The sequence below is a fragment of the Chryseobacterium taeanense genome, from assembly GCF_900099685.1.
Taxonomy (GTDB): domain Bacteria; phylum Bacteroidota; class Bacteroidia; order Flavobacteriales; family Weeksellaceae; genus Chryseobacterium; species Chryseobacterium taeanense.
In genome coordinates, this window is the sequence record NZ_FNDW01000007.1 from 115343 (window position 1) to 173013 (window position 57671).

Annotated in this window: 48 protein-coding genes (2 of these 48 running past the window's edge); 21 read left to right on the forward strand and 27 right to left on the reverse strand. The window is 36.1% G+C overall.

Annotation, left to right across the window (positions count from 1 at the left end):
• Positions 1–242 carry the end of an HNH endonuclease signature motif containing protein gene (locus tag BLR30_RS17915; RefSeq protein WP_228400757.1) on the forward strand. It extends 454 nt beyond the left edge of the window, so only the last 242 of its 696 coding nucleotides appear in the window; the start codon falls outside the window, past its left edge; it ends in the stop codon at positions 240–242.
• Between the two features lie 278 nt (positions 243–520).
• Positions 521–1153 carry a hypothetical protein gene (locus BLR30_RS11505; protein WP_089858665.1) on the forward strand — a complete coding sequence of 211 codons (633 nt, stop codon included), beginning with the start codon at positions 521–523 and terminating at the stop codon, positions 1151–1153.
• 199 nt (positions 1154–1352) lie between these two features.
• On the opposite strand, the gene BLR30_RS11510 is transcribed toward BLR30_RS11505, so the two are convergent.
• From BLR30_RS11510 to BLR30_RS11535, 6 genes are all read right to left on the reverse strand, one after another.
• A complete protein-coding gene (locus BLR30_RS11510) occupies positions 1353–1814 on the reverse strand; it encodes a hypothetical protein (RefSeq protein ID WP_089858667.1) in 462 nt (153 codons plus the stop codon).
• A 38-nt stretch (positions 1815–1852) separates the two neighbouring features.
• Entirely contained in the window at positions 1853–3838 is a 1986-nt protein-coding gene (locus BLR30_RS11515; RefSeq protein WP_089858669.1) for a urocanate hydratase, read from the reverse strand.
• 319 nt (positions 3839–4157) lie between these two features.
• Positions 4158–8357, reverse strand: coding sequence for a T9SS type B sorting domain-containing protein (locus tag BLR30_RS11520; protein ID WP_089858673.1), 4200 nt, complete (start codon positions 8355–8357; stop codon positions 4158–4160).
• Positions 8358–8561: 204 nt separating this feature from the next.
• Entirely contained in the window at positions 8562–8852 is a 291-nt protein-coding gene (locus tag BLR30_RS11525) for a hypothetical protein (protein WP_089858675.1), read from the reverse strand.
• A gap of 51 nt (positions 8853–8903) precedes the next feature.
• Entirely contained in the window at positions 8904–9887 is a 984-nt protein-coding gene (locus BLR30_RS11530; protein WP_089858680.1) for a 2-hydroxyacid dehydrogenase, read from the reverse strand.
• Positions 9888–10011: 124 nt separating this feature from the next.
• Complete coding sequence (locus tag BLR30_RS11535) at positions 10012–10665, reverse strand: protein-L-isoaspartate(D-aspartate) O-methyltransferase (protein WP_089858683.1); 654 nt, start codon at positions 10663–10665, stop codon at positions 10012–10014.
• A 131-nt stretch (positions 10666–10796) separates the two neighbouring features.
• Between BLR30_RS11535 and BLR30_RS11540 the strand changes: the two genes are divergently transcribed.
• Positions 10797–11759 (forward strand): Gfo/Idh/MocA family protein, encoded by a 963-nt coding sequence (locus tag BLR30_RS11540; RefSeq protein ID WP_089858686.1) that lies wholly within the window; start codon positions 10797–10799, stop codon positions 11757–11759.
• Positions 11760–11823: 64 nt separating this feature from the next.
• On the opposite strand, the gene BLR30_RS11545 is transcribed toward BLR30_RS11540, so the two are convergent.
• From BLR30_RS11545 to rpsA, 4 genes are all read right to left on the reverse strand, one after another.
• Positions 11824–12819, reverse strand: a complete 996-nt coding sequence (locus BLR30_RS11545; RefSeq protein WP_089858689.1) for an alpha/beta fold hydrolase — start codon at positions 12817–12819, stop codon at positions 11824–11826.
• A 92-nt stretch (positions 12820–12911) separates the two neighbouring features.
• Positions 12912–13883 (reverse strand): EamA family transporter, encoded by a 972-nt coding sequence (locus tag BLR30_RS11550; RefSeq protein ID WP_089858692.1) that lies wholly within the window; start codon positions 13881–13883, stop codon positions 12912–12914.
• Between the two features lie 125 nt (positions 13884–14008).
• Positions 14009–16612 (reverse strand): T9SS-dependent M36 family metallopeptidase, encoded by a 2604-nt coding sequence (locus BLR30_RS11555; RefSeq protein WP_228400758.1) that lies wholly within the window; start codon positions 16610–16612, stop codon positions 14009–14011.
• Positions 16613–16832: 220 nt separating this feature from the next.
• Positions 16833–18629, reverse strand: coding sequence for a 30S ribosomal protein S1 (gene rpsA, locus BLR30_RS11560; RefSeq protein WP_089858698.1), 1797 nt, complete (start codon positions 18627–18629; stop codon positions 16833–16835).
• Between the two features lie 348 nt (positions 18630–18977).
• Between rpsA and BLR30_RS11565 the strand changes: the two genes are divergently transcribed.
• The 3 genes from BLR30_RS11565 (at position 18978) to BLR30_RS11580 (ending at position 24179) form a co-directional block, all read left to right on the forward strand.
• Entirely contained in the window at positions 18978–21164 is a 2187-nt protein-coding gene (locus BLR30_RS11565) for an alpha-N-acetylglucosaminidase (RefSeq protein WP_089858701.1), read from the forward strand.
• Positions 21165–22274: an acyltransferase family protein gene (locus tag BLR30_RS11570; RefSeq protein WP_089858705.1), complete on the forward strand. Its 1110-nt coding sequence runs from the start codon at positions 21165–21167 to the stop codon at positions 22272–22274.
• Positions 22275–22871: 597 nt separating this feature from the next.
• Entirely contained in the window at positions 22872–24179 is a 1308-nt protein-coding gene (locus tag BLR30_RS11580) for a DEAD/DEAH box helicase (protein WP_089858712.1), read from the forward strand.
• Between the two features lie 76 nt (positions 24180–24255).
• Here BLR30_RS11580 and BLR30_RS11585 read toward each other — a convergent pair whose 3' ends face one another.
• The gene (locus BLR30_RS11585; protein ID WP_089858715.1) at positions 24256–25149 is read right to left on the reverse strand and encodes an SMP-30/gluconolactonase/LRE family protein; all 894 of its coding nucleotides are present in this window, start codon (positions 25147–25149) and stop codon (positions 24256–24258) included.
• 212 nt (positions 25150–25361) lie between these two features.
• Here BLR30_RS11585 and ccoG point away from each other — a divergent pair, with 212 nt between their 5' ends.
• Positions 25362–26804: a cytochrome c oxidase accessory protein CcoG gene (ccoG, locus tag BLR30_RS11590; RefSeq protein ID WP_089858839.1), complete on the forward strand. Its 1443-nt coding sequence runs from the start codon at positions 25362–25364 to the stop codon at positions 26802–26804.
• A gap of 6 nt (positions 26805–26810) precedes the next feature.
• On the opposite strand, the gene BLR30_RS11595 is transcribed toward ccoG, so the two are convergent.
• Positions 26811–27692 carry an AraC family transcriptional regulator gene (locus BLR30_RS11595; protein ID WP_089858718.1) on the reverse strand — a complete coding sequence of 294 codons (882 nt, stop codon included), beginning with the start codon at positions 27690–27692 and terminating at the stop codon, positions 26811–26813.
• Positions 27693–27853: 161 nt separating this feature from the next.
• Between BLR30_RS11595 and BLR30_RS11600 the strand changes: the two genes are divergently transcribed.
• Complete coding sequence (locus BLR30_RS11600) at positions 27854–28198, forward strand: MerR family transcriptional regulator (protein WP_029294276.1); 345 nt, start codon at positions 27854–27856, stop codon at positions 28196–28198.
• 128 nt (positions 28199–28326) lie between these two features.
• Positions 28327–29628 carry a helix-hairpin-helix domain-containing protein gene (locus tag BLR30_RS11605; RefSeq protein ID WP_089858721.1) on the forward strand — a complete coding sequence of 434 codons (1302 nt, stop codon included), beginning with the start codon at positions 28327–28329 and terminating at the stop codon, positions 29626–29628.
• Positions 29629–29690: 62 nt separating this feature from the next.
• Here the strand turns inward: BLR30_RS11605 and rluF are convergent, their stop codons facing one another.
• The 6 genes from rluF to BLR30_RS11635 all read right to left on the reverse strand — a co-directional run bounded on the left by rluF (position 29691) and on the right by BLR30_RS11635 (position 33798).
• Positions 29691–30413, reverse strand: coding sequence for a 23S rRNA pseudouridine(2604) synthase RluF (gene rluF, locus BLR30_RS11610; RefSeq protein ID WP_089858724.1), 723 nt, complete (start codon positions 30411–30413; stop codon positions 29691–29693).
• Positions 30413–30985 carry a hypothetical protein gene (locus tag BLR30_RS11615; protein WP_089858728.1) on the reverse strand — a complete coding sequence of 191 codons (573 nt, stop codon included), beginning with the start codon at positions 30983–30985 and terminating at the stop codon, positions 30413–30415. Before BLR30_RS11615 ends, rluF begins: the two co-directional genes overlap by 1 nt.
• Complete coding sequence (truB, locus tag BLR30_RS11620; protein ID WP_089858731.1) at positions 30982–31680, reverse strand: tRNA pseudouridine(55) synthase TruB; 699 nt, start codon at positions 31678–31680, stop codon at positions 30982–30984. The genes BLR30_RS11615 and truB overlap by 4 nt, the downstream gene beginning before the upstream one ends.
• Before the next feature lie 23 nt (positions 31681–31703).
• Entirely contained in the window at positions 31704–32522 is an 819-nt protein-coding gene (locus BLR30_RS11625) for an undecaprenyl-diphosphate phosphatase (RefSeq protein WP_089858734.1), read from the reverse strand.
• Between the two features lie 75 nt (positions 32523–32597).
• Complete coding sequence (locus tag BLR30_RS11630) at positions 32598–32897, reverse strand: DUF3098 domain-containing protein (RefSeq protein WP_089858737.1); 300 nt, start codon at positions 32895–32897, stop codon at positions 32598–32600.
• Between the two features lies 1 nt (position 32898).
• Positions 32899–33798 carry a cell division protein FtsX gene (locus tag BLR30_RS11635; protein ID WP_089858741.1) on the reverse strand — a complete coding sequence of 300 codons (900 nt, stop codon included), beginning with the start codon at positions 33796–33798 and terminating at the stop codon, positions 32899–32901.
• A gap of 92 nt (positions 33799–33890) precedes the next feature.
• Here BLR30_RS11635 and rsmA point away from each other — a divergent pair, with 92 nt between their 5' ends.
• The gene (gene rsmA, locus BLR30_RS11640; protein WP_089858744.1) at positions 33891–34661 is read left to right on the forward strand and encodes a 16S rRNA (adenine(1518)-N(6)/adenine(1519)-N(6))-dimethyltransferase RsmA; all 771 of its coding nucleotides are present in this window, start codon (positions 33891–33893) and stop codon (positions 34659–34661) included.
• 68 nt (positions 34662–34729) lie between these two features.
• Here the strand turns inward: rsmA and BLR30_RS11645 are convergent, their stop codons facing one another.
• Entirely contained in the window at positions 34730–35890 is a 1161-nt protein-coding gene (locus tag BLR30_RS11645) for a THUMP domain-containing class I SAM-dependent RNA methyltransferase (RefSeq protein WP_089858747.1), read from the reverse strand.
• A gap of 135 nt (positions 35891–36025) precedes the next feature.
• On the opposite strand from BLR30_RS11645, the gene BLR30_RS11650 reads away from it, so the two are divergent.
• A complete protein-coding gene (locus BLR30_RS11650; protein ID WP_089858751.1) occupies positions 36026–36751 on the forward strand; it encodes a class I SAM-dependent DNA methyltransferase in 726 nt (241 codons plus the stop codon).
• 280 nt (positions 36752–37031) lie between these two features.
• The gene (locus tag BLR30_RS11655) at positions 37032–37751 is read left to right on the forward strand and encodes a ZIP family metal transporter (RefSeq protein WP_089858754.1); all 720 of its coding nucleotides are present in this window, start codon (positions 37032–37034) and stop codon (positions 37749–37751) included.
• A 66-nt stretch (positions 37752–37817) separates the two neighbouring features.
• Here the strand turns inward: BLR30_RS11655 and BLR30_RS11660 are convergent, their stop codons facing one another.
• Positions 37818–39197, reverse strand: coding sequence for an OmpP1/FadL family transporter (locus tag BLR30_RS11660; protein WP_089858842.1), 1380 nt, complete (start codon positions 39195–39197; stop codon positions 37818–37820).
• 53 nt (positions 39198–39250) lie between these two features.
• Positions 39251–40330 carry a prolyl-tRNA synthetase gene (locus BLR30_RS11665; RefSeq protein ID WP_089858757.1) on the reverse strand — a complete coding sequence of 360 codons (1080 nt, stop codon included), beginning with the start codon at positions 40328–40330 and terminating at the stop codon, positions 39251–39253.
• A gap of 147 nt (positions 40331–40477) precedes the next feature.
• On the opposite strand from BLR30_RS11665, the gene proS reads away from it, so the two are divergent.
• The 6 genes from proS (at position 40478) to BLR30_RS11695 (ending at position 47416) form a co-directional block, all read left to right on the forward strand.
• Complete coding sequence (proS, locus tag BLR30_RS11670) at positions 40478–41953, forward strand: proline--tRNA ligase (RefSeq protein ID WP_089858760.1); 1476 nt, start codon at positions 40478–40480, stop codon at positions 41951–41953.
• Between the two features lie 127 nt (positions 41954–42080).
• A complete protein-coding gene (locus BLR30_RS11675; protein WP_089858764.1) occupies positions 42081–43385 on the forward strand; it encodes an OmpA family protein in 1305 nt (434 codons plus the stop codon).
• Positions 43386–43493: 108 nt separating this feature from the next.
• Positions 43494–44834, forward strand: a complete 1341-nt coding sequence (locus BLR30_RS11680; protein WP_089858768.1) for an Nramp family divalent metal transporter — start codon at positions 43494–43496, stop codon at positions 44832–44834.
• Between the two features lie 300 nt (positions 44835–45134).
• A complete protein-coding gene (locus tag BLR30_RS11685; protein WP_089858771.1) occupies positions 45135–45671 on the forward strand; it encodes a nucleotide exchange factor GrpE in 537 nt (178 codons plus the stop codon).
• A gap of 103 nt (positions 45672–45774) precedes the next feature.
• Positions 45775–46893: a molecular chaperone DnaJ gene (gene dnaJ, locus BLR30_RS11690; RefSeq protein WP_089858774.1), complete on the forward strand. Its 1119-nt coding sequence runs from the start codon at positions 45775–45777 to the stop codon at positions 46891–46893.
• Between the two features lie 226 nt (positions 46894–47119).
• Positions 47120–47416 (forward strand): hypothetical protein, encoded by a 297-nt coding sequence (locus tag BLR30_RS11695; RefSeq protein ID WP_089858777.1) that lies wholly within the window; start codon positions 47120–47122, stop codon positions 47414–47416.
• Here the strand turns inward: BLR30_RS11695 and BLR30_RS11700 are convergent.
• Positions 47396–47698, reverse strand: a complete 303-nt coding sequence (locus BLR30_RS11700; protein ID WP_089858780.1) for a type II toxin-antitoxin system RelE/ParE family toxin — start codon at positions 47696–47698, stop codon at positions 47396–47398. The two genes, BLR30_RS11695 and BLR30_RS11700, sit on opposite strands and share 21 nt — an antisense overlap.
• A 223-nt stretch (positions 47699–47921) precedes the next feature.
• Positions 47922–48809, reverse strand: coding sequence for a DUF808 domain-containing protein (locus BLR30_RS11705; protein ID WP_089858785.1), 888 nt, complete (start codon positions 48807–48809; stop codon positions 47922–47924).
• 370 nt (positions 48810–49179) lie between these two features.
• On the opposite strand from BLR30_RS11705, the gene BLR30_RS11710 reads away from it, so the two are divergent.
• Positions 49180–50058 (forward strand): alpha/beta hydrolase, encoded by an 879-nt coding sequence (locus tag BLR30_RS11710; RefSeq protein WP_089858789.1) that lies wholly within the window; start codon positions 49180–49182, stop codon positions 50056–50058.
• 65 nt (positions 50059–50123) lie between these two features.
• Here BLR30_RS11710 and BLR30_RS11715 read toward each other — a convergent pair whose 3' ends face one another.
• The 4 genes from BLR30_RS11715 to BLR30_RS11730 all read right to left on the reverse strand — a co-directional run bounded on the left by BLR30_RS11715 (position 50124) and on the right by BLR30_RS11730 (position 55960).
• Positions 50124–50828 (reverse strand): DedA family protein, encoded by a 705-nt coding sequence (locus BLR30_RS11715; RefSeq protein ID WP_089858792.1) that lies wholly within the window; start codon positions 50826–50828, stop codon positions 50124–50126.
• An 85-nt stretch (positions 50829–50913) separates the two neighbouring features.
• A complete protein-coding gene (gene prfB / locus BLR30_RS11720) occupies positions 50914–52026 on the reverse strand; it encodes a peptide chain release factor 2 (protein WP_089858795.1) in 1113 nt (370 codons plus the stop codon).
• A 160-nt stretch (positions 52027–52186) separates the two neighbouring features.
• Positions 52187–54538 (reverse strand): fibronectin type III domain-containing protein, encoded by a 2352-nt coding sequence (locus BLR30_RS11725; RefSeq protein ID WP_089858797.1) that lies wholly within the window; start codon positions 54536–54538, stop codon positions 52187–52189.
• Between the two features lie 54 nt (positions 54539–54592).
• Positions 54593–55960, reverse strand: coding sequence for an ATP-binding protein (locus tag BLR30_RS11730; protein WP_089858800.1), 1368 nt, complete (start codon positions 55958–55960; stop codon positions 54593–54595).
• A 117-nt stretch (positions 55961–56077) separates the two neighbouring features.
• Here BLR30_RS11730 and BLR30_RS11735 point away from each other — a divergent pair, with 117 nt between their 5' ends.
• Together BLR30_RS11735 and BLR30_RS11740 are read left to right on the forward strand one after the other, a co-directional pair.
• On the forward strand, positions 56078–56980 hold the full coding sequence (locus BLR30_RS11735) for an ABC transporter ATP-binding protein (RefSeq protein ID WP_089858804.1): 903 nt from the start codon (positions 56078–56080) through the stop codon (positions 56978–56980).
• Between the two features lie 2 nt (positions 56981–56982).
• Positions 56983–57671: the 5' portion of an ABC transporter permease subunit gene (locus BLR30_RS11740; RefSeq protein ID WP_089858808.1), read on the forward strand. The gene runs 157 nt beyond the window's last position; the window shows 689 of its 846 coding nt (coding positions 1–689); the start codon lies at positions 56983–56985; the stop codon falls past the right edge of the window.

The following is a 57671-nucleotide window of genomic DNA, read 5'->3' on the forward strand; positions in this document are numbered from 1 at the left end:
GAAAAACTATTTCAGCAAAAACAAGATCAATATTACAGAAAGAAATTAAATCTATATGTCCCATTTGCTCAAACGAAGATGTTGAACATTTTCAAGTTCATCATATTGATGAAAACCCTACAAATAATGATGTTGAAAATTTATTAATGTTGTGTCCGATCTGTCATTCTAAAATTACAAAAGGTGATATTTCTTATTCTGAGGTCAAGAATATTAAAAAAGAATTAAATAAAACCAAATGAGATAAAAGCAAAATGCTAGCACAAACACAAAAAATGTTTTAGAAAACCTGTCTCACAGAAGGTTTTATTATATTCGCTAGGTGAGTTTCCAAACTTGTGTTTCCCGTAAATAAGTTGCGCACAGAGCAATGCTTTTAAAAACTTTGTCAAAGATTTTAACTTTGACAAAGTGGGTGAAAAAAACTTATGCTAAAAAGCTATCGGTAGGCAACCATCTTGTGTATTTCACGTCTTAATAGATAGAGCGTCATTAAATGTTTAACAACAAATATTTAAGTATGAAAAAAATAAGCTATCTATTAGGATTTCTATTAAGCTGCAATTTGTTTGCACAAAAAGATCATCTTGCATTTTTTGCAGGAGCCGAATTGCAACCTGTCATCAACGGATACAGACCGGCTTTTCAAATGAATGGCAGGTTCTATGTGAATGATCGTATTTCATTGGGTGGTCTACTTGCCTATACCCAACAGAATCATTCAGACAATTTCGGATACTTGGCAGACAGAACGAGATCCTACCATACAACAGTCAACATAATTGCCCAAAATGATCTTATAAGAAAAGAAAACTTCTCTTTAAGCGCTTATATTTCTACCGGGATGTATTTTTTAAACCTCGTGAATCCTGATGAAATGTACACTGAAACCTCTTACAATCACATTCAGGGAGTCTGGTTCGTCAATCAATATGAAGTGCCAAGAAAGTTAAGCCGTGACTTGTTTTATAACATTCAACCCGGATTAGATTTCTCCTACAAAGTGGGAACTATCACCAAAGAAAAAGTAGGAATCTATATTACTTCTCGGGTCGGCTATCAGTTTGTACTGGGAAACGGCGATATTACCAACGGAACACAACTCACCAAACCTGTTGTATCTTTAGGTGTGACTTTCAACGGACCTAAATAAAACCATTGATTACAGATCTGTGGGATCTTAAAAACGATAAAACCTGCTATCAAGCAGGTTTTGTTATTATGTGTCATTGCGAGCAAAGCGAAGCAATCTGTTTCAAAATAATTTACATCATTCAATAGATTGATGTGTTATCTGAAATGATAAAGAGTATTCTAAATGATATCAAGCTCAAAACAAACACATATAAAATTTAATTTTCTATAGCTTCTATATTGTAATATAAAAAAGCGAGTATGACGATTGTATTATTAAAGCTATTTTCTGTAATCGCGATTTCATATTCCGAGGTGAAAAATAAATTTCTGTGTCTCATACGTATCAGTAATGTATCATCTCGGTGATCCACTAAATTGGTAGAAGAATGCCACCAGCCTTTTGTTTTGAAATCATAAATTTCAGTATATGGATCACCATAATAAAACATTCTGCTTTTTGAACTATCAATCATTACTGTTAATTTTCCGCTTTCATCAATAAACTTCAAAAAATGTCCTAAGAAGCCAGAATACTTCACTTTATAAAGTTTATTATTTATTTTCACCCGCCTATTTCTTCCTAGAAAATAATCAAAAAGAATCTCACCAACAAGAATTTCATGGTCATCAAATAGCTTATACGATGTTTTTGTTTTTTTAATTTTAAATGTTTTCACTCAACAGATTGCTTCGTCATTCTTCCTCGCAATGACATTTAAAACAGATTGTCATCCACGAAATTCGGAAGTGTTACTTTCAGTTTCGGTTCGGCTTCCATGGCTCTTTTTATAGCGAAAACCGCACCTTCGTTTCTTGCCCAGCTGCGTCGGGAAATTCCGTTATTTACGTCCCAGAAGAGCATACTTTTTAATCTTCGGTCGGCATCATCACTTCCGTCAAGCAACATTCCGAAACCGCCATTGATAACTTCGCCCCAACCTACGCCACCTCCATTGTGAATAGAAACCCAGGTTGCCCCACGGAAGCTGTCGCCAATCACATTATGAATCGCCATATCTGCCGTAAATCTCGATCCGTCGTAAATATTAGAAGTCTCTCTGTATGGAGAATCTGTTCCCGAAACATCATGGTGATCTCTTCCTAAAACTACCGGTCCGATCTCTCCGTTTTTAATGGCTTTGTTAAAAGCTTCTGCGATTTTCATTCTTCCTTCTGCATCAGCATATAAAATTCTTGCCTGTGAACCGACTACCATTTTATTTTCCTGTGCGCCTTTAATCCATTGAATATTATCCTTCATCTGCTGCTGAATTTCTTCAGGAGAATTCTGCTGGATTTCTTCTAAAATCTGACAGGCGATTTCGTCAGTCTTCTGCAAATCTTCCGGTTTGCCGCTGGTACAAACCCAACGGAAGGGTCCGAAACCATAATCAAAACACATCGGCCCCATAATATCCTGAACGTAGGAAGGAAATTTGAACTCTCTTCCCAGGGTTGGATTTTCTGCCATCACATCGGCACCGGCTCTGGAAGCTTCCAGCAAAAAGGCATTTCCATAATCGAAGAAGTAGGTTCCTTTGGCTGTATGTTTGTTGATGGCCTCTGCATGTCTTCTAAGACTTTCCTGTACTTTTTCTTTGAATAACTCAGGATCTTCCGCCATCATACGGTTGGATTCTTCAAAGCTTTGTCCGACCGGATAGTACCCCCCCGCCCACGGATTGTGAAGGGAAGTCTGATCGGAACCAATATCGATTCTCAGGTTTTCCTGATGGAATTTTTCCCATACCTCAACAATATTTCCCAGGTAAGCCAGAGAAACGGTTTCCTTTTCTGCCTGAGCTTTTCGCACTCTTTGTACCAGTTCATCAAGGTTTTCGTGAATTTCATTAACCCATTTTTGCTCGTGACGTATTTTGGTAATTTTCGGATTTACCTCAGCACAAACCGTAACACAACCTGCAATATTTCCTGCTTTTGGCTGTGCACCGCTCATTCCTCCTAAACCTGAAGTCACAAACAGTCCGCCTTTTGGTTCTTTATTGATCTTTCTGAAAGCATTCAATACCGTGATCGTAGTTCCGTGAACGATTCCCTGAGGACCGATATACATATAGCTTCCGGCAGTCATCTGTCCATACTGCGTAACACCCAACGCATTGAATTTTTCCCAGTCATCCGGCTTAGAATAGTTGGGGATCATCATTCCGTTGGTCACGACTACCCTTGGCGCGTCTTTGTGGGAAGGAAACAATCCCATCGGATGGCCGGAATACATAACCAGTGTCTGCTCATCGGTCATTTCGGAAAGATATTTCATCGTCAGCAGGTACTGTGCCCAGTTACTGAAAACGGCGCCGTTTCCTCCATAAGTAATCAGCTCATGAGGATGCTGCGCTACGGCATAATCCAGATTATTCTGAATCATTAACATGATCGCTTTTGCCTGTTCTGATTTTCCGGGATATTCGGAAATTGGCCTGGCCTTCATCTCGTAATCAGGACGAAAGCGGTACATATAGATTCTTCCGTAATTCTCAAGCTCCTCTCTGAATTCAGGCAACAATTCTGCATGAAACTGGGGCTCGAAATAACGTAAAGCATTTTTCAGAGCAAGTTTCTTCTCTTCTTCTCCTAAAATTTCTTTTCGTTTCGGCGCATGGTTGATATTGGTTTCGTATGGTTTCGGCTGTGGCAACTGGCTTGGAATACCCTGCTGTATCTGTTCCTGGAAAGTCATATTACAGTTTAAAGTTCTATGTTTAACGTTAAAAGTCACTTGAAAATTCAAAGTTTTAAAGATATTCAAATTAGGAAATCCCTGCAACTAATGTTTGAAAATTCATGTCAGGGTAAAATTTCACTCATTCTAAAGAGTAGCCTAATTGTCGAGAAAATGTATGGTAAGCTTGTTCATTATAACCACCCCGTCTTCTCCCTTTGGTCGAATCCCCGCCTTCAAAGGAGGTGAATTTTTATTGTGGAGAATTGTATCGCTTTCAAAAATAAAAAAACCTCACTGAAGTTCAATGAGGTTTGGTTTTAAAATGTTTGTAATTTTAGCTATTATTTTTTACCAAAATCCACCCCGTAAAAGTTCTTCCATCCGGAAGGGTAATTACGTACCAGTAGCTTGAAGTAGGGATTGCCCGACCCTTGATCGTTCCGTCCCAGAAGAACTGTGTATTTGAGCTTTGTTCGAAAATCAAGACCTGATAACGGTCGAAAATTTTAACCGTCGACATTCTCTTTCCAAATACATGAAGATTTTTAACAATCCAGTTATCATTCAGTCCGTCTCCGTTAGGAGTAATTGCATTTTTAATGTCCAGCACTACCCCATCCTGCTTCACGATACAGTCGCTGTTGATGTATTTCACATAGAAAGTGGTAATTCCCGTCGGTAAATTATAAAAAGTATTGGTAGCCTGCCACGTTACTCCGTCGATAGAATAAAGGATGGTCTGCGTTCCGGTAGCGTTAACCACCGCTGTATTTCCGTTGAACTGAAGTTCCTGAATCACCGGAACATCATAATGTTTGATTTCAAATGTAGCCGTATAGGTACATCCGTTATCTGCCGTTACCGTAAGCGTATATGTTCCGACAAGGGTAATATCTGTAATGGTATCTGTAGTGGAGATTACCTGTCCCGAAGGATTTGTCCATACATAACTTACAATCGTATAGCCTTCAATATTGGCTGTATAATTTAATGAACCTTCCGGACAGAAATAAAGTGTCGGAATATCGAATACCGGAGTTGACTTTAATGAAAGATTGATCTGCACAACGTTTGAACAAAAGCCCGGAACGCTTACTTTTACATAAACAATATTGGATGCTGAACTTTGATTAAATGTAAAGTTGGAAGGTGTTGCAATGACATTTGTTCCTGCATTAAGATCGGCCAAAGAAGGGTAATAAGTGAAAGTAACATTTGCTCCTGTATAAATCTGAGATTCAAACTGTGTTAAATTAATATTTTCCACTCCGTCATTTGCCGTATCACAAACAGAAAGCTGGAAAGGACCTGCGTTCTGTAAGGTCACTTTATTGCCAAGGGTAAAATTAACGACTGCAATATCATCACATCCCGGAATATTCTGAACTTTTACCCATATCTGTCCCGGAAAAGGATTTACCGTAAAGTTATCCGGATTGGCAATAGCATTGGTTCCGTTCTCAGCATCCTGCTGTGTAAGATAAAAACTGAATGTATTGGCAGGGTTGGTGATATCGACCATCAGATTTGTAAAATTAAGCAGATTGACCTCATAGCTTCCATCTAAATTCTCATCACATACTGTAATAGTAGAAGTAATTGCTTTCGGCGGGAAATAGGTATTCAACTGAATAGGAGCCACAGAATAACATCCGGTAGTCTGCGACTGGAATCTCGCCCAAACCTGAACGGAAGATACATTAGTTGTTACCGTTGGCCCAATCTGGTTTGCAGCATTTCCGGCGTTGGCCTGTGCTGCGGTATTGTAATAGGTGATCGTCATTTCCGACAGAGGATATGTATTCTGTGACGGAATAAATAATTGTGAGACGGCATCGCTGAGCTGGAAAGTTTCATTTAAATTAAAATCTTCATCACATTTTGCCAATGTCGCAGCATTCAGAACAACCGCAGGTAAAAACGTCATCTGAATGTTGAGTTTTGAAGCTGAAAAACATTCGCTGTTGTTGAATTTTACTTTTACATAAACCATTGCACTTCCTGCAGTAATCATAAACTGAGCAGGATTGTTAATCGGATTGGAAAATACCTGTGTGGAAGGATTATAATTTAAGTAATAGCTGAAACTGACATCTGATCCCGAATAAATCTGAGGCTGAGCCTGTGTAAGATTGTAGATCTCATTGCCATCATTATTATTGTCACAGATATTATTCAGCATTATATTCACTTGCGGGTTTACGGCAGGTGTTGAGCTAAAACTCAGGTTCACAGGATAAATCTGCTGACAGTTGTAAGAAGTTATCTTTACAAAGATCTGTTGAGTTCCATTTAAGGTTATACTGGTAATGGGATTGCTTCCGCTGATGGCATCGGCAGAGGTCTGGTAAAATATGGTGGTTGCATTTTGATTTCCGACGATTGCTGCTGAAAACTGAGACAGCTGTACAATTTCCGAATTATCATTATTGAAATCACAAATACTGAATGCTGACTGAACAATTACCGGATGTACCAGATAAACCATAATTGGCCTTACTGTAAAACAATCATCCGAAATTTCGAACCGTACAAAAAAAGTTTTTATCACCAGATTTCCATCTGTTGTTATCGTCTGGTTTGGGCTTATCTGATTAATTCCTGCATTGGCGTTTGCTGAAGTCGCATAAAATTCTATGACGGGAACTGTAGCAGGAGAAACCAGCATTCCGGAAGAAAGTGTCGTTAGATTAACAGTAATATCGTCTGTACCGTTAAAGCAAATGTATTCTTTCTTCTCATTAGCAACAATTTTACTGAAAGTAACATTCATATTGACCGTCACCACAGCAAAACATCCGTTAGGAATCTCAACCCTTATGAAAATGGTATATATTCCTTCTTTAATGGTATTTAAACCCGTTCCTGATCCTGCAATTGCTTCGTCAAAAGTGTTATAAGCAGTAAAGGTAGCTCCGGTCTGTGTGGTAATCAATGGTCCTATGACAGAAGCATAGTTAAAAGGTTCCTGATTATCTGCATTAATATCACACACCGAATAGGTAAAATTAACAGGGTTATTAATGTTTACTCCAGGCCTGAACTGAAAACTGACAGGTCCCAGAATATATGTACAATTTCCGTCCAGAAGTCTCACCCAAAGATTTGTACCTGAAGAGATATTTACCGTAGTTAGTGCATTTGAATTATTCTGGGCATCAGACTGCGTAGGATGGTAGGAAATTCCGGTTGTTCCGGGCGGAAAAAGTTCCGCATTCAACTGGCTCACATTATAGTTAGATTCCACACCATCATTGTTGGTATCACAAAGCTCAATTATGTTTTTAATAAGACTTTTAGAGATAATATTTAAAGTAAGCACTGCGACACGATAGCAGGTCGGCACGGTAGGATTCTGGATTCTTACATATAAAACAGTATTAGAAGTGAGCGTGTAATTGTTGGGTAAAGCATTAAGATTGGTCTGAGCGTCCTGAAGGCTTGTATGAAAGCTAAATTGGAAATTGGCAGGATTCTGGGTCGTAAGATTTGCCTGAAAACTGCTCAGCGTAAGGTTTACAGAAGTGTTACCACAAAAGTTTTCGGTATAATTTTTTGCTGCAGGATAAGAAGCATCAAAGGTTAGCGGAAAAGCATCGGTTAATGTAAGATTTTCGTTTCCACAGATGTTGAACTTCACGTTGGCTGTGTAAATTTCATTCTGAGTAGGACAAACTGTTGTCTGAACACCCGTTCCTACCGTCTGCCCGGCCGTGTTTGTCCAGGTTACCTCAGGTTCTATCACATTTCCCAACGGACTGAATTTCCATCCTTCCTGCAAAGCCTGCCAAACGCCTGTATTCCTGTTTGCGGGCGATACACCTTGCGTACCATCGCTGTTGATAACACCAATCAAAGCATTTTCAAATTTTCTTGTAGGGCACGGTGTCAGTTTTTTATCGATGAACACTTCTATCACATTGGTGGTTTCATGTAAAACGATCTGGGATGAAGATCTTTCTGTACATCCTGATACTCTTCCTTCGTAAAAATTGATAACAAATTTTCTGTACGGCGCTGTCCCAATGGTAGAATAATATATTTCAGAAGCATCTCCTGAGGAAAAAACGATATCATGGTATGCTCCGAATATAGAGTTTTTGGGAAGGCTTGTGCTTGGGTTAGTCCACTGTATATTGGGATAATTGATATTTCCCAATTGGTTCAGATCAAAAGTTACCATCCCATTAGATCCTACAATAAGTGATTGGTAGTATTGATTATAAAAACAAAACTTGAAAGGAAGATCTAATTTTGCAGCAAAGAGGTCATCATAATTGGCATTCAGTGCTGTTCCCTGATTAAGAGGAACCGGCGGACTATATACTTCCTGACTGATCTGATAGCTTGCCGTCTGCCTTAATACAGGATATTCGACATTCAAAGCGATGCAACCGTTGGCATCAAGATCATTATTGCAGGTAACATTAAAGCTTTCATTTCCAGCAGCATCTTTTACTTTTACACTCACAGGTGTTTGGGCAAAAATAGCAGTGGTAAGGGAAATGAACAGAAGTTGTAAATATTTTCCCATAATTTTTCAGTTTAAATTTATCACTAGGTAATGATAAATTTAATCATTTAAATTATATGGTTTTCAATAATACTTAATTATTCATGTTAAATTAATATGCATTACATTAATTAATGATTAATTAAGGAAATATTGAAGTAAATAAGATTTTATTTCCTAATAAAAAATACTACATAAAAAAACCTTACCGGTTAAGGCAAGGTTTTAACGTATAAGATCTTCATTCAGTTCCTCGTGATCGTCATCATTATCACTCAGTCCCCAATAGCTGTTTTCTTCATCTTCACCGATGTCACTCGTTCCTGCTTCATCATCAACTCCTGGAATATCAAGTCCTTTATCCATTTTATCATCATCTTTTTTTTGATTAAAAACCGGCTTTCCGTTACCGTCTAAAGAAATATGTTCTTCTTTATTGAATATATCTTCACCAGGCTTATAATCTCTCTGTTCCAATCTTCTTTCCTGTTCTTGTTCGCTGTTTTCGGGTATCATAATATTAATATTTAGTGTTGATTTGAATTAAACAAAAATAATTCCAATTTGCTAAGATTTTTCAGAATAAACTTCAGGATTAATACAGGCGGGCATTTTTTCACCTTTTGAAAATGCAATAAGATTTTCCGCAGCAATTTTTGCCATTCCATTTCTGGCTTCCACCGTTGCCGAGCCAATGTGAGGGAGAACACAAACATTTGAAAGTTCTAAAATAGGATCATCTTTAAAAATAGGTTCCGGGTTCGTTACATCCAGTCCGGCTCCCCAGATTTTGTGTTCGGCAAGGGCATCATACAGATCTTTCTGATTGTGAAATCCTCCTCTGGCTGTATTGATGAATATAGCGTTTTCTTTCATCTCTTTAAAAACATCAGCATTAAATAATTCTTTTTGCTCTTCCTTAAAATTGGCATGAATACTCAATACATCCGAACGTGAAATTAATTCTTCAAAAGAAACATATTTTGCGCCCAGTTCATTTTCAGCTTCTTGATTACGATGACGATTATGATATATAATATTCATATCAAAAGCTGCTTTTGATTTTTTTGCCATTTCAAAACCAATTCTTCCCAGCCCAAAAATTCCCAACGTTTTTCCGTAAAGCTCCTGCCCTAAAGCATGAAGCGGATCAAAATCGCCCCAATTTCCGACCTTCACTTTCTCAAAATTGTAGCTGGCTCTTCTCGCAACCGATTGCATTAGTAGGAAAGCAATGTCAGAAGTGGCTTTGCTCAACACATCGGGTGTATTTCCTACAGGAATTTTCCGGCTATTGGCCTCTTGTATATCCACATGGTCAAAACCAACGGAATATAAGGCAATTGCTTTAACATTCGGGCATTCATTAAAGAAATCTTTATCATATTTAAACTCCGCTCCTACGCTTAAAATCATATCGTGACTTTTGCAGTAGCTTAACCATTCTTCACGCGACAAATTATCATGATCCGGGATAAAAACTTCCAGCCCCGCTTCTTTCAGCATATTGATTCCTATTTCGGGAATTCTTTTATTGATAAATACTTTCATAATGTAATAATTTGAAATTTTTGGATGCTAATATTTCATCAAAAAGCAAACCACCAAAGAAAAAGCCTCATTAGTTATAATGAGACCCAATATTTTAACGTAAAATTTTAAAAATTATAATGATTTATAAATTCGTTTTTCCCAGCATAGGAACAAATTTGTAGGCACCAAACTCCTCTTTTTCAAACTCGGTGGGAGAAACTTTAGTGAATCTGTATAAAACCTGTTCATCCGTAGGTCCCAAAGGAATTACCATTTTACCACCAACTTTCAGCTGTTTCAGTAATTCAGTCGGTAAAACGGAAGCGCCGCACGTTACGATAATCTTATCAAAAGGTGCAAAAGTAGGAAGGCCGGCAAAACCATCACCGAAGCTTTGAAATTTAGGATACAAGCCCATTTCACGAAATTTCTTTTTAGAAAAATCAAAAAGGTCCTTCTGCCTTTCTACGGTATATACCAAAGCTTTCATTGCCAGCAAAACAGCGGTCTGATATCCGCAGCCTGTACCAATTTCAAGTACTTTTTCGCCTTCTTTTATCTGTAAAAGTTCAGACTGCTCCGCCACTGTGGAAGGATGAGAAATCGTCTGATGAGCAAGGATAGGAAAAGCTCTGTCTTCGTAGGCAAAATCTTCAAAAATGCTTTCTATAAAAAGGTGTCTGGGAACTTCGTTCATTGCCGAAAGTACATTTTCATCCGAAATTCCGATTCTGTTCCTGAGATAATCAACCAAAATCTTTCTTTTCCCTTTGTGTACAAATGAGTCTCGCGCCATTTAAATTCAGTTTAAATTTCAGGTAGTAATTTTTACAAAAGTAAAAAAACATTCAGTAATTATCAACCTAAAACCTATCATCTGTCTACCATTCTTTAAAATTCTTATCTTTACGGAAATTTAATACATCTATGTTAAAAGCAGGTTTGGTAGGTGCCGGACATTTAGGTAAGATACATTTAAGACTTTTGAATCAGTCGGATAAATATGAGTTCATAGGTTTTCATGATAAAGATGTTGAAAACGGTAAAAAACTCGAAGCAGAATTCGGATACAGATATTTTGAAAATTTTGATGAATTGCTTGAGCAGATTGATATGCTTGATATTGTAACGCCAACCGTTTATCATTATGATTATGCTTTGAAAGCGATAAATAAAGGGCTTCATTTTTTTATTGAAAAACCTGTAACACAAACTCTTGAACAAGCGGAAGAAATTCTTAGACACTGTCAGGAAAAAGGCATTAAAGCGCAGGTAGGACATGTAGAAAGGTATAATCCGGCTTTCATTGCGACGAAAGAGTATATTAAAAATCCGATGTTTATTGAAATTCACAGGCTTGCAGAATTCAATCCACGCGGAACGGATGTTTCGGTTGTTTTGGATTTAATGATTCATGACTTGGATATTTTATTAAGCATTGTAAAGTCAAAAGTGAAAAATATTCACGCCAGTGGTGTCTGCGTAGTAAGCAAAACGCCAGATATTGCGAATGCAAGAATTGAATTTGAAAATGGATGTGTAGCCAATCTTACTACTTCGAGAATTTCTATGAAAGCAATGAGAAAGAGTCGGTTCTTCCAGAAAGACGCTTATATTTCTGTTGATTTTTTGGAGAAGAAAGCTGAAGTTATCCGAATGAAAGATGCCCCGGAATTTCCAACTCCGTTTGATATGATTATTGAAAATGCTGACGGTGAGAAAAACCAGATTTTATTTGAATATCCTGATATTCAACCAAATAACGCCATCCTTGATGAGCTAAATTCTTTCGCTGATTCGATCACTGAAAATAAAAATGTTGAAGTTTCTATAGCGGACGGGACGGAAGCGTTGAAAATTGCTTTACAGATTATGAAACTGATTTCCTAACACTTATTATATATGGAAAATACAGTTACGGCGGCCAATTCTTGGCCGCCGTAACTGTTTTGAATTATTTAATGAAACTATATAATGCATTCCAGAATTTATCGTAAACTTCAATATGTGGAAGATGTCCTACATTGTCAAGCTCAACCAATTCTGATCCTCTAATCTCCTTATGTGTTTTCTTTCCTAGCAGCTGATATTGTCCCATTTTTGGTTGAAGTTCTTTTGGAGCTCTGTCTTTTCCGATAGCTGTTCTGTCCCTTGTTCCGATAATTAAAAGTGTGGGAACTTTAATGTTTTTAAACTCATAACAAACCGGTTGATTGTAAATCATATCAGATGTTAATGCAGCATCCCAAGCCACTTTGGGATAATCAGGATGAAGTGTCCAGCCGGCTATCAAATCCAGCCAGGGCTGATATTCCGGTTTCCATTTGTTGTCGTAATAGAATTTTAGCTGGTAATTTTTGTAAGATTCTGCCGTATTTTTTAATTCAAACTGATACGCCTGATCGATAGTCTGATACGCAGCAAATGTTTTATAATCTTCCAGCCCAATCGGATTTTCCAAAATAAGCTTTTCTACTTTTTCCGGGTATAATAGTGTAAATCGCGTAGCAACCATTCCTCCCATTGAATGTCCTAAAACTATTGTTTTATCGATATCAAGTTTGTCTAAAATTGATTTTGTATTTACCGCCAGTTGAGAAAATGAAAATTGATAGTTTTTTGGTTTTGATGATTTCCCAAATCCAATCTGATCAGGAATAATTACTCTGAAACCTTTTTCTGAAAGGTCTTTGGCCGTCCTTTCCCAGTATGCTCCGTTGAAATTTTTCCCGTGAAGAAGCATAATGGTTTTTCCATTAGAGTTTTTAGGCTGCACATCCATATAGGCCATTTTCAAATCATTATTCTGAGATTTAAAGTTTAAAAAATGGACTTCAAATGGGTATTGATAATTGGTAAGTTCAGCATCCAGAGGTTTTACCTGAGAAAAAAAGATTCCGTACATCATAAACAACAACACTACAGTAACTGTATTTTTAAAATATTTCATAAAGATTTATTTTGATACTAAAATAAAAAAACCGTATCAAAAGAAACGGTTTTTCATAAGATATTTAAAGTTTTATGATTATCTCAACATATTTATGCAACAGCAAGTTCTCTTTTTGAAGGTAAATTCATTAAAATAATTGCAAAAAGAATTAAAGCAATTCCTATCCATTGGATAAATACAACTTCCTCTCCTAACAATGCGAAAGCCATAGTTACAGAAACCGGCAACTCCAACGAAGATACGATACTCCCCAATCCCAATCCTGCATTTGGAAACCCAATATTAAATAAAATCGGAGGAATAATTGTTCCGAATAATGCCAAAATAAAACCGTATTTCCATAAAATAGAATACCTGAAAGCATGGATATGATCTGTATTATCGGTAAAATTCAGATAAAAACTTTTTAAAATACTACTGTGAAGCGGCCCAATCTGCGCAAATAAAAGAAATAAAAAAACGACAACCGAACCGCCGGCAAGCATAATGAGACTTTTCCTGAAAACAGGAAGATGGGTTGCCAGTTTATTGGAGGTAAACATCGTCATGGTATATGAAGCTGCAGCCATCAATCCCCAAAAAATACCTTTTAAATCAAGTCTAATTTCTGTATTGATAAGGTTTGTTGCTAAAACAGTTCCTACCAAAACAATAATAACAGATAAGATTTTCCGTGCCTGAGGCAGCTTTTTAGTGATGAAACTTTCAACAACTACACTAAACCAAACAGATTGCATCAGCAAAACAATGGCAATAGAAACGTTAATATACTGAACAGCAATATAATAAAACAAACTTGTACATCCTAAAGATGTTCCGGCCAATAAGAGATTTCTTACTTCTATTGTATTTGGTGATGGTAATGGTTTTTTTGAGGTGATCGTCTGAACAAAATTCAGTATCAAAAGGCCAACTAATCCTAAAATAAACTGAGATGTGGTAACTTCCGAAGTTGTATAACCTTCATTATAAGCGAGTTTCACAAAGGTTGCCAACATTCCGTAAATGCTTGCACCAATTCCTACAAATAATACTCCTTTTAGTACATTTTTCTTCTGCATGATTCATTTTTTAACAGCCCGCAAAGTTACGTTTATTAAATGAAATAAATCGATAACGATAGTATAGATAAAAAGTATCCGGCGCGAGCTTCGCTCGCGCCGGATACTTAAATATGTTTAAAAGTTTATTTTCTAACGATTAGTTTTGATGTTGTATCAATACCAATACCTTTTACTTTTACAAGATAGGTTCCATTAATCAATTTATCTGTAGAAATCGATTTTTTAGCATCCGGAGAAATCTTATCTTCAGATGACACTAGTTTTCCTGACATATCATAAATTTCAACACTTACTTTTCCTAAGGTTTTGCTTGGGAAATTGATGAAGAATTCATTTTTAGCAGGATTCGGATAAATTGAAATGGTATTCTTAACGGTTTGTACTTCATCAGTAGCCAATACGCAGTCTGCAGGTACATCAAAACTTTCCACCTGATCGTTAATATTGGTTTTAGATCCTGCAGAAGCGTTTATTCCCAATCCTCTTTTAGCAAAAGTTCTCCAGATCATGCATCGGTCTGCACCTTGTGTAGTTACAAGTTCTGCTTGCAAGATTGCATCTCTACCGTTAATAAACGTCGGACTACAAGCCTGCAGCTTTAAAGCATCTGTAACCAATTGCAGCACTCTTGAGCTTCCGTTAGTAGTATTAGCCGTAACATCAGATGAATAGCCATATTTAGCAACATACTGCCAGTGAAGATCCCATAGCATTGATGCCCATATGAAGCCGATAGAGTGAACATCTGTTGCGCCATTGGAAAGTACCATTCCGTTGGTATCACCATAGGTATAGTCATTTATGCTAAAGTCAGGAGAATATTTAGCAGGTCTGAGACCGTCACCCGTTATCCCTTCTCCAACAGCATAGGTAGCCATTCCTCTTGCTACAGATGCATTATCGCCAGGTTTATTGGTAAGCATCAAGGCAAAAAAATCTGACCATCCTTCTCCCATTTGCTCTCTGCTAAGTGATGTCTGTAAACATGAATAACCATTACCTGTTAGTCTATTAGAGATTCCATGACCATATTCATGAATCATAACTCCGTTATCAAAGCTTCCATCCTGTTTTGTACTATAGCTCATAGAAACATTTACAGGAATATTATTGGCTAATTGTAACTTTATATACTCTCCTTCTGCATTATCAATCAGTTCAGACATGATGAAAACATTGGCATTAGTACCTCCCATGTTTCCTGGAGCACCAGAACTAACCGCATTGTAAATAATAGCTCCTGTAGCTCCAGCATTTTGCATGTTTTCAACTTTTGTAGAAAAATCACAACTTCCTCTTTCTGCTAAACCAATAAAACCATTTAATGAACCAGATGGAAGTGCTGTGCAGGCATCCAATACAGGAGATAATTTTACATTACCCGTCACCGGTAACCCTGTAATTTGCTGACCAAATTGTGCTAAATATGAAACAGGTGTTCTGCTTACTGCTGTAGAAGGTGCATTATAAAATAATTTCTGGGAACTATTTACCCATACATACATCTGCATTCTTCCGTTTCCACCATCTTGTGGGGTTGCAAAGTTTGCATTATTATAATTACTAGTAGACGTATCTACCGGTGTAGCTGCACCATCCTGCGCTTCTGCTAAAACATAATCATTTCCTGTTCCTCCAAGGTTAAAATTATTCTTTTGAAAATTTCTTGCTGCGGGAGTAAAACCAAATTTGTAAAAAATATCATGTACCATATTATTCGCATAGAATAAATTGGTAATAGCAGCATCCTGATTTGTTAAAGCCAGGGCTCCTGCTGTATAAGGAAAATTGAAATTTCTAGTTGCCCCACCATCTACTGTAATTCCTGAAAAAAAATCATCATCATATAAATCCTGATAAGCCAAAACGTTATTACCTTGAGCTGTTGTATAATGATTGGTTCCGTCGGAATGCCAGCCTTCAGGAGAAGCAGTAAGATTCCAAGGATTTGTGACTATGGATCTTGAGCCAAAAGTAGGAGCTTCTATCGGAAAAGGAAATATATTGTAAGATGCGTTATCGGGAGAAAGTAATATACTGTTCTTAACTATGCTACTTTGATAACTTTCTTCATTTAAAGGATAAACAGCAATCGTATTTTCATGGGAATGCTGATATGCATCGTCAGTAAAATTACAGCTAAGATTTAAATTATTCTTTTCTATAATTTCACCTGTATTGGCATTTACTAAAATATTCCAATAATTTTCTGTCTTTTTTTCAGGAAAAGTGAATTCGTAGCATAAAATTAAGTCATCATTTTCCTTAGTATAGATTAATCTGTATTTCGCAAATTCATCCTTAATATCAGCATCATTGAAATTTAAAAGAATAACTTTATCCGGGTCTAAATGAGTGGCTGCCGATGCAGATCTGAAAGCGGCTTCTTTAGTGATAGCAGCAACATTTGAATCAGCATTTTTATAGTCTTTTTCAAAGCCGTCATTATATAAAACTATTTTGCTATTTTTGATTAAGACCGTACTTAATGACTTATTAACCGGAATACCTTTATATAACTGTTGTAATTTCACAACATCTCCATTCATACTTTCAGAATGGTCGTTCATATCAATAAGAAAATCGGTCAGATCCGTTTTCTTATATTCTCTTAATTTGTTTTGAGAAATATAGTCCTTTATTAACCTTTCATTATCTTGTGAAAACAAAAGATTAGGAAAGATTGTAGAGACTGCAAAGAGAAGGGGTAAAGCTACTTTTTTCATATACATTAATAAAGGCGCTAATCTACAAATAATTACTATCAAAACAATGATATATTTGAAATTATTTAACCATAAACTAACAATATTAATCAAAAAAGAATTTAAAAGATTAGAAAAAAATAAAATTTATTGAAAAACAAATATTTATTCTGATTAGATTGTGAATAAAAAAAGCCACTCAATTGAATTGAGTGGCTCATATTTTAAATGGGTTTAAAGATTATTTACCTTCTTCCATTTTTCTTTTTAATTCTGCTAATGCATCGATATCTCCAAGAGTAGATCTCTCTTCATTGTTTGATGAAGATGTATTATTAGATCTGTTATTAGAGTTTTCTCTCGCATTTTTCTTTTCTTCATCTCTGAAGATTCCTGTGTGAGAAACTACTACTCTTTTGAACTCTTTGTTGAATTCAATCACTTTGAAATCAGCTTCTTCACCTTTCTTGATTTTAGATCCGTCTTCCTTCTCTAATAATCTTGATGGGCAGAACGCCTCAACTTCAGCATCTTCGAACTGTACAGAAGCACCTTTATCGTGAACTTCTACCGCTTTACCAGCGTGGATCGTTCCTTCAGCATATTTAGTTTCGAATGCATCCCAAGGGTTCTCAGTCAATTGCTTGTGACCTAGAGATAATCTTCTAGCCTGGATGTCAAGTTCAAGAACTACAACGTCTAGTTTATCACCAACTGCACAGAACTCAGATGGGTGCTTGATTTTCTTAGTCCAAGAAAGATCAGAGATGTAGATTAATCCGTCGATACCTTCCTCCAACTCTACGAATACACCAAAGTTAGTGAAGTTTCTTACAGTTCCTACATGCTTAGATCCTACAGGATATTTAGCTTCGATATTTTCCCATGGATCTTTGCTTAATTGCTTGATACCTAAAGAAATCTTTCTATCTTCTCTATCTAAAGTTAATACTTCAGCTTCAACTTCATCACCTACTTTCACGAAGTCACCAGCAGATCTCAAGTGAGTAGACCAAGACATTTCAGAAACGTGGATTAATCCTTCAACACCTGGAGCGATTTCTACGAATGCACCATAGTCAGCAAGAACAACTACTTTTCCTTTTACTTTATCTCCAACTTTTAAGTCAGCAGAAAGAGCATCCCAAGGGTGAGCTTCTAATTGCTTCATACCCAATTGGATTCTTGTTTTCTCATCATCAAAGTCAAGGATAACAACTTTTACAGTTTGTCCGTCCTCAAGGATTTCAGATGGGTGGTTCACTCTAGACCAAGAAAGATCTGTAATGTGGATCAATCCATCAACACCTCCTAAGTCAATGAATACACCGTAAGAAGTAATATTCTTAACAGTACCTTCAAGAACTTGTCCTTTTTCAAGCTGAGCGATGATTTCTTTTTTCTGACCTTCGATATCTGCTTCGATCAATGCTTTGTGAGATACTACTACGTTTTTGAACTCAGGGTTGATTTTCACAACTTTGAACTCCATAGTTTTACCTACGAACTGATCGTAATCTTTGATTGGCTTAACGTCAATTTGAGAACCAGGTAAGAATGCTTCGATTCCGTGTACGTCAACGATCATACCTCCTTTAGTTCTAGACTTAACAAAACCGTTTACGATTTCACCTGTTTCGTGAAGCTCGTTTACTTTATCCCAAGCCTTAAGCGTTCTTGCTTTTCTGTGAGATAACTGTAACTGACCAGTTTTGTCTTCTCTTCTGTCAACCATTACTTCTACCTCGTCACCTACTTTAAGGCCTTGGTTGTAACGGAATTCGTTAAGAGAAATAACACCTTCAGATTTGAAGTTGATGTCTACGATAGCTTCTTTGTCAGTTAATCTTACCACTTTTCCAACCAATACGTCGTTATCGTCAAGGTTGTTTAAAGATCCGTTGTAGATTTCTTCAAGATCGCTTTTTTCTTTTCTAGCATCAGCATCAAGACCAGATTCGAAAGAATCCCAGTCAAATTGTTCAGGTGCTACGTTTTGATTTAATAATAATTCTGCTGAATTTGTCTCTTTTGACATAATTCTAATAAAATTTGTATTCCTTCTCTTTCAACGGTTTGAATAAATGTGAATTGAAAAATACGGAAGTAATTAATTTTTAGTTATTTACTTTTCAAACCTTTTCGCCACAAAAGTGGGTGCAAAGATAGTGATTTTATTTAAGATTAACAACAATTTAGAATTTTGATTTTTTAGCTTTAATTAATTGATTTTCAGATTTAAATTAAATAAATCCTACACAGTTTGACTTACATGATTCAAGAATTTCATACTAACTTTCAGTAAACTAATTGATGACTAAATGGCTAATTATTAAAATATCAAAATGAGACAATATTTTTTTTATCTTTAGCCTTAAAATTTTGAATGATGAAAAAGCTCGCTTTTTTACTGCTAATTCTGATTACCCATTTATTTTATGCACAAAATGATACCGAAGCTGCCAAGGCACTTCTTATGCGAATAGCTCCGACTTATAAAGATAAAATAGTATTCAAAAAAGAAGTGAGTTCCGGAAAGGATTTCTACCAACTCGAGTATAAAAAAGATCACCTTATTATCACAGCGAATTCCGCAAATTCTATGGCGGTAGGATTAAATTTTTTCCTTACAACGTATTGCAAAACCTCTGTTTCATGGTACGCTGATAACCGAATAGAAGTTCCGGCAACATTTCCTAAACTCTCAGAAACCGTAAAAAACGAGTCCCGTGTAAATAACCGTTTCTTTCTGAATTACTGCACATTCGGTTACACGATGCCCTGGTGGAAATGGAAAGACTGGGAACGCTTCATCGACTGGATGGCTTTAAATGGTGTCAATCTTCCTCTTGCCATCACCGGACAGGAAAAAATATGGCTGAATGTCTGGAAAAAATTCGGATTTTCGGAGAACGAGATCAGAAATTACTTCACCGGGCCCGCATATCTGCCATGGCATAGAATGGCCAATATTGATCACTGGGAAGGCCCGTTGCCGATGTCATGGATTGACGGACAGGCCGAACTGCAACAAAAGATTCTAAAAAGAGAACGCGAACTGAATATGAAACCGGTCTTGCCGGCTTTTGCAGGACACGTACCAAAAATTCTTAAAGATAAATTCCCGAATGCAAAGATTACTTCACTGGGAGAATGGGGAGATTTTGACCGGAAATATGAAAGTTATTTTCTCGATTCCTTTGATCCGCTTTTTGAAAAAATTCAAAAAGAATTCCTTAAAGAACAGACTAAATTATTCGGAACAGATCATATTTACGGAACCGATCCTTTCAATGAAGTGACACCGCCCAGCTGGGAACCACAAGATCTTGCCAGTGTATCAAAACATATCTACAAATCAATGGCTAAAGTAGATGAAAAAGCACAATGGCTGCAAATGGGATGGATATTTTATTTTCAGAAAGATAAATGGACTAACGACAGAATAAAAGCATTTCTACAGGCAGTTCCGCAAGATAAAATGATTCTTCTGGACTATTATTGCGATAAAACTGAAATATGGAAAACAACTGATTCCTTTTTTGGCCAGCCTTACATCTGGTGTTATCTCGGAAATTTCGGTGGAAATACTTCCATTAAAGGAAATCTGGATGAAATTGATAAAAGAATTGAAAATACATATACAAACGGAGGTAAAAATCTCTGGGGTCTAGGTGCCACACTGGAAGGCTTTGGCAACAACCCAATGATGTATGAGTTTGTTTTAAATAAGGCCTGGACTCATTCAAAGTCAAAAGAAGATTTTATTTCTCACTACGCCTTGGCCAGATCAGGAAGTACAGACGCTAAAATATCCGAAGCCTGGAAAATTTTATCAGAAAAAATCTATACCGAATCCGCAGATTTGGGAAATGCAGATCTCACCAATTCCAAACCTGTCTTTGAAAAAGCTGGCAGCTGGACGACCAATTTCACCATTAATTACAGCAATAAAGATCTTCTGCAGGCCTGGAAACTATTGATTGACAGCAAGTCAGATACTGACAATTACAAGGATGATCTCGCAGTCGTGGGAAAACAGGTGCTGGGAAATTATTTTCCGGTGCTGAGAGATACTTTCACACAAGCATATCGTCAGAAAGATATTACCGGAATGAAAAATTCAGGAAAAAAAATGCTGGATCTTATCAATGATATAGACCTGTTGTTATCTGCCAATAAAAATTTTCTGGTTGGAAAATGGATTAATGACGCGAAGGCAATGACAGATATTCCCGGCGAAAAAGCTTATTATGAAAGGGATGCAAGGAAAATCATTACCGTCTGGGGAGAAAAAGGGAAAGGATTGAATGACTACGGCAACCGTTCTATCGCAGGACTTATGAAAGATTATTACGGTGCAAGATGGCGGATCTTTATTGATGCTTCCATCAAAAGTGCTGAACAGGGAATTCCTGTCGATGAAAAAGAAATTCTGAAAAAAGTAGATGATTTCTCCTGGGAATGGAGCGAAAAGCAAAATACCTATTCTGAAAATCCTACTGGTGATGCAAAACAGATTAACAAATTATTATATCAGAAATATGCTTCCTTAATATTAAATACCAAATAGATGGAAAAAAGTAAACGTTCTCTTTCACTTGATATTTTCCGTGGAATGACCGTATGTTTTATGATTATTGTCAATACGTCAGGAAACTGGGCGACTACTTATGCACCACTTCTGCACGCTAACTGGAACGGATTTACACCAACCGATCTGGTTTTTCCGTCATTTCTTTTTGCTGTCGGAAACTCCATGAGCTTTGCGATGGACAAATGGAAAATAATGTCACAACGTGAGGTTCTGTTCAAAATCTTTAAAAGAACTTTCATTATTTTCCTTTTAGGGTTTCTGATGTATTGGTTTCCTTTCTATAAATTGGATGCAGATTTCAACAAACTGCCTTTTCCCTTTTCTGAAACAAGAATTTTCGGGGTTTTGCAGCGAATTGCCATTTGCTATGGACTCGCTTCCCTTATGTTATACTATTTTAAACCAAAAATCTCTCTATACATCAGTGCCGGAATTCTGATTGTTTATTGCATAATCTTTGCATTCTATGGTCCTTATGACATTCATAAAAATCCTGTTCTTGATTTGGATTTAAGAATTTTCGGAGAAAATCATCTGTACAAAGGTGAAGGATTTGCATTTGACCCCGAAGGTCTGTTAAGTACCTTTCCTGCATTGGTGAATGTTTTTGCAGGATATTTTACGGGGAAATATATTCGGGAAAAAGGATTTAATTATGAAATGCTTTCTAAACTTTTCATTACAGGTTTCGTACTTCTGGCTGCAGGATTTATGTGGAATTATGGATTCCCGATCAATAAAAAACTCTGGACTAGCTCGTATGTATTGCTTACGATAGGTTTAAGTCTTATGATGTTAGGAATGATTATCTATTATTCTGATTTTCTTAAAAAATCTAATGGCATTTATTTCTTTGAAGTTTTCGGGAAAAATACATTAGCCATTTATTTATTCTCAGAAATACTTCCTATCATTATGTACCATATTCCGATTGGTAAAACCAACAGTTACTCATGGCTTTATCAAAACATTTTCGCAAAATTCGGTGATTACTCCGGAGCATTTTTATTTGCCTTTTCCATAATGATGATTTGCTGGACAGCAGGATATTGGCTCGACAGAAAAAGAATTTATATTAAAATTTAGAGTCTATGGCTGTTTAAACTTTTTATATAACCGCAAAAGTTGCAAGACGAGCTAAACATTTATTTAAAGTTGATAATTACAAATGAAAAAAGATTACAATAGCTTAAAAAAATCTTCGATTTTTATTCTTTTGAAAACTTTAATTCTGATTATCTTTTGCAACTTTTACGGTTAATTCTGAAATCAGTTTAAACAAGTTTTCTGTTTAAATTCTAAATATATCTTTAATAGTAAGGAGTTTAGGTTTAAAAAATTATTGGATAAAATAAGTTTTTAGAATTATTCTAAAAGAATCAGACAGTCATACAACTGTCTGATGTTGTTTTTCGTAAAATTTTGATAAAGACAGCTAAAATTTTTGCCAGGTTATCTAAAATTTTAACCGAAAGACGTAAAACTTTAACCAAAAGACCTAAAACTTTAGCCAAAAGACTTAAAATTTTAGCCAACAGACCTAAACGGAACGTAAAAGGACTTAAACGGATCATCAATGAACCTAAACATTTAAGGTTAAAGTACCGCACGACCTTGTTAATGTTTACATTTCAAAATAAACCATTCAACGGCAAGCAGCACCAAATTTACTACCTTTGCAGCATGGAATTAGAATCGATCTATCAAAAACTGCAGATTCAGGAGATGAATCAGATGCAGAAATCTACATATAAAGCAACTGAGAACCAACAGGACGTTGTTCTACTCTCTCCTACCGGATCAGGAAAGACACTGGCTTTTTTGTTTCCTGTTTTAAGAAATTTGAAAAAAAATATTCCGGGAATTCAGGCTTTAATTCTGGTTCCGGCTAGAGAATTGGCACTGCAGATTGAGCAGGTTTTCAAATCAATGGGAACAGATTGTAAAGTTTCTGTCTGCTATGGTGGCCACGATAAAAAAATTGAAGTTAATAATTTAATTGAAGCTCCTGCCGTTTTGATAGGAACTCCGGGAAGAGTTGTTTATCATTTAAGAAACAATAATTTCGATCCGAAAACGATTCAGACACTGGTTTTGGATGAATTTGACAAAGCTTTGGAACTGGGTTTTCATGAGGACATGGAATTTATTTCCAATTCTTTAAAAGGCCTTTCGCAAAGGATTTTAACGTCTGCGACAGCAATGGATGAAATTCCGGCTTTTACTGGACTGAAAAATGAGAAAATTATTGATTTTCTAAAACTAGGTGATGCAAAACCTGATATTCAGTTTAAAAAGGTGATGACAACATCCGAAGAAAAACTGGATACTTTATTCAATTTAATATGTAAAATCGGAAATAAAAGAACTCTGATTTTCTGTAATCACCGTGAAGCTGTTGACCGTATTTCAGAGCTTCTCCGACAAAAAGGCATCGACAGGGAAACCTTTCATGGAGGCATGGAACAGGATGAAAGAGAACGCGCCCTTTTAAAATTCAGAAATGATTCTGCAAGAATTCTAATCACAACTGATCTTGCTGCAAGAGGTTTAGATATCCCTGAAGTGGAATCCATCGTTCATTACCAATTACCTCCGAAGGAAGATGCTTTTATCCACAGAAACGGCCGTACCGCAAGGATGAATGCTAAAGGTTTTGCTTATCTGATCATGACGGAAGATGAAAATTTTCCTTTTATTAAAAGTAATACTCCCGAAGAAAGCGTAGTAGGATTTACTAAAGTACCGGAAAAAACACCTTTTCAGACGATCTACATCAGCGCCGGAAAAAAAGATAAAGTCAACAAAGTGGATATTGTAGGATACCTGATTAAGAAAGGCGAGCTCCAGAAAGAGGAGGTCGGATTAATTGAAGTGAAAGATTCGACTTCTTATGTTGCCGTTTCCAGAAATAAAGTAAATTCTGTTTTAAGAAAGCTTGCCAATGAAAAACTCAAAGGCAAAAAAGTGAAAATGGAAGTGGCTTATTGAAGTAAGGTTTAGGTTTAGGCTAAGGTTGAGATTCAGTATAGTTATTCTAAAACTTAATCTTAGCCTCAGCCTTTACCTATTTTACCCCTTTTACTTTTGTCGGTAAGGTGTACACAGATTCACTAGCAGTGATAAACAATACATTATGGTCTTTTCCACCGAATGTAACATTTGCCGTCCAATCCTCATCAATAGGAATGTGGTAGATTTTTTTCCCTTCACGATTGAACACATGAACACCTTTTCCTGTAAGGTAAACATTTCCATGCTTGTCAATCGTCATACCGTCTGATCCCATTTCACAGAACAGCTTCTTTTCAGACAGTTTTCCTTCTCCAAGGATGTCATAAACATACGTTTTTCCGGCATCGATATCAGAAACATACAGCTTTTTAAACTTTTCACTACCAATAATTCCATTAGGCTGTGTGAAGGTCTCAATTTTTGTAACATTGCCATCTTTACTTCTGTAATAAAGACTTTTATGAGGAATTTCCTGTTTAAAATCAACCCAATAATCTCTTTTGTAGAGTGGATCTGTAAAGTACATTCCGCCGAATTCATCATTCCAGACATCATTAGGCCCATTTAATCTTTTGCCTTCAAAACCTTTTAGCAGAACCTTGACTTTTTTATCCTTAGAAATTTTCCAGATTTCTCCATTATCGTCGGAACAGGTGATGAGATTATCATCTTTATCAAAATGCGTCCCGTTTGCCCTTCCGGTTTTATTTAAAAACTCAACAACTTTATTGGTTTTCCAGTCCCAGTAATAAATTTTATCATTAGGCTGATCTGTGAAATAAACATTTCCTTCCTTGTCCGAAGAAGGACCTTCCGTAAATTTGAACTGATCCGAAATTTTTTCCGGTTTTACGTCTTCATAAAACATAGTATTAGTATTTACTGATTTGCAGTTTGTTAATACTAAAACCAAACCAACCGGAGCAAGCCGCAGGATATTTTTCATACAACATTAAATTTTAAGCACACAATTTACGATTTGTTGAGGCAGATTCAAAGCTTATTTTCTCATTTCTATACAATAATTACAATTCCAAAAATGTCCGAATTATCCTATTTAAAGAGCAGATCATATTAGGAAAGAAAAGCATTATTAATGAGCTTTGCAGAACCCAGAATACTTATTTGATTTCGGGTCTAAAAATCAACAATAAAACGATGAATACACAATCCAACAGCTTTCAGGAGCTGGAAAAAGATGATGAGAATTTCAGAAACTCAGTGGGCACTATGGATGAAACCGGAAAGAGAAAATGGGTATATCCGAGAAAGCCTAAAGGTAAATTTACCAATTACAGAAATTATACAAGCTATCTTCTCCTCGTACTTTTCTTTGGATTACCTTTTGTGAAGGTCAACAATAATCCTTTTTTGATGTTTAATGTGATCGACAGAAAGTTCTTTCTTTTCGGGCAGCCATTTTACCTTCAGGATTTTTTCATTCTTGCTTTGGGAGCCGTAACTTCAGTGATTTTTGTTATGCTTTTCACAGTGGTATTCGGAAGAATTTTCTGCGGCTGGCTTTGTCCGCAAACTATATTCATGGAAAGCGTTTTCAGAAAAATTGAATTTTGGATCGAAGGCGACCGCAACAAGCAAATAAAACTCGACCGCCAGGAATGGAATTCCGAAAAAATCAGGAAGAGACTTTTAAAATGGTCTGTTTTTGCATTAATTTCTGTGGTCATCACCAACTTTATGTTTATGTATATCGTTGGCTATGAAGAAGTTTTCAGGATCATATCTGGCGGACCTGTAGAAAATCCATTCAAATTTATCGCAATGGCTGTTTTTACCATGATTTTCTATTTTGTTTTCACATGGCTTCGTGAGCAGGTTTGTACATTGGTTTGTCCTTACGGAAGATTGCAGGGCGTTTTGATAGATAAGAATACAATTAATGTTTATTATGATTTTAAAAGAGGCGAAAACCGTTCAAAATGGAGAAATAATGAAGACAGGAAAGCAGCAGGAAAAGGAGATTGTATTGATTGTAACCAATGCGTGATCGTATGTCCTACAGGAATAGACATCAGAAACGGACAGCAGCTGGAATGTGTGAATTGTACAGCGTGCATCGATGCGTGTGATGAAATAATGGACAAAGTAGGTCTCCCGAAAGGACTTATCAGATATGCAACAGAAGCTGAAATCGAAAACCAGGAAAAATTCAAATTCACTTCCAGAATGAAAGCAACGGCTGTTTTCTTGGCCTTACTTATTGGATTTCTTGGATTTCTGATGTACGACAGAGGATCAATGGAAGCCAAATTTATTAAACCTGCAGGATCAACATTTTTCGTTAAAGACGGAAAAATAACGAATACTTTTATTTATACACTTTTAAATAAATCCAATGAAAAGAAAACATTAACGATAAAGGTTTTAAACCCTAAAAATGCAGAGATACAGTTCTTTGGCAATGAAAAAATTATGTTAAAAGGAGATCAGATTTTAAAAGGAAATATCAACATATCTTTTCCCGAAAAGGATATTAAATATTCCAAACAAAACATGACCATCGGAGTTTTTGATGAGAAAGGAAATATGGTAGATTCTTTTGATACCATTTTTGAGGGACCGTTCCAACTGGTATTGTAAGATTTTCTATGATTTATAAAATTTGATGAATTGTGTGGGAGTCATTCCGGAAGATTTTCGAAAGACTCTCACAAAGTAAGAATATTCTTCATAGCCAAGACGGAACGCAATTTCTCCAAGACTTTCATCAAGGTAGATCAGCATCCTTTTGGCTTCGAGGATCACTCTTTCGGTAATAAGATCTGTCGCAGTTTTCTGAACAACAGTCTGGATAATCCGGTTAAGATGTTTAGAAGAAATATTCATCTGTGATGCATAAAATGCGACAGATTTTTCTTTATCAAAATATTCCTCAACAAGATCTTCAAAATCCTGATAATGTTTAAAATAAGAAAGTCCGGCAGATGATGAAAAATGATCGAAATCTTTTGAAAACAGTCTTGTCGAACGAATAAAAACCTGCGACAATAATGAAAGTATGAGACCGTTCTTCATAAGATTCTGAGAGTGATATTCTTTTTCAAGTTCACCAACAATGGACAGGTATTCTTTTAAATGAAAATCATTCAACTGAAGCTTTCTCGGAAAATGTACAGAACCAAAAAAAGGAAAACTTCTGAGCTTCTGACTGACATAATGTATTTCATAAAAATCCTGAGAGCAAAAGAAAATATACCCGTCAATATCCGGAGAAAGCTCCCAGCTGTGGATCTGACCGGGAGACATAAAAAACAGACTTCCTGCAGAAACATCATATTTTTGAAAATCTATTTCGTGAACACCTTTTCCTTGGGTGAAAAGAATAGTCGCATAAAAATCATGACGGTGAGGTTTTTCCAGATGACGATGCCCAACGACCAGATGGTTTTTCAGGGTACTGAAATAAAAGTCAGAAGTGTTTTTGCCACCCTGGAACAAATCAATATTAAGTACCGAAATAGAATTCACGTTGATTTTTATTTTAATTCAAAAATAACGAAAACAATCATAATGTTATTGATGCTGAAAATGACTTTTATTCATAATAACACGTAAAGATCAACTTTTCAGGGGTTGTATTACCAATAAAAATTAAAAAATTTTTATCTTTGAAAATTAGGATTCAAAAAATGAAGATAAATTTACCAGATAAGCTATATTATTCCATAGGAGAAGTTGCGAAAGCATTTGATGTAAACACTTCATTGATACGCTATTGGGAACAGGAATTCCCTATCATTAAACCTAAAAAAAATAAAAAAGGTAATCGTTATTTCACTCCGGAAGACATCAAAAATCTTCAGATTATCTATCATCTGGTAAAAGAAAAAGGCTACACGCTCGACGGAGCCAAAATTGCGCTTACCACAAACAGTAAAATCTCAGAAACCATAACCCTGATTGACCGCCTTGAATTTGTAAAAGCCGAACTGCTGAAACTTAAAGATTCTCTGGTGGAAAAGGATAGCGAGTAAGTAAAATTTTCAGCTTATTCTTCACATTGATTGATTTATTTTATTGTTTATCTGAATTTATATCTTAAAATCATCCAATTACAACTTACCCATTGCTAGTAACTAAAAGAATTTCTAAGTTTACGGCAATGAAAAAAAGTTATTACCAAAAATTGGCAGGCATTGGAATGTTTCTCATTATTCTCTTTGTTTTCCAAAATTACAGGAGCAGGGAAAAAGAGGATTTCTCTGATGTACATTTTATCGCAGAAAATTCTGTTGCTTTAAAATTAGCAGAATTTAATCCTAATGAGCTGGATAAAAAACAGTGGCAGAATCTGGGATTTACCGAAAAACAAACTTCAACCATTCTTAATTATAAAAAAGTTGTCGGGGGAAAGTTTTTATCCAAAGAGCAATTCAAAAAATGTTTTGCGGTATCCGAAGAAAAATTCTCAGAGCTCGAAAAATATATTCTCTTACCACAGACCAATACAGAAGCAAAATTTAATCGTTTTAAAAGTTTTGAAAAGAAATCAATTATTGTCTCCAAAAAATTCAATCCGGATTTTTATTCTGCAAACGATTGGATGGAAATGGGATTTTCAGAACGACAGGCGGAAGCCATCATAAAATATAAAAACTATCTGGGAGGCAGTTTTGTGAGCAAGGAGAAATTCAAAGAATGTTTTATTATTAGTGAAGAAAACTTTGAAAAGATCAATCCATATCTCATGTTGCCCGAAAAAACGCCGGCAAATTATAATAGATATGCTAAAAATTTAAACTCAGGTAAAACCAAAATCCAATACCATACTTTCGACCCGAATACTTTGAACTTAGATGATTGGAAATCGCTTGGTTTTTCCGATAAACAGGCACAAACGATTGTCAATTATCGTGACCGTAACTTAAAAGGAAGCTTTAAAAGTATGGAAGACATTCAGAAATGTTTTGTGATTTCAGTCGAAAAATTTGAGGAAATGAAGCCTTTTATCAGATTAAATCCTGCAACAATAGCAAGTAATGGAACCCAAAAAGCAGAAACCAAACAACAGGAAAAAACAGATTTTTCAAAAGTTGATTTGAATTCTATTACTTTTAAACAGCTTTTAGAATTTGGGTTTGATGAAAAAGCCGCCGCTTCAATGCTTGGTTTCAGAAAAAAATTAGGAGGATTTGTAAATAAAGAGCAAATTTTAACCACTTATAATATTGATCCTGAACTAATGAAACAACTTCTTTCTGTGGCTCAGCTTAATACCTCAAATGTTCCTAAATATACACTGATTGATGCTCCTGAAGAGTGGCTGAAAAATCATCCTTATTTCAAATATTCTGCGGATAAAATTATTTTCTACCGTCTGAGCGAAAAAGACGAAAAGAAAATCTGGAAACTATTGAAAACAAAGCCCGAATACGAGGCAAGGATGAAACTTTATCTTAAGTAACATATTATGCGTTTTTATATTGAGATGCCAAGGCTATCGGCCAAAGCATCTCAATTTTTATTTTAGTCAAAAGTTTTACTAGAGTCTTCAACAAGCTTTTGTAGCGTCGCAAGTTCATCATCAGTCAGGTCTCTCCATTTTCCGATCGGAAGATCTAATTTGATATTTAAAACCCTGATCCTTTTGAGCTTTTTAACTTCATATCCGAGATATTCGCACATTCTGCGGATCTGACGGTTCAATCCTTGTGTTAAAACGATCCGGAAATTCATTTCATCGATTTTTTCTACCTCACATTTTTTGGTAATTGTATCTAAAATGGGAACACCGTTTCGCATTTTATCAAGAAATTTAGGTGTGATCGGCTTATCTACTCTTACGATATATTCTTTGCCGTGATTATTCCTCGACCGTAGAATTTTATTCACAATATCACCATCACTGGTCAGGAGAATCAGTCCTTCACTTGGTTTATCAAGACGTCCGATAGGGAAAATCCTTTTCGGATGGTTGATATAGTCGATGATATTATTTTTTTCTCGTTTGGTATCTGTCGTGCAAACGATTCCAACAGGCTTATTGAATGCAATATAAACGTGATCTTCTTCCGGCTCACGAATGGGCTTGCCATCGACCTCAATTACATCTTCATCGGAAACTTTAGTTCCCATTTCGGGAACTTCTCCGTTAATTTTAATTCTACCTTCCTCCAAAAGCTTATCTGCCGCTCTTCTTGAGCAGTAGCCAACTTCCGACAGATATTTATTGATACGTGTTTTTTCCATTAATCTTCTCCGTAACCTGTATAATTTTTATTGCTGAAAATCGTTACTCCATAGCTCAAACCAACAAAGAAAGGATTGGAATTTCCCAATTTATGACTTTCAAGAAAAATACCTCCTTCCTGGCTGATTCTTTTGGAATAAGAAACCTGTATTCCCAGTCTTCCGCCCCAGAATTCAGCATCAGAAACGACTGCATTGTTAAGCTGTCTACCATAATTTAATTCGATATAGAAAGGTCTGTCACCCGGATCAAAAATAAATTTGGGCTGTACCATCAGGTAAATCAAATGATAATTATCCTGAATAAAACTATATCTGAATCCTGCTCCTAAAGCAAAGTTAGGAAGAAAATTGTAACCGCCAATAGCCGTTATTCCGTAAGTGAATTTTCTTGGAGGCTCGGAATTGATGTATTGTGTGTTGTTTGGAACTTCCTTTTCCTTATCTAATTTAAATCCAAGATTCAGTGACGGATTAAAATAAAATCCCATCGTTTTTGAAACCTTTGTTTCCTGAGCGAAAATGGCTGAAAAAGAAATCAAAGCGAGTAATATTAGTAAATTTTTCTTCATTTTTCACCAAATTTAAAATCATTTTGTAAAAAATCAGATGTTGCATCTTCAATTTTATATTCTCCGATTTTGGTTCTTCTTAATTGCGTAAGATATGCTCCTACTCCCAATTCCTGCCCAATATCGTGGGCAAGACTTCGGATATAGGTTCCTTTTGAACAGCCCACCGTGAAACTTACGAATGGAAGATCAATTTTAACGTCATTCAGATAAAAAATAGTTGTTTTACGGGATTTCATTTCCACTTCTTCTCCTGCCCTAGCAAGATCATACGCTCTTTTTCCGTCAATTTTTATGGCAGAGAATACCGGTGGAGTCTGATCTATTTCACCAACAAATTTCAGCAACGCATCTCTGATCTGATCTTCCGTAACATTCGAAATATCCTGATGAAGAATTTCTGGTTTTTCGGTATCGTAGGATTCGGTCCGCACTCCAATTTTTATTTCCGTCCAGTATTCTTTCGGTGTATCCTGAATTTCCGGAATTTTTTTCGTGAATTTTCCACAACAGACAATTAACAATCCTGTGGCACGAGGATCAAGTGTCCCGGCGTGACCGATCTTGAATTTTTTAGGAAGATTAAACTCTTTTTTAAGCTTGTATTTCATTTTATTGACAGCCTGAAAAGAAGTCCAATCCAAAGGTTTGTCAAGTAAAAATATATGTCCAGATTGTAAGTCTTCTGCGGTCATTTTGTATATAAATAATGGGTAATTTATTTAAAGAAATAAAAATAAATCAACAAAGCGACTCCGACAAAAATACGATACCAGCCCCAAGGTTTAAAACCATATTTATTTAAAACTCCGATGAATGCTTTAATGGCAATTAATGCAACAATAAAGGCAACCACATTTCCTACAATAAAAATAGTAATATGATCCTGTGAAGCCATAATCATTTCGTATCCCTTTTGTGGATTGGCAGTTTCCTTACCCCATGTTTTTACAAAAACTGAATAGACCGTTACGGCCAGCATCGTAGGAACTGCAAGAAAGAAAGAAAACTCTGCTGCTGCCTTTCTCGTTAAGCCCTGTGTCATCCCCCCAATAATGGATGCTGCACTTCTGCTGGTTCCAGGCATCATGGCCAGACATTGCCAAAAACCAATTGTCACTGCTTTTTTTATAGTGATTCCTTTTTCATCATCAATCTTAGGATTTTTAAACCATTCATCTGCAAATAATAAAATCACACCACCAAGCACCAAAACTGAAGAAATTGCAATCTGGTTTCCCAATACCGCTTCAATTTTATCATCAAAAAGATATCCCAATACCAACGCTGGAATTACTGCAAAGGCAAGTTTAAAATAAAACTGTAAGTTTTTAAGATCAAAAAATTTCTTCCAGTACGCCACAACAACAGAAAGTATTGCTCCAAACTGAATGGAAACCTGAAACATTTTTAAAAATTCATCTTCCGGCAATCCCATCAGGCTTGCTGTAAATCCCATGTGTGCGGTTGAGGAGATCGGAAGGTATTCTGTTAAGCCTTCAATGATAGCAATGATTATTGCTTTGATTAAATCCATAAAACTTTTGTATTTATCAAAAAAAACTTTGTCAAAGTTCAGAACTTTGACAAAGTTGTATCGTGAAACATCTATTTATTTTCTTTTCAGGATCGCGTAAACTTCGATCACAAAACCGATTACAACGAATAAAGGTGCAATTCTGATTCTGCGAATGGAAAAAATATCTTCATTCCAGGAATTCGGATCAAATTTTCCGTCTACGGTATTGGCATCATGCCCCATCATCAGTAGAAAGCCTACGACAATAAATGCAAGACCGATAAGCATCCACTTGAAGTTCTGCTTTCCGAAATAGAATGTATTTTCCTGAGGTGCTTCAGTAGTTTCTTTACCAAAGCTGTCTGCGGAAAATTTATTTGTTTTTTTGCTCATTTTAAGAATAATATAAATCGTCTACGTTTGATCTTAAGAATCTCCAGGTGGCAACCACCGTACTTAAGACCGTAATAAAAATTCCAACTCCGAATACCAGCAATACCAGCCAGAAATATTGGTTGTTATCTTGTACAAAGGCAGAACCGATCTGGCTTGTAAAATAATACCAGAGTCCGAACAGCACTAAAAGTCCGATAATGGAACCAATGGCACCCAAAATTACAGCTTCAATAATGAAAGGCTTCAGAATAAATCTTCTTTTTGCCCCTACCAGCTGCATGGTTTTAATAATAAATCTTTTAGAGAATATTTTCAGACGGATCGAGTTGTTAATGAGTACGACCGCCAGTATTAAAAACAATATGGAAAAACCTAATATCCATTTAAGAATTCTGCTCAGGTTATTGTAAACATCAACCATTAAAGTGCTGTCATTTTTCACTTCGGCAATACCGGGAACGGCTTTAATAGCCTTAAGAGCCTGATCGATTTTGGCAGGATCTACATATTCCGGCTTCAGTGCAATTTCTATAGATGAAGGGAAAATATTTTCTTCGAAAAGTGCGTCGGTATCAATTCCCATACTTTTCTTGGCTTCCTGAGATGCCATTTCTCTCGTAATGTAGGTTGCTTTTTTTACAGGAGCCAATTTTTGGATATCCTTGAAAACTTCAGCTTCCATTTTTGCAATCTTGGCAGAATCTTTAGCATTGTAATTTTCAGCGAAGTAAGCGTTTACCACTAGCTGTTCTTTGATATAATCGGAATATTTTTGGGCATTAATCAAAATAAGCCCCATCAATCCAAGCAAAAAAAGCACTAAAGCGATACTTATCACCACGGTAATATTGCTAGACCTAAGCCTTTTCTTATTAAATTCATCTACAGATTTAGCCATTACTATTAAAATTTTTGGCTAAAATAGAAAAAAACTTCCGAAATTTGGGAACGAAAAAGAGAAAATCACTGTTAATAAAATCATAAAAAACTTTGAGTGTAAAAGCAAAAAAGCATCTTGGTCAGCACTTTCTGACGGATGAAAACATCGCAAGAAAAATCGTTGAAGGTCTGAGTTTTGAAGGCTACAGAAACATCATGGAAGTAGGCCCCGGAATGGGAGTTCTTACCAAATATCTTTTGGAAAAAGACCAGAATATTTACCTTGCCGAAATTGATAAAGAATCAATAGAATATCTAAAAAATAATTACGATAAAGTATCTGAAGAGACTTTTGTCGGTGATTTTCTGAAACAGGATTTTCAGTTTACCAATGGTGAGCAGATTGCCATCATAGGAAATTTCCCGTATAATATTTCTTCGCAGATTCTATTTCAGATTATCGATCATTATGAACTGATTCCTGAAATGGTTGGTATGTTCCAGAAAGAAGTTGCCGAAAGAACCGCAGCCGTTCCGAGAACGAAAGATTACGGAATCCTTTCTGTTCTGATTCAGGCTTATTATGATACTTCTTACCTTTTTACGGTTCATGAAAATGTGTTCAATCCACCACCAAAAGTAAAATCAGGTGTTATCAGAATAACCCGCAATCCAAAAGAAGGACTGGCAGGAAATGAAGTTTTATTTAAACAGATCGTAAAAGCAGGATTTAACCAGCGAAGAAAAAAACTGTCGAATGCCCTGAAAATCCTCAATATTCCAGAAGCTTTAAAAACACATGAGTTCATGGATAAAAGAGCAGAAGAACTGAGTGTTGCAGATTTTATTTCTTTTACACAGCTTTGGAAAAACAATCAGTAATGATTTAATAAATAAAAAAACCTCCTGAAATTAAGTTCTCAGGAGGTTTTTGTAATTTATAGATTGATTTAATTTTCTAATTTATGAACTTTTTTAGTTCCTTCATACATTTCATATTGCAGAAATCTGGTTTCCAATTTACCGTTGAAAAGTTTGATTTTTCTGGACGGGCGAAGTCCAATTTTCTTTACCGCTTCAAGATCTGATGAGATCAGCCATGCTAACGTATTAGGATAATTTGTTTTGAAGGTATCTCCGATTTTCTTGTAGAAATCGTCATCATTAATAGAAATTCTCTCATCATAAGGCGGATTGAAAACCATTAATAATGGGAAGAGTTCTTTTTTGGAATCAAAGAAGTTCTGTTTTTTCACTTCAATTACATCTTCCATTTCAGCAGCTTCAATATTGATTCTCGCAGCGTTGAGCATTCTGGCATCAATATCGTACCCGACAATTTTTCCGGTAAACTCTTTAACCCTGTTGATCCTGAATTCTTTAATTTTAGAAAACAGTTCAGCGTCATAATTTTTCCAGTTCTGGAAAGCAAATCTCTTTCTGAAAATCTGTGCCGGAAGATCCATCGCAATCATCGCTGCTTCGATCAACAGTGTTCCGGAACCGCACATCGGATCCAGGAAATTACCTTTTCCGTCCCATCCTGCAAGATGCAACATTCCGCTTGCCAGCACTTCATTGATCGGCGCTTCGCCCTGTTCTCTTCTGTACCCTCTTTTAAATAAAGGATCTCCTGAAGAATCCAAGGAAATTGTAATTAACTCTCTGTCAATATGAAGGTGGAATTTAATATCCGGATTTTTTGTTTCAACATTCGGCCGTCTTTTGAATTTTTCCTGAAAATAATCAACAATTGCGTCTTTCATCTTCAGGGTTACGAACTGAGAATGTTTAAATGTCTCTGAATTTACCGTAGCATCGATGGCAAAAGACTGTTCAACATCCATAAATTCTTCCCAGTTAAATTTAAAAAGTCTGTCATAAAACTGATGCTGATTAAACGCTTTGAATTCATGAACAGGAACCAGAATTTTTAGGGCCGTTCTTGCAGAATAGTTTATTTTGTATAAAAACCCGAGATCGCCTTCACAATTTACCGCACGGTTTTTAACTTCAACTTTTCTTCCCCCGAGTTTTTTAATTTCTTCCGCGAGGATCTGTTCGAGCCCAAAGAAAGTTTTTATCTGAATCTGTATATTTTCTGTATCCATATCTTATTATTAAAAGTTTAAATATTTAAAAATTAGAAGTTTATATGCAAAATCAATTCAGCTATTGAATATTTCGATCTTCTAATGTTAAATACTTTTTTCCTTTTACCGCACAAATTTAGTTATTTTTGCATTATGGAATGGTTTGAATCTTGGTTTGATACCCCTTATTATCATATGCTATACAGTAACAGAGATTACACAGAGGCAGAAAATTTTATTACAAAACTTACGGCAGACCTTAAGCTGGAGCCAGATTCTAAGATCATTGACTTAGCCTGCGGAAAGGGAAGACACTCTGTTTTTCTCAATAAATTGGGATATGATGTTCTGGGATTGGATCTTTCCAGACAGAGTATAGAATTTGACAAACAATTTGAAAATGACTCTTTAGCTTTCGGGGTTCATGACATGAGAAATCCGATTGATGCAGATCCTGTAGATGCGGTGTTTAATCTTTTTACCAGTTTCGGATATTTTGATCAGGAAAGTGATGATAAAAAGGTTTTCAGTTCAGTTTGTAATGCTCTGAAAACGGGAGGATTTTTTGTTCTTGATTATCTGAATGAAGAATTCGTACGAAAAAATATTGTCCCTGAATCAACTATTATCAGAGGAAATATTGAGTTTAAAATCACAAAAAAAATAGAAGGCAGACATATTATTAAAGATATCATGTTTGAAGATAAAGGAAAACCTTACCACTTCTTTGAAAAAGTAAAGCTTCATACATTGGAAGCCATTAATTCTTATGCCCAAGAGGTAGGTTTTGAAAGAATTAAAATCTGGGGTGATTACCAGCTTAACATATTTGACAAAGAAAACTCGCCCCGTTGTATCAATTTATTTAAGAAAAAATAAACTAAAAAGTATAAAGTTAGGCTTGCAATGGTTACCAATATTTTATTTATTGTATTGACTTTAGTTTCAATATTTTGTGGAATTAAATTTGGATATGTTGACAGCCATACTCCCCCAGCTGCCTTTATTATTTCGATTTTGTTATTAATACTGGGATTAATTTTAACTATTTTCAGAAAAAATTTATTTGAAAATAAAATAAATTTAAGAATACATATCATCGTAGTATGTATTAATTTACTTATTGTATTATTTTATTTGTCACCTATTTTTATTTAGCATGATTGTCATTTTACTTATATTAAGCGTTATTACCGGAGTATTTCTCGGAAAGCATTTCGGTAAAAAAGAAAAACTGGCGAAAAATTTATTAATTTTAAGTGCCGGGTTTCTTATTACCGTTTGTCTTAATGAAGTTTTTCCGCAGGTATATACTGCGAAAGCCGGCAGCAGTCTCGGGATCTTTGTTATTGTAGGGGTTCTGTTACAAATGATTCTGGAAGCTCTTACGAAAGGCTTTGAGCATGGCCATTTCCATCATCACAGCGAACACAATATTCTTCCCGCCGCTTTAATGGTAGGACTTTTCATTCATGCATTTATTGAAGGGATTCCTTTGGCAAATGATGAACATCAACTTTCACCTTATCTTTGGGGAATTCTTTTTCATAATCTTCCGATTTCATTCATACTTGGAGCATTTTTGTTTAACCGAAAAGAAGGATCGAAAAGCAGTTCTTATCCATCATTACTGATTGTCGCTTTATTTGCGTTGGCTTCTCCAATGGGAATGTTATTGGGAAATTATTTCAACCCTGATTTGCAGCCTTATTTTCTGGCTATTGTAGGAGGAATTTTCCTGCATATTTCTTCAGTGATTATTTTTGAAAGCAACAAAAGCCACAATATCGACTGGATAAAAATCGGACTTGTCATTCTGGGAGTTTCATTAGCTTTAATTATGCATCTTTTCCATCATCACTCGCATAGTAGTCATTAAAAATTCATAAAAAAACTCCGGATAATAAACATATCCGGAGCTTTTTTATCATTAGTTATTCAACCTTTAGAATTTCCATCCAAAAGTAATAAAGAAATTGTTTCTGACATTTTTCACATCGGACACTGCATAAGCATCACTGGAAATCAACTGGTTTGCCGAATAATATCCTGCTTCATAATTGCCATTTACCACACCATAGAGGAATGGATTAGCATATTTAGAAGTTACATTCTGATAAGATGCATCAATATAAAAAGATCTGAAATCATATCCCAAACCTAGTGATAATGCATTTCTGTCATTCAGAATAAGATTGCTATAAGACTGTCCTTGCGACACACTTCCATTGTCAGTATATCTGTCAATAGTCAAAGCATCAAACGGACTTGAAGCATATGAATATCCTCCTCTTAATCTGAACTGTTTCAATCTATATTCAGCCCCGATTTTCACCTCCGAAAGATTTTTATAATTATCTTTAAAGAAATCATTTAATTCAGTTTCGGCACCTCCATATACTTTGTACTTAGGTTTTGTTAATCCCAAAGTGTAATCTACGTTTAAAGCAAAACTTTTACTGGCAATAAACGCAGCACTTACAGTTGCTTTCATTGGAGAAGTTAGTTTCCTGTCTTCAACAGCATAATCATCACCATAAATAGGATCATTATAGAAATTATAGCTTCTGTTGATATTCCAGAAAGTCGGAGTTTCCAAGGCAGCACCTAATCTGAAACTCTGTCCGAATTTTCCGATTACCCCCAGTGAAGCTGAGAAACCATTTCCTTTTTCATAAAAAGGAGTATTTTGCTTACTGAAATATTCTGAGCCACCATTGGTTAATGAATTAAAAATAGCTGTATCAGACTGGTCAATTGACGAATTAAAGAAGTTTAGACCTGCTCCCAAATAAAAACTGTTGTTATAATTTGCGCCTACCCCAAAACTTGTTTTTGATAAATATCCATATCTGTCATAAGCATGTCTTCCAAAAGAAGAACTTGTACTATTTGGAAAATCATAAATTAAATTGGCATTTCCAGGAGTTTCAATATAATTTTCAATAGACTGGTTAGAGTAATTAACACCCACATTTATGAATTTCCATGCACTTTCAGTCATGAGCTGGAACGTCATTACTGCTCCTAAATTTCCAAGATCACCTTTATTAATTTTATAGCCGTAAGAAGAACCTGCAAAAGAAGAAGTATTCTTGTTACTTGTGATAGAAAGCGTTCCTGAAACTTCTCCTGAAATGGCAACTCCTAAACCGGCAGGGTTGGTAAGCAAAGAATTTGCGTCGCCTCCTAGAGCTCCGTTTGATCCGGCCATGGCATTAAATTTTGCTGACCCTACATTAGGAGCATTTGAATAAACATCCACTGTATTTCTTATCACAGAAACATCTTGAGCCTGCGCAAAAAATGCAGCAGAAATACTCATTATTGCTAAAGATTTTTTTAACATTATTTTTTTGAATAGTTATTAATTAAATATTATCTGCCACCTCGGAAGCCACCGCCTCCACCTCCGCCGGATCTGAATCCGCCGCCGCTTCCTCCGCTGAAGCCGCCACCTCCGGATCGGAAGCCGCCTCCACTGTTGGAATTATTGAAACCACTGTTATTTCTGAAGCCACCGTCATTTCTAGGTTGAGGCCGAGATTGCTGTTGATAATTGTAGTTTGGTCTTGGTTGTACCTGATTACGGAAACCACCTTGCGGTCTCACACCGTTTTGATTTCTGAAACCACCGTTAGTATTTCCCTGTCTGAAACCTCCATTATTATTTGACCCACGGAAACCTCCGTTATTGTTGTTTCCATTCCTGAAACCTCCTGTTGCAGTGTTCTCTCTTCTGAAGCCTCCTGATGTCACGCCATACTTATTGGCAAAACTTCCATTGTACGTATTGAATCCTCTTCCGTTCGCACCACTTCTTCTGTAGTAAGGAGCATAGTAACTTCCGCCCCAGTATCCACCACCATATCCCCAATAAGGATTTCCGTAATATCCGCCCCAACCCCAATAAGGGTTATAGCCATATCCCCAATACGGTGAGTATCCCCAGCCCATATTCCAGCCGCCTCCCCAGCCCCATGAGCCTCCCCATGAAAGACCAATTCCCCAGCCACCATAACCGCCGTAGCCCCAGTAAGGATTATAGCCTCCATACCAGCCTCCCCAGCCCCAAGGATAGCCCCAACCCCACGAATTATCGTAGTAATTGGTTTGGCTTCCTGCATACATCCCCCAATCAGAATCTGTAGCGTTGGTATTCCAGTTGTAGTCATTCCAGTTACTGTATTTCCCCTCTCTTGAGTTGGCTTCCGCATTCTGAATGATGCTTGTATCGTCCTGATAATAGTTGTAATCTTCTCCAACTCTGTTACCTCCTTCATTGATAACGATACCTTCAGGAAGTGTGTCTTTATTAGGGTCGTAATAAACGCCATCGGTCTCGCTGTAACCTCCCATCTGGGCACCGCAAGACACAAGTAACAATCCGCCTGATATTGCCAAAATCCCTTTGGATCTTATTATACCGAGCAAATTTTTATGTATATTTTTTTTCATGATAACGTAAAAATTTTTAATTTAAATTATATTTGCAAAATCTACCAAAAATGTGTACCGATCAAGGGTACAAAAATCTATCAAAAATAGATTTTTATTTTTAGATAACAATAATAGCGAAAAGTTAAAAAAATTAAAAAAAAATTAATGGCAAAATTAACCTCAAGAAGCGAAGATTATAGCAAATGGTATAATGAGTTGGTGGTAAAAGCAGACTTGGCTGAAAACTCAGGAGTAAGAGGATGCATGGTCATCAAACCATATGGCTATGCAATCTGGGAGAAAATGCGTGACGAAATGGATAAAAAATTCAAAGAAACAGGTCACGTAAACGCATATTTCCCGCTTTTTGTGCCCAAGAGTTTATTTGAGGCCGAGGAAAAAAATGCGGAAGGTTTTGCTAAAGAATGTGCCGTTGTTACCCATTACCGATTAAAAACAGACCCGGAAAATCCTTCCAAACTTATTGTGGATCCGGATGCGAAGCTTGAAGAAGAACTTATCGTACGCCCTACGTCGGAAGCCATTATCTGGAATACCTATAAAAGCTGGATTCAGTCATACAGAGATTTACCTATATTAATTAACCAATGGGCAAATGTTGTCCGTTGGGAGATGAGAACGCGTCTTTTCTTAAGAACGGCAGAATTTCTCTGGCAGGAAGGCCATACCGCTCACGCTACCAAAGACGAAGCCGTTGAGGAAGCAGAAAAAATGAATAAAGTCTATGCAGATTTTGCAGAAAATTTCATGGCAATGCCTGTCATTCAGGGGTTGAAAACTCCTTCCGAAAGATTTGCGGGAGCTGATGAAACGTATTGTATTGAAGCATTAATGCAGGACGGAAAAGCTCTTCAGGCCGGAACATCACACTTTTTAGGTCAGAATTTCGCCAAAGCTTTTGATGTAAAATTCACCAACAAAGAAGGAAAAATCGAGCATGCCTGGGCTACATCATGGGGGACTTCAACACGTCTGATGGGTGCATTAATCATGACCCATTCTGATGATTTCGGGTTGGTGCTTCCTCCTACACTTGCTCCTATTCAGGTTGTTATTGTTCCTATCTTTAAAGGAGAAGAGCAATTAGAACAGATCAGCGAGGTTGCCCTGGATATTCAGGCTAAATTAAGAGCAAAAGGAATTTCTGTTAAATTTGATAATGATACACAGAACAAACCAGGCTGGAAATTTGCTGAATACGAGCTTAAAGGCGTTCCCGTAAGAATTGCAATGGGACCAAGAGATCTAGAGAACAAGTCGGTAGAAATTGCAAGAAGAGATAATTTAACCAAAGAAGTTCGTTCCATTGAAGGTCTTGATTCTTATATTGAAGAATTGTTAAAAACAATTCAAAAAGATCTTTATACCAAGGCTGCCAACTTTAGAAAAGACAATATTACCAAAGTTGATTCTTATGATGAGTTCAAAAAAGTATTAGAAGAGAAAGGCGGATTTATCTACGCACATTGGGACGGAACCCCAGAAGAGGAAGAACAGATCAAGGAAGAAACGAAAGCAACAATCAGATGTATTCCTTTAGATGATGATATTGAAGAAGGCGTTTCTCTGATTTCCGGAAAACCATCCAAAAGAAGAGTTCTATTTGCGAAGGCATATTAAAAACAAACTATAAAAACTTTATTAAATCTGCAAAAATCCAATGGATCTTTGCAGATTTTTTTTAAATATATTGGTTTGGACAAGTTTTTGATTGCTTTACACAACATTAATCACAAAATATTTTATTATGTCTTTAAACATTATTGATCTAATTAAAGGGCAGCTTGGTCCTGCTTTGGTATCCCAGGCTGCAGCACAGTATGGGGAAACTGAATCTGGAATTTCTAAAGCAATCGACGGGATTTTGCCCGCAGTGGTAGGAGGATTGGCAAATAATTCTGACAACCCTCTTGTTCTGGATGCGATTATCAATTCATCTTCCGAAGGAATTCCTGGAGATCTTCCCGGTAATTCTGCAAATAGTTCTTCTATAGCAAATGTATTAACACAAATTTTTGGTGATAAGCTTAGCAGATTGGTAAACTCTATTGCTACTTATGCCGGAATAAGCGCAACTTCCGCCAGCTCACTTTTGAATACTGTTACAGGAGCTACTGTTAGTTCAATCAGTAAATATGCTACCGACAATAATTTGGATAAACAAGGAATTTCACATCTTCTTAATGAACAGAAAGGAATTGTTTCCACATTATTACCCGCAGGTCTCACTTTTGCTGCTTTAAGCATGGATGATTGGGATGCAAGATATAAGTTCGACAATGATAAAGATGCCATTAAAATGCCGGCTCAAGAAGAACCGCAGTCTAAAGTGGAAGTTACAAGAAGTACAGCTCCTAACGGAACTTTCCCCGATAAAAATACAGATACAGGCGGATCAATCTGGAAATGGCTTTTACCATTACTACTTCTAATTGCCGCTGCATATTTTATCTGGCGACAGTGCGAACAAAAAGAAACGACAATTACGACAACAATGAATGATTCCGGTGATGTTGTGACTGACACGGTAAATACCATGTCTACAACAGACACTGCAACAGGAATGTCAGCTACGCGTGTTGATGAAGATATTGACTTAAAAGGTACTTCATTAAAAGGATATAAAGGAGGAATGGAAGATCGAATGATTGCCTTTCTAAAATCTGACGGATACAAAAACGCTAAAGATGATAATGCTCTGAAAGATACATGGTACAATTTTGACCACGTTAATTTCAAAATGGGAAGCGCAACTGAACTTGAAGCAGGTTCTGAAGAACAGCTTAAAAATTTAGTAGCCATTCTAAAAGCATATCCTGATGCTAAAATAAAAATCGGAGGATATACTGATAAAACCGGTGATGAAGCTAAAAATCAAAAGTTATCTGCTGACAGAGCAAATTTCATTAAATCATGGCTTGAAAAACAAGGTGTCGGATCTCAGATTACAGGAGCTGACGGCTATGGAAGTCAGTTTGCTACCGTCGACGCTTCTGCCTCTGATGCAGAAAGAGCTGTTGACCGTAAAATGGCTGTTCGATTTGCAAAATAGTTTATAAAATTTATATCCTTAAAAATCCCAAAAAAAATTTGGGATTTTTATTTGTTGTTTTGTTGTTTTCATTTATTTAATTACATTTGTTAGTCATTTCTAACATTTATGAATCTGAATTTAAAAAACGCCTGGCGAAAAGATAAAACATCTAACTCATTATCTGAAGTTTACTCTTCCGTAAAAGTTCCTCAGAATGGTAATTTCTGGAGGAAATATCTTGCTTTTGCAGGACCAGGGCTTATGGTCGCTGTTGGATATATGGATCCTGGAAACTGGGCAACTGATATTGCCGGAGGAGCACAATTCGGCTACACGTTGCTCTCCGTGATATTGATTTCGAATATTTTTGCAATGGTTTTGCAGCATCTTTCCGTAAAACTGGGCGTTGTTGCAGAAAGAGATCTTGCCCAGGCTTGCAGAGATCATTTTAGCCCAACAACCAATTTCATACTGTGGATATTTTGTGAAATTGCCATTGCAGCCTGTGATCTTGCAGAAGTAATAGGTTCTGCCATTGCTTTAAACCTTCTTTTTCATATTCCTCTAACCTGGGGAATTGTCATTACCACGGTTGATGTATTGGTCATTTTGCTTTTACAGGCTAAAGGCTTCCGGTGGATAGAAAGTATTGTGGGTGGACTTATCTTTATCATTCTCGCGTGCTTTATCTACGAACTTGTGATTTCAAAACCTGCGGTTAATGAGCTTCTAGGAGGACTTGTTCCTAAAGCTGAAATTATTCAGAATCCAGCGATGCTGTATATTGCGATAGGAATTTTGGGAGCAACCGTAATGCCCCATAATCTTTATTTGCACAGCAGTATTGTACAAACCAGAGATTACCCGAGAGATACAAAGGGTAAAAAAGAAGCTATAAAATTTGCAACATTAGACAGTACGGTTTCTCTGATGCTCGCATTTTTTATCAATGGAGCCATACTTATTTTAGCAGCTGCCACTTTTCATGTTTCAGGGAACCATGATGTGGCGGATATCCATGACGCTTATAAAATGCTAACCCCGATTTTAGGTGCATCGATGGCAAGTATTGTTTTTGCTATCGCCTTATTGGCTTCGGGGCAGAATTCTACCTTAACAGGCACTCTTGCCGGACAGATCGTCATGGAAGGTTTTTTGAATATAAAATTAAAACCATGGCTAAGACGTTTGATTACAAGGTTAATCGCTGTAATTCCCGCTTTGATTGTAGCCATTTTGTATGGAGAGAAAGGAACTACTGAACTTTTGGTTTTAAGTCAGGTTATTTTATCAATGCAGCTCAGTTTTGCGGTTGTACCGTTGGTGATGTTCACTAATGATAAGGCTAAAATGGGAGAATTTGTGAATAAACCTTTCTTAAAAGTCTGTGTTTGGATTATTTCTTTCATTATCATCATTCTAAATGTTTATCTTTTGTATCAGACTTTTTTTGGCCAGGACATTTAATCGGCGGTAAATCTTATTTTATAATTACGAAGAATGCCCTAGCCGCGATAGTAACGGATACCCCACAGCACGCATTGGCTCTGAAAGAATGCGGCTGCGCGAGGAGCATGAGTGGATAGCGCGAAAAAGCTCCTGAAAAAATGATTGATTAATGATGGTTGATAATTCATGGTCTCGCGCAAACTTCTAACTTCTAACTTCTAACTTCTAACTTCTACATCCCAGTTTTGTCTGCCTTATTGTCACCCTTTGTCATTTGGCAGAATGTTTGTCAGTAATAATGCAAATAAATATTGAATTATGGAAAATCAGGATATCAACGAAGAAAGCATCAATAATCAGGAAGAAACGAATATTCAGAACGAAGCTGCAACCGAAGACAATGTGACAGCAAAACCATCTGCAGAGGAACTTTTGGCAGAAGAAAAAGACCGTTACATTAGATTGTACGCAGAATTCGAAAACTATAAAAAAAGAACATCTAAGGAAAAAATGGAATTTTTCCAGTATGCGAATCAGGATATGATGGTCTCTATGCTTGGAGTTCTGGATGATTTTGAAAGAGCTTTAAAGGAAATTGGTAAAAATGGTAATCCTTCGGATCTTCAGGGTGTAGAACTGATTTATAATAAATTCAAAAGCAAGCTGACGGAAAAAGGACTGAAAGCGATGGAAGTGAATGCCGGCGACAGTTTCAATGTAGATTTCCATGAAGCGATCACGCAGATTCCTGCACCATCGGAAGATCTTAAAGGTAAAATCGTAGATGTTATTGAAACAGGTTACACTTTGGGAGATAAAGTGATCCGTTTTGCAAAAGTAGTAACAGGTAATTAAAATTTATGAATGATAAATGATGAGTGATAATTGATGTATATTCATTTATTTACCCATTTTAAATATCTATTATCATTTATCAATAATCAATTATAGAATAGACATGTCAAAAAGAGATTATTACGAGGTTCTTGAGATCAGCAAATCTGCATCAGCCGACGAAATAAAAAAAGCATACCGTAAAATGGCCATCAAATATCACCCTGATAAAAATCCGGGCGATAAAGAAGCCGAAGAAAAATTTAAAGAAGCAGCAGAAGCATATGAAGTGTTGAGTGACGAACAGAAACGTGCAAGATACGATCAGTTCGGCCACGCAGGTGTAGGCGGAAATGGTGGTTTCGGCGGTGGTTTCGGCGGAGGCGGAATGAATATGGAGGATATCTTCAGCCAGTTCGGTGATATTTTCGGTGGCGGTTTCGGAGGATTCGGCGGTGGCGGTGGCGGCCGTCAGCAGGTGAAAGGTTCTAATTTAAGAATCCGTATCAAACTGAACCTTGACGAAATGGTAAACGGAACACAGAAGACCATTAAAGTCAAAAAAATGAAGACAGCACCCGGTGCTACTTCAAAAACCTGTCCTACCTGTGGAGGTTCGGGAGTTCAGCTGAAGGTGATGAATACCATGTTTGGACAGATGCAGACTCAGACTACCTGCGGAACGTGCCAGGGAATCGGGAAAGTTGCCGACAAAATTCCGGCAGGAGCCAACGCACAAGGTCTTATAAAAGATGAAGAAGAAGTTACCATCAACATTCCGGCAGGAGCAAGAGACGGCATTCAGCTTAATGTAAGAGGAAAAGGAAATGATGCCCCTTTTGGTGGTATTCCGGGAGATCTTTTGGTCATTATAGAAGAAGAGGTAGATAAAACGATCAAAAGAGAAGGAGATAATCTTCACCAGGAATTGTATATCTCATTTGCTGAAGCAGCATTAGGAACGAAAAGAGAAGTTCCTACTGTCGGAGGAAAAGTGAAAATAACAGTAGACGCAGGAACGCAGTCGGGAAAAATTTTGAGACTTGCAGGAAAAGGCCTTCCAAGTATCGACAGTTATGGAACGGGAGATATGTTCATTCATATTAATGTATGGACTCCTCAGAAACTTACTAAAGAACAGAAAGATTTCTTTGAAAAGCAGATGAGCAGCGGCGAAATGGTGGCTGAACCATCCGGAAAAGAAAAAACTTTTTTTGATAAAGTGAAAGACTTATTCAATTAAAATATACATTAAGGATTCTCTCGGGAATCCTTTTTTATTACTAATGATCTTGCGATAGTATAATCTACATTTTTTCTTTACGATGAAATTAAGAATGCTGAGTTAGAAAGATGAGATGATGACAAATATGGAGAGTTATTAAAGAATAACTAAATTATAAATTATATTTCATCCTATCATTTTTTTATTATATTTGTCTCAATAATTATAATTAATTATATCAAAAATGATACAGGAAATTTTAAATTATAAGAAAGTGATGGGTGAAATAGAAGGACTATTAAACCATAGTCCCTATAAAAAAAGCCATATTATTTCAAAGATAGGACTTGCACCAGCTACCTTTTACCGGAAATTGAGTGCTCAGTCATTTACGCCAGATGAAATGTTGGCATTGGCAAAAATATTATCACCGCGTGAAGCATTGCTATTAGAAATAGAGCAATCCGAGAAAGATATTGAGAATGGTAACTATAGAGAACATTCGGTGGTCAGGGAAGAATTACGTAAGAAGTTTTTGTAGCCTATCCGGATCCTGAAAGTTATTCCAAAAGGATACAAGATATATTCTGTCAGAAGTAACACGGTAATAAAGATATATTTGTGGTACGACTAAATATTTTCTATAGTTATAATTTTCTTCTGAAACACTACCTATTAATGAATTAAGCGATATATTCATAACTGCTTCATCAACCTTATCCATAAAGTTGCGAATTTCTCTTGTTGACCAATACTCCGAAAGATATTGCAGATTATTTTCATATGATTTTTCTGCAGTTTCTGTCCAAACAACGGTATACATTTCTTACAATATTTTTCCAAAAATATGAAAAAGATTATATAAATTTTTGATAGACTCACTGGAGTCGGAAAAGCTTAGATATTGCTTAAAGTTTATGGATAAATTTCATACTATATATCCTCGTTTTATATTTGAAAATTTAATACAAATTTTTAAATATAAAAAATAATGAGTCTTGTCGTTTTAAATGGCAGGACTCATTATTTAATACTATTTCTTTTTTTTATTTTTTTACCGCTAATGAATAGATTCCTTTTCCTGCCGTGAAAACAGCTACGGCAAGAAGTCCGCCGGCTAATCCGAAAACAAGGTCTTTCAATAATGACGGCCAGGTTGGAAATAAATGGTGAAAATACTCTATTCTATGGGCAAAAATTCCTCCGGCAACCAGAATCAGAGCAACAGTTCCGATAACACCCAATGCTTTGATGACAATTGGTAAAGCTTTTACCAACAGGTGTCCCAGCTTACCGAAGAATCCTTTATCATTACTCTTTTTAATTAATTTAAATCCGGCATCATCCATTCTAACGATCAACGCAACAATTCCGTACACACCTACGGTAGCAATAAAAGCCACAAGGCTCGTTACCAAAATTTGTGTGATAAAAGGATGACTTTCTTCAAGCACTGTTCCCAAAGCAATGATTACAATCTCAATCGATAAAATAAAATCGGTGGTAATGGCTGATTTTACTTTTGCTTTTTCTATTTCCTCAGGGCTCTGGCCTTTTGTTTCCTCGATTTCTTTTTCTACTTCATGCCCCTTTTTATCGCGGTGAAATAGATACTCAATAATTTTTTCCATCCCTTCAAATGAAAGGTACAAGCCACCGACAATTAGCACATAATTGATCGCCGGGGCATACAGCCAGTTCAGTAAAAATACAATAGGCAGGATAATCAGTTTATTAAGGAAAGATCCTTTTGTAATGGCCCACAATACCGGAAGCTCGCGAGACGAAAGAAACCCCGTTGCCTTCTCAGCATTTACAGCCAGATCATCTCCCAGAATTCCTGCTGTTTTTTGCGTTGCAACTTTACTCGTAACCGCTACATCATCCATCAGGGCTGCGATATCATCCAAAATAGCAAAAAAACCAGATGCCATAAATTTTAATATTTTTTTAATAATTGTTAAGCAAAAGTAATTATTTTAATTTTACTTTATGTATGATTACAAAAGGTTTTGAAAGGAATTAACATTTATTGAGTCGTGAGATTTTTGAGGCAAGTATAAAACTTTCACAAACCAGTCTTTTTTACTTAGCATTGAATCTTAAAGACTCAAATTCCAGGCAGAAAGACTCAACGACGAGGATAAAAGATTCGAAAAACAGTCTTTTTTACTCAGTGTTGAAACTCAAAGACTCAAATTCCAGATAAAAAGACTCAACGGTGAGGATAAAACAGTGAAACCAAATCCGAAAAAGATAATTGTTGATATTTTGTCTGTTTTAAAATTTCCGTAAATTTAATTCATGAAAAAGCTGATTCTTAAGTATCATTTTTTCGTTCTGGGACTAATCAGCTTTGTATTCAATTCCTGCAATACAAAATTCAGAGTTTGGCTGGGACCGAATAACGAACAGAAAATATACAATCTGAAATATGGTGAGGATAAAAAGCAGAAAATGGATGTCTTTCTTCCGTCTGATTATCCCGAAGATTCGCCGGTTGTCATTATGGTTCATGGCGGAGCATGGAAATACGGAAGAAAAGAGCATATGATTCAGATTCAGAAAATGCTTTTCAGCCATAATATTCCTAGCATTAATATGAATTACAGACTGGTTTCCCGATCAAAAAAGATTACGTATCGCGAACAGTTGGAAGATATTAGTCGCGTGATCAAAAAATTCAATGAACTGGCAGGGAAAGCAGAACTGCAACCTAACAATTATATTCTTCTGGGCGAAAGTGCCGGCGGACATCTTACCTTATTGTATGGATATCAACATCCGGAACAGATCAAAAAAATTATTGCCCTGAGCGCACCTACCGACTTTTATTCTCCGGAATATCTGATTTCTTTCTATTCCAGATATTCTTCACCTACGATTCAAAAAGTTGTGGGGAGAAAATTTCACAGAAAAAATATATCTGAAGAGTTCATAAAGGCAAGTCCGATCGCCAATATCTCCGATGTTCCGACTTTGATTTTCCAGGGAAATCAGGATTTTTTGGTGAATAAGAAACAAGGGTTAGCTCTAGATTCAGTATTAACGGCACAAAATGTTCCGCATAAACTTGTTTTCATGAAGAATACGGGACATGCGGCAAGATTCTTTAATAAGAAAAAAAGGGACAGCATTATTTATCCGAATATTCTGAAATGGATTATTAATAGTGATAAGTGATGAAATGCAATACGTAAAAAAAGCCTGCTCTTTAAGGGCAGGCTGGTGTTTTTTAAAATTGAATTTTATTCTTCGTCGTCGAATTTATGGTTTTCATATTTTGAGAAATCCTGTTTTTTTCCAAATAAAAACTTTAGAATTACCGGTACGGTTGTTATTAAAACGATAACGATAATAATCAGTTCGAGTTTTTTCTTCAGATCGATTCCGAATTGATCGATGAACAGTTTATCCAGATAATGCCCCGCGAAGATCAGTAAGAATGACCATAAGACAGCCCCGATAATATTATCTCTTAAGAAATCTTTTTTATCCATTTTTACGATTCCGGCAACGATCGGCGCAAAAGTTCTTACTACCGGCAGGAATCTTGCCATAATGATGGCCAGCGCTCCGTTCTTTTCAAAGAAATCGTGAGCCTGATAGAGATATTTCTTTTTAAACAACCAGGTATCCGGTCTTTTGTAAAGAGCAGAACCGGCTCTTCTCCCAAAATAATATCCCACTTCATTTCCAATAATAGCTGCAATTGCTACAGCAGATGCTAAAATAAAGGTGTCGAAGAAATCACTTCCTGTAGATCCGAAAGTTTCTCTTATAATGTCGATCGAATAAATTCCCGAAACAAAAAGCAGTGAATCTCCCGGTAAAAAAAATCCTACAAAAAGACCTGTTTCAGCAAAAATAATAAACAAAATAAGCCAAAATCCTCCAAGCTTTATATAAAACTCAGGATTTAATAAATCTTTCCAATTATTGAAATCTTCCATACGTTTTGATAAGTAACAAAAATAGGATTAATAAACGTCATTCCGAAATTTATTATAAGATTTTAACGAAATTTAAACATGAATTCTATAAGTCCATATCATCATCTGAAACTGCGGTTCCATCGGCCATGAGAAACGCTTTGAGGAATGGCGTAAGATTTCCGTTCATCACAGAATCCACATCCGAAGTTTCGTATCCGGAACGTACATCTTTTACCAATTTGTAAGGATGCATCACGTAATTACGGATCTGACTTCCCCACTCGATTTTCATCTTATTGGCTTCGATTTCGTTACGGGCTTTCATTCTTTCTTCCAATTCCATTTCATATAATCTTGAACGAAGCAACTGCATGGCTTTTTCCTTATTCTGAAGCTGTGAACGGGATTCTGAGTTTTCAATAATAATTCCTGTCGGAGCGTGACGAAGACGAACGGCTGTTTCCACTTTGTTTACGTTCTGTCCACCTGCTCCGGAAGACCTCATTGTTTCAAAGGAAATATCGGCAGGATTGATGTTGATTTCTATCGTATCATCAACCAATGGATAAACATATACTGAAACAAAACTAGTATGTCTTTTCGCGTTGGAATCAAAAGGTGAAATTCTTACCAGCCTGTGCACCCCGTTTTCACCGCGAAGATATCCGAACGCAAATTCTCCTTCAATTTCCAGCGTTACGGTTTTTACACCGGCGACATCGCCTTCCTGAAAGTTCAGTTCTCGGATCTTATAGCCTTGTTTTTCTGCCCACATGGTGTACATTCTCATAAGCATCGAAGCCCAATCGCAGCTTTCGGTTCCTCCGGCTCCGGCTGTAATCTGCAATACCGCAGAAAGCTCATCTCCTTCATTAGACAGCATATTTTTGAATTCCAGATCTTCAATTTTCTCTACTAGTTGAGGAAAAGTTTCATCTAGCTCTTTTTCAGAATCAGGATCTTCTTTGGCAAAATCTACCAAAACCTGAAGATCTTCAAACTGAGTATGAATTTCTTCATAGGCCTCTACCCATTTTTTCTTGGAGCGTAACTGTTTCAGAAATGCTTCCGCCTCTTTAGGATTATCCCAAAATTCCGGCGCTGCAGTTTTCTCATCATCATTGGCTATTTCTATCTTTTTTTTATCGATCTGAAGATATTTATGGAGATCGTCAATTCTTGACTGAATTTCTTTTATCTGGTCGCTGTTTATCACGATTTTTTATTTTTGCAAAAATAAGGATTTTGTTTGATGCCTAAATAACAATATCACATCCAAAATTGGAATAAAAAAAGCGATAATATGAATTACCGCTTTTTTTATGAAACTGTCCCGTCCTAAAATAACTTGTCAACTTATTTTAGGACTAGTCAACCTAATTATTTTTTACGATTTTTATGGTCTTGACAAAGCCATCTTTATATTGTAAACTGATGAAATAAACACCTGAATTCAATTCACCTAAGGAAATTTCTTTAGCCACTGCTAAACTCTTTATTAATCTTCCTGAAACATCTTTAATTTCAATTGATTTTATGTCCTTAATATCAGATATAGATATTTTATCACGGAAAGGATTAGGATATACATTAGTATCACTATTTCGATCAATATCATTCGTTGCTAATACTCCGTTATCTGTAATACTAATATTGTCCATGATAAGATAATTATAAGTATTATCTTTTTTATCATTAAATCCAATATAGTAAATTCCTGTAGCTGGTACGCTAAATAAATGTTCTGCAGAACTATTAGGCGATTGAACCGCTTGATAATCCTGAATGATATTTATCATAGAAGCTGAATTTGGAAGGTTTCCAAATGCCACTTTTAATTGTAATTGATAATAAGGAGAATAGCTACCGATTATCCCATATAAGTAGGTCATTTTATATTGTCTTCCTGATTCCAGGTAAATAGGTTTCGTAAAGAACCATGAATTTACAGTATTGTAATCATAATCTCTAACAAGAACTTTTGAAGGCCAGTTTGCATTATATTTATACCTAACTTCTGCTATTGTTTCAGTTATTTGTGGTAGGATATACTCCATAGAAGTACAATTTGGAATTTCCCCAACAAAGCTTTTTTCAAAATCTTCTATATAAGGGGTTGTTACATACGTTTGGCAAGCTGTAGAAAAATGAAATCTTTTCCAGTCGCTAAATTGTGCAGATGAGCACCTACTTCTTAACCAGACAAAATATCTTTTACCTGGTTCCAAAGAACTTAGATCCTGAGATAAATTTGTTATTCCCTGATAATTTGGAATTACTGAGCTTGAAGGATAAGCATCATCTGTACTATAATATAAATCATAGCCTCCGGAAGGAATTATAGAAGGCGCAGACCATTCTACCGTTGCAGAAGTCTGTGTTATTGAACTTACTGATGCATTCTCAACGATTCTGCAGCTTGTAGCTACATCCAGACTAATGTCATCAATAGCAATTGAATATGATTCGTCTCCAAAACCCGAGCCTGAGGTATTAAATCCTAAATAATATACCGCTGATTGAGCAGGCGTAAAATAAAAAATTTCCTGTCCCGAATCCGCATTATAGGGAGCGGTTTGGTTATAAATAATATTTGTCATTAACATATAATCCTGTGTCAGGCCATAAGCAATTTTTAATCTCTTTCGTGAATTTACTCTTTTTCTCGGACGATTATATTTCAGCATATAGGTTACACCTGCCTGTAAATTTAAGCCTTTTGTGAAAAACCAAGTATTATCTGGAGTGCCAAGCGCATTACCAGAACCATAATTTTGAGTTTCAATAGGATTAACCCACCAAGCCGCCCCAGCTACGTTATCAGTTCTGTGGCAAGGTGGAAGATACATAGGCGGTATTGAATTAAAATCCTGAAAATAAGGCAAATCCCATGATCCACATAGAGTTATAAAAGAATTACCTCCCGCTAACACCCATGGGCTCACCTGTGACCCGCAATTTGATCTAATATACACGTAATGACGGACTCCCTGTTCTAAAGAATTAAGAACAACATAGGTATTTGATATTCCGGACAATGAAGGAATTGTTGTAGCTGTCGGGGCTGTATATGAAGTAGTATAATATACTTCAAATCCGTTGGAAGGAGTATAGGTTGAACTCCAGTTTATCTTTGCCGAAGTAGTCTGAATATTACTTACAGAGCTATTTGAAGGACCTGTACATAATATAGCCTGATTTAAAACCACATCATCAATGATTAATTTCCAGTCTCCGGAATTTTCATTTTTAGCTGTTATCCTAAACTTTAAATTAGAATTTGATGAAGATGTATTAACTGGGATTGTGCCTGTAAAATTCGTACATGTAATAACTGAACCGGTTAAATTAATTGCAGAACCTACTAAATAATAAGAAGAGCCATTATCAAAAGAATACTCCACTTTAAAATTTCCTGTAACAACAGGATTAGAGGTATTTGTAGCTTCTGCTTTATATTTAAATGAAATATTTATAGCTTGTCCATTTGAATTATTAGCATTAAACGCTACAGATGCTGTAGACGTAGGAACCGAGACTCCATAGAGATTTGCACTAATTGCTTTTGTCCCGGTACAAGCTGTTCCCGAAGTACTTACTTGTTCAAATCCAGAGTAAGCCCAACCATTTGGTGTAGAATTACTTTCAAAACCCTCATTTACTGTAATCTGAGAAAAAACAGTAATATTAAGTAGTATAAATACTAAAATTAGTAATTTTTGTTTCATAGGAATTAATTTTTACAAAATTAGTTTTTAAATTTAAAAAAAAAATATTTTAAATCATTTTTTTGCTTCATCAGCATTCTCTTCCTCTTCATTATGAGAAAAACCGATTACTCTTCTCGGCTCTTCAACAGTCCTATAGAAGTCGAGTTCGGTTTTCAGCTGTTTTACCCTATTCTGGAACTGTTCGAAATTATTAATGATAACATCACTCAAGAATCTGGCGATCTGATCCAGATATTCTGCCGTAAGTTTTCCTGCCGCATCCTTCAAAGCACCTCTCAAAAGATTTTGGTCGATCTTAAGATTTTCGTCTCTTGTTTTCTGGTAAAGGTTTTTGATTCTTTTTTTAAGACTTTGGGTAAAGTCAATCAACATGGTGTTGCTGAACACTTTCATCTGGGCAGAAATCTCGTGCCAGAAAGGAATTTTATCGGCGTTGTTATTTTTTAAAATTTTAAATAAAAGAGAATCTTTTTCGAGATTTCTTGTCATCATATACAAAATAATTTCTGATCTTTCTGCAAGGTTGGGCGGGAAAATAGGAATCATCACATCAAATCTTCCCGGAGCCAGAATTTCTTCATCTATTTCTGCAACAGAATTCGCAGAGCCTACCATCAGGAGATCTTCCTGCTCAAATTTTGAAATGTAATGAAGTATAATTTCCTGTGTTTCAAGATTACATGAAGCGACGTTATTTTCTGCTTTTCTTGCCATCATGATATCATCAAAATCTTCAATGAAAAGCAATACTTTATCTTCTTTCATCATGGTTACCAGAAAATCATTAAAGTTGGTTTTACTGCCGTTCACAAATGAAGTTCCGAGATAATGCTTTTTAACTTCTTTAAACTGGTATCCGATAATTTCAGCAATCTTTGTTGCCCAGAAGATTTTCCCGCTTCCGGGAGGACCATATAAAATAATTCCTGCAGGTTTGTTGATTCCCCAATCTTTTATCTGTTGCGGATTCAGGAAAGTTTCCAGAACACTTGAAATATGAAAAAACAGATCTCTGTATCCTATAAAGTCTCTTTTCTGAAGGCTTGTTTTGCTTCCGAAATAATCATACACAAATTGATAATTTCCTCCCAGTCTGTTGTCTATTCCGTAACTTGATATTGAAGATTTAAAGAAACCGTTATCAAAAATATTATGATCTGATTCTTTAATTGCTTTTTCAACCTTTTCTCTGGGCTGATTGATCTTTTCAGCAATCTGCTCCAAGGTTTTTGTTTTGTCAAGATCTTTTTCATAAAGCCTTAAAAATTCAATATTTTCCCGAACAAATTTTTCAAAGTCTTTTTTTATTTCAAAATTGGTACTGATGCAATCTACAAGATCCAGATCAAAATCCTGAATGAATTGTTTTAATGCCTCCGCAGAAATATCAAGCTCTCTTGCCAAATCAACTAATTTCATAACTATCCATTAATACGATCAAAAATAACGTATTTGAAATTAAATAAGAATTGATTTAACATAAAAACTGTAACAATTTATGATTAACATAGACTACTACTATGTAAAACAAATTACATGGAAAAAATTTTATCAGTAAAGAATCTTACTAAAAAATTCAAAAGAATTGTGGTAAACAATATTTCTTTTGATGTCGAAAAAGGGAATGTGTATGGTTTGCTGGGACCTAACGGAAGCGGAAAGTCTACCACTTTTGGAATGCTTCTTTCCACCATTAATCCTACAAGTGGTGACTGGTACTGGTTTGGGAAGAAAGGAACTGATCCGGATACGCTGAAAAAAATAGGCGCTATTATTGAGCAGCCTAATTTTTATCCTTATCTGAGCGCAGAGACGAATCTGAAAATCGTGGCAGAGATCAAAGGAACTCCTTACCGGAGAATTGATGAAGTTCTTCAGACTGTGGGTCTTCTGGAAAGAAAAAAAGACGCATTCAAAACCTATTCTTTAGGGATGAAACAGCGACTGGCCATTGCGTCTGCCATGCTGAACAATCCTGAAGTGTTAATCTTAGATGAGCCAACAAACGGACTTGATCCTGAAGGAATTATCCAGATCCGTGAGATCATCAGCAATATTGCTAAAAAGGGAATCACCATCATTATTGCCAGCCATCTGCTGGATGAGATTGAAAAAATATGCAGCCATGTTATCGTTCTTAAAGAAGGAAATTCCATTTACTGCGGAAGGGTGGATGAAATGACCGCCAACAACGGTTATTTTGAATTGAAAGCAGATAACAATACATTACTTTTGAACGCTTTGAATGAACTTCAATGGTTTACAGCGGTTAACCAAGACGGCGATATGCTGAAGGCGCAGATCCGGGATGATGCTTCGATTTCAGCATCAGCTCTGAACCAGAAACTTGCTGAACAGGGGATTTACCTGTCGCATTTATCGAAGAAAAAGCTTTCTCTCGAATCTCAATTCCTTGAACTTGTAAAAAACACGAATTAATCATGATAAAATTATTAAAACTAGAATATTACAAAAATCTGAATTATCAACCATTCAAGATTTTTACAATGCTGTATTTTGCCATTCTTATTATTTTACTTTTTATAGGACTGGTAGATTTTGATCTTTTCGGAACAACCATCAACCTGAAAGAACAGGGCATTTATAATTTCCCGGAAATCTGGAATTTTACAACATGGATTGTCGCTTTACTTAAGATTTTCCTTGGGTTAATCATCGTTTTTTCCATTTCGCAGGAATTCAGCAACCGAATGTTTAAACAAAATACGATTGACGGATTAAGCAGGAAAGAATTTATCTCTTCAAAATTAATGACAATCAGTATTTTTACAATTATCTCCACAATTATTGTTTTTGCGATTACGATGTTTCTGGGATATAAATATTCAGATACGACGGAATCTGCGAAAGTTTTTGAGGAAATTTTCTTTATTGGAAATTATTTTGTGAAACTGTTTACGTTCTTTTGTTTCCTGATGTTTCTGTCTATTTTATTGAGGAAATCGGTTTTTGTTTTTCTCACTCTTTTTGCTTTTTGGGTAGTGGAAGGTATTTTATCCGGCGTTGAAGTTTTCTTGAAAGTTCGGGGGATGCAGGAAGCTCAAAGAAGTCAAATAATGCAGAACGACTTTTTTGTGACGCATCTTTTACCACTGGAAAGTATGTCCAG

Excerpts from the sequence above, each read along its gene's own strand:
- BLR30_RS11705 (WP_089858785.1), bottom strand. The coding sequence starts at position 48,809 with ATGGCATCTGGTTTTTTTGCTATTTTGGATGATATCGCAGCCCTGATG.
- BLR30_RS11520 (WP_089858673.1), bottom strand. The coding sequence starts at position 8,357 with ATGGGAAAATATTTACAACTTCTGTTCATTTCCCTTACCACTGCTATT.
- dnaJ (WP_089858774.1), top strand. The coding sequence starts at position 45,775 with ATGTCAAAAAGAGATTATTACGAGGTTCTTGAGATCAGCAAATCTGCA.
- rluF (WP_089858724.1), bottom strand. The coding sequence starts at position 30,413 with ATGGAAAAAACACGTATCAATAAATATCTGTCGGAAGTTGGCTACTGC.
- BLR30_RS11605 (WP_089858721.1), top strand. The coding sequence starts at position 28,327 with ATGAAAAAAAGTTATTACCAAAAATTGGCAGGCATTGGAATGTTTCTC.
- BLR30_RS11580 (WP_089858712.1), top strand. The coding sequence starts at position 22,872 with ATGGAATTAGAATCGATCTATCAAAAACTGCAGATTCAGGAGATGAAT.
- rpsA (WP_089858698.1), bottom strand. The coding sequence starts at position 18,629 with ATGTCAAAAGAGACAAATTCAGCAGAATTATTATTAAATCAAAACGTA.
- BLR30_RS11600 (WP_029294276.1), top strand. The coding sequence starts at position 27,854 with ATGAAGATAAATTTACCAGATAAGCTATATTATTCCATAGGAGAAGTT.
- BLR30_RS11730 (WP_089858800.1), bottom strand. The coding sequence starts at position 55,960 with ATGAAATTAGTTGATTTGGCAAGAGAGCTTGATATTTCTGCGGAGGCA.
- BLR30_RS11625 (WP_089858734.1), bottom strand. The coding sequence starts at position 32,522 with ATGGATTTAATCAAAGCAATAATCATTGCTATCATTGAAGGCTTAACA.
- BLR30_RS11530 (WP_089858680.1), bottom strand. The coding sequence starts at position 9,887 with ATGAAAGTATTTATCAATAAAAGAATTCCCGAAATAGGAATCAATATG.
- BLR30_RS11505 (WP_089858665.1), top strand. The coding sequence starts at position 521 with ATGAAAAAAATAAGCTATCTATTAGGATTTCTATTAAGCTGCAATTTG.
- BLR30_RS11630 (WP_089858737.1), bottom strand. The coding sequence starts at position 32,897 with ATGAGCAAAAAAACAAATAAATTTTCCGCAGACAGCTTTGGTAAAGAA.
- BLR30_RS11585 (WP_089858715.1), bottom strand. The coding sequence starts at position 25,149 with ATGAAAAATATCCTGCGGCTTGCTCCGGTTGGTTTGGTTTTAGTATTA.
- ccoG (WP_089858839.1), top strand. The coding sequence starts at position 25,362 with ATGAATACACAATCCAACAGCTTTCAGGAGCTGGAAAAAGATGATGAG.
- proS (WP_089858760.1), top strand. The coding sequence starts at position 40,478 with ATGGCAAAATTAACCTCAAGAAGCGAAGATTATAGCAAATGGTATAAT.
- BLR30_RS11685 (WP_089858771.1), top strand. The coding sequence starts at position 45,135 with ATGGAAAATCAGGATATCAACGAAGAAAGCATCAATAATCAGGAAGAA.
- BLR30_RS11555 (WP_228400758.1), bottom strand. The coding sequence starts at position 16,612 with ATGAAAAAAGTAGCTTTACCCCTTCTCTTTGCAGTCTCTACAATCTTT.
- BLR30_RS11645 (WP_089858747.1), bottom strand. The coding sequence starts at position 35,890 with ATGGATACAGAAAATATACAGATTCAGATAAAAACTTTCTTTGGGCTC.
- BLR30_RS11650 (WP_089858751.1), top strand. The coding sequence starts at position 36,026 with ATGGAATGGTTTGAATCTTGGTTTGATACCCCTTATTATCATATGCTA.
- BLR30_RS11675 (WP_089858764.1), top strand. The coding sequence starts at position 42,081 with ATGTCTTTAAACATTATTGATCTAATTAAAGGGCAGCTTGGTCCTGCT.
- BLR30_RS11635 (WP_089858741.1), bottom strand. The coding sequence starts at position 33,798 with ATGGCTAAATCTGTAGATGAATTTAATAAGAAAAGGCTTAGGTCTAGC.
- BLR30_RS11550 (WP_089858692.1), bottom strand. The coding sequence starts at position 13,883 with ATGCAGAAGAAAAATGTACTAAAAGGAGTATTATTTGTAGGAATTGGT.
- BLR30_RS11545 (WP_089858689.1), bottom strand. The coding sequence starts at position 12,819 with ATGAAATATTTTAAAAATACAGTTACTGTAGTGTTGTTGTTTATGATG.
- BLR30_RS11570 (WP_089858705.1), top strand. The coding sequence starts at position 21,165 with ATGGAAAAAAGTAAACGTTCTCTTTCACTTGATATTTTCCGTGGAATG.
- BLR30_RS11680 (WP_089858768.1), top strand. The coding sequence starts at position 43,494 with ATGAATCTGAATTTAAAAAACGCCTGGCGAAAAGATAAAACATCTAAC.
- BLR30_RS11535 (WP_089858683.1), bottom strand. The coding sequence starts at position 10,665 with ATGGCGCGAGACTCATTTGTACACAAAGGGAAAAGAAAGATTTTGGTT.
- BLR30_RS11615 (WP_089858728.1), bottom strand. The coding sequence starts at position 30,985 with ATGAAGAAAAATTTACTAATATTACTCGCTTTGATTTCTTTTTCAGCC.
- truB (WP_089858731.1), bottom strand. The coding sequence starts at position 31,680 with ATGACCGCAGAAGACTTACAATCTGGACATATATTTTTACTTGACAAA.
- BLR30_RS11735 (WP_089858804.1), top strand. The coding sequence starts at position 56,078 with ATGGAAAAAATTTTATCAGTAAAGAATCTTACTAAAAAATTCAAAAGA.
- BLR30_RS11565 (WP_089858701.1), top strand. The coding sequence starts at position 18,978 with ATGATGAAAAAGCTCGCTTTTTTACTGCTAATTCTGATTACCCATTTA.
- BLR30_RS11695 (WP_089858777.1), top strand. The coding sequence starts at position 47,120 with ATGATACAGGAAATTTTAAATTATAAGAAAGTGATGGGTGAAATAGAA.
- BLR30_RS11725 (WP_089858797.1), bottom strand. The coding sequence starts at position 54,538 with ATGAAACAAAAATTACTAATTTTAGTATTTATACTACTTAATATTACT.
- BLR30_RS11665 (WP_089858757.1), bottom strand. The coding sequence starts at position 40,330 with ATGAAAAAAAATATACATAAAAATTTGCTCGGTATAATAAGATCCAAA.
- BLR30_RS11655 (WP_089858754.1), top strand. The coding sequence starts at position 37,032 with ATGATTGTCATTTTACTTATATTAAGCGTTATTACCGGAGTATTTCTC.
- BLR30_RS11660 (WP_089858842.1), bottom strand. The coding sequence starts at position 39,197 with ATGAGTATTTCTGCTGCATTTTTTGCGCAGGCTCAAGATGTTTCTGTG.
- BLR30_RS11715 (WP_089858792.1), bottom strand. The coding sequence starts at position 50,828 with ATGGAAGATTTCAATAATTGGAAAGATTTATTAAATCCTGAGTTTTAT.
- BLR30_RS11515 (WP_089858669.1), bottom strand. The coding sequence starts at position 3,838 with ATGACTTTCCAGGAACAGATACAGCAGGGTATTCCAAGCCAGTTGCCA.
- BLR30_RS11540 (WP_089858686.1), top strand. The coding sequence starts at position 10,797 with ATGTTAAAAGCAGGTTTGGTAGGTGCCGGACATTTAGGTAAGATACAT.
- BLR30_RS11525 (WP_089858675.1), bottom strand. The coding sequence starts at position 8,852 with ATGATACCCGAAAACAGCGAACAAGAACAGGAAAGAAGATTGGAACAG.
- BLR30_RS11700 (WP_089858780.1), bottom strand. The coding sequence starts at position 47,698 with ATGTATACCGTTGTTTGGACAGAAACTGCAGAAAAATCATATGAAAAT.
- BLR30_RS11710 (WP_089858789.1), top strand. The coding sequence starts at position 49,180 with ATGAAAAAGCTGATTCTTAAGTATCATTTTTTCGTTCTGGGACTAATC.